This is a genomic window from Sphingomonas turrisvirgatae, assembly GCF_001721295.1.
Classification (GTDB): domain Bacteria; phylum Pseudomonadota; class Alphaproteobacteria; order Sphingomonadales; family Sphingomonadaceae; genus Sphingomonas; species Sphingomonas turrisvirgatae.
In genome coordinates this window covers 1-45,153 of record NZ_MDDS01000027.1, presented here as the reverse complement: position 1 = coordinate 45,153, position 45,153 = coordinate 1, and the positions used below count along the sequence as shown (strand labels likewise).

Here is a 45,153-nt window from a genome sequence, read left to right as displayed (position 1 = left end):
ACCCGCCTCAGCCTCCTTCAGGATGCCAATAATCTGCTCTTCCGAAAACTGCTTCCGCTTCATCTGTCCGTCCCTTGTAGGGGCCGGTCTCTAGTTCCAACTGGATGAAGAAACGGGGGTCACGTCAAGCGTCATGGCGTTCGTCGTCATTGCGCTCTGAGCACTCACAGGATGTTGGAAGCTGGCGCGCGGAACTGCCGGTTAACCCAATCGAGCGGCATGACCCCGCCCGATTCCCGATCATCGTACGCACTGGCTTGCCGCCAATCACACCCGTCGGGCCCAGCGCCCGCAGCAACCGGGCGACGGTGCAGCGGGCCATGACAAACCCCTCGCGGCGCAGTTGCCAGACCTTGCGCACACAGTAGACGCAAAAGTTGGCATCGAACACGCGGCGCACCCCGATCCTGAGCGCGGCATCGCCGCGCCCGCGCCGACAGGCGCAATGGATCATGCCGCTTCGCGACATGTGCATGGTAGGTCGAAGGGGCGCTCGGAAGCACCTTGCAGATCCGCTCAACCCGATGGATGGCACGCTGGTCGGTGCATGCGATCGTCGCTTGAACTGGCGGAGCCTGCCAAGGCTTCTAGCTCCGCCTGAGCCAAATACGCAGAGGTCTTGCGCAGGATCTCGTTCGCCTGCCGCTGCTGCGTCTGCGGAACGCAGCCAATCTTCTCCGCGGTCGACACCACCTCCGCGCGGGGCGACGGATGGTCGCTCCTGATCCAACGCCATACGTACGCGCGCTCGCGGGCTTACGGCGCATACTTGTTGGTCGTCTTGCTCATACAGGCTCCACCTTCTTTGCAGTTGGAGCCTCAAACCCGGCGCGGTTCAGGGTGCGGTTGCGCGAATGCCGACTAGAGATGCGCTCGCTGTAAGGAGCCAAAGGCATTGCAATGAAGGTAGGCGCCTTCCTGCGCAGTCGACACGTTTTGAAGCAAGGCATGCGTCGATGCAGTCCCGGTTGGTCGCCGGGATTTGCCTTTTCATGTGAAGACTATGGAGTCTATTGCTTCACAAGGGGGCGTATCGGGGGAATGATGATGTGTCTGATATTTCATTTGGCTTCAACGCCAAAGATTTAAACGCCTGATCCGAGTCCTGTAAGCTGCCGGCCCCGTCTCGGCCCAGAAGCGAGCGTCGCACCGCATGGCAATTCAGCGGAAGAGGGCGAGCAAGGAGGGGCCGAATGAGAACATGCCCCGCTATCGCCATCAATGCAGGGGGAAAGCGCGAAGCGTCAACTCTCTCAGGCCGTAGAGCAGTTAGCGCAAACTTATGGACTAGTTGTAGTGTCATCGCTTGAGCCTGCGACGAATCTTCCCCATGCTGCGAGGAGATTACGGCGCATAGCGAGAAAGGTGGTCCGCTTATACGCCCTCACTACTTTGTCAGAGACTGCGTGCGCCAGCGCGGCCTCTGCTACCGGATCGGGAATGTGAGGCATCGTCTCAGCCGCCCAATCGCGAAAGCTGCTCCGGAACCCGTGCGCATCGAATGGAAGGCCGGCGTCGCGAAGGAGCTTAGTCAGAGCCATATCGGACAGCGGCTTGCCGCCGCGGCTAAAGATAAGGTCGTCCGGCACGCAAACGCTATCGCGTTTAATCGTCTCGAGCAGCTCAACCGCTTGCTTATTTAACGTCACCACATGTGGCTCTCGCTGTTTCATAAGCTCTGCCGGTCGGCGCCATTCCGCAGAAGCAAATTCGATGTCGCGCCATCTAGCAGCGCGCACCTCGCCCGGACGAGCCGCCGTCAGAATTTGGAAAAGCATCGCTCGACGACCGGCGGTAGGCGACTTGCTGGAGAATTCTCGAACGATAGCTGGGACGTCGGCGTAGGGCATCGACTTGAAGTTCCCGCCCTTCGGTTGTTTTGGGAGGCCGAGCGATACCGTCCTGCTTGGTGCTTCTGTAGGGCGCCAGCCTTTCGAGTGACTGAAGTTCAGCACTTGCCCGACGCGTATTCGAACCTTGCTGGCCAGCCCCGGCTTGCTCGTCCATATGGGCGTCAGCACGGCCAACACGTGCGCCGCCTCGACCTCATCGACCCTCATGTGCCCCAGCGTCGGATACGCGTACGTCGCGAGGGAAGTTAGAAAAGCGTCAGCGTTCTTCTCAGACCATCCGGCTTTGAGCGCCGCATGAGTCGAGACAGCAGCGGATTTGAAGTTCGGGATAGATACACGTTCACGATCGCGCTCAACAATCGGGTCCTTTCCGGCCCTCGAGAATTGGCGCAGCTCGCGAGCTTTAGCCCTCGCTTCCGCTAAGGTCAGGCTGCGCTTCAGCAAAAGGGGTATGTCAGCAGAGGGCCTTGCCGACACTGCGGCGGTACCATCAAGTTCGACGGCACCTAATCCGATGTCTCTACGCTTGCCCTCCTGCTGCACACGGAGAACCCATGACCGCGCGCCGCTTGGCTTGACCAGCAGATACAGACCGTCGCCATCGCCGTGGCGGCCAGGCGCTGCAATGCGGACTTTCAAGGCGGTCAGTCTTGCCACTCTGGTTCCCTCATCTGTTCCCACACTATGTCGCGATACAAGGCGGATTGCAACGGATCACGGCGGACATAAGGTCACCCGAAAATGGCGGAAATGCTGGGAAAAGCGGCCGCAAGCGGGCCTCAGCGAACAGAGCGTTAGATTTCTGCCGGGCGCGCCAATGAATTTGCTGGGTATTTTGTGGCCTATTGCGCCGCCGGTCTATGATGTGAAGACGCAGGCTGACAATCGCGCGGCAAGCACGGGAACCAGACTGATCGCGATTGACGGATTCGTCATACAACTATAAGCGTCCCATCAGCTGATGCCGTGCTCCCAGATGATGGGAGTTGGGAGGACCGATGCTGCCCAAGATCAAATATGTGCGTGCCTATACGGCGAAGGGTGGTGGCGCGGATTATCATGATCAGGGCGCGGGGCACTGGATCGACGATCACATTGCGACGCCGATGTCGCGTTATCCCGAATATCGTCAGAGCCGGCAGAGCTTTGGCATCAACGTGCTCGGCACGCTGGTGGTGGAGCTTGAGGCCGAGGACGGCACGATCGGCTTTGCGGTGACGACGGGCGGCGAGCCGGCCTGCTATATCGTCGAGAAGCATCTCTCGCGCTTCCTCATCGGCCGCAGCCCTGCGGAATATGAGAAGATCTGGGACCAGATGTACTTCTCGTCGCAATATTATGGCCGCAAGGGTCTGGTGGTGAACGCCATCTCGGGCGTCGACCTTGCCATCTGGGACCTGCTCGGCAAGCTGCGTGGCGAGCCGGTCTATCACATGCTGGGCGGCGCGGTGCGCGACGAGCTGCAATTCTACGCCACTGGCGCTCGGCCCGACGTGGCGAAGGAGCTGGGTTTCATCGGCGGCAAGCTGCCGCTGCACCATGGTCCGGCCGAGGGGCTGGAGGGCTTGCAGAAGAATATCGAGCAGCTCGCCGACATGCGCGCGAAATGCGGCGACGATTTCTGGCTGATGCTCGATTGCTGGATGAGCCTCGACCTCGATTACGCGACGCGGCTGGCGCACCGAGCCTGGAACGAATGTGGCCTCAAATGGATCGAGGAAGCGCTGAGCCCCGATGACTATTGGGGCTATGCCGCGCTGAAGCAGAATGCGCCCAGGGGGCTGCTCGTCACCACCGGCGAGCATGAGGCGACGCGCTGGGGCTTTCGCATGCTGATGGACATGGACTGCTGCGACATCATCCAGCCCGATGTCGGCTGGTGCGGCGGCGTCACCGAACTTATCAAGATCGCCAATTATGCCGACAGCCGCGGCGTGATGATGGTGCCGCATGGCAGCAGCGTCTACAGCTATCACTTCGTCATCACTCGCCACAACTCGCCCTTCGCCGAGTTCCTGATGATGCATCCCGGGCCGACCGAGGTGGTGCCGATGTTCGCGCCGCAGCTTCTGGGCGAACCGGTGCCGGTAAACGGCCGCATCCGCGCGTCCGAGCTCGACAAGCCGGGCTTTGGCGTCGAGCTCAACCGCGACATTCCGCTCCATCGCCCCTATCCGAACGAAGGACACTGACATGAAGCTCTGCCGCTATGGCGCCCCCGGGGCTGAAAAGCCCGGCCTGATCGATGCCGACGGGAACATCCGCGACCTGTCCAACTATGTTGCCGACATCGACGCGCAGACGCTGTCGCCCGAAACGCTGGCGAACCTGGCCGGTGTCGATCCGACGACGTTGACGCTGGTCGGGGGCGAGGTGCGCTATGGCCCTTGCGTCGCCGGCACGCGGCAGTTCGTGGCGATCGGGCTCAACTATGTCGATCACGCGCATGAATCGAACCTGCCGATCCCGGAAGAGCCGGTGGTGTTCAACAAATGGGTGAGCTGCATCCAGGGGCCGAACGATCCGGTCACGATTCCCAAGGACAGCAAGAAGACCGACTGGGAAGTCGAACTCGGCATCGTCATCGGTAGCCAGGCGCACAACATCAGCGAGGATCAGGCGCTCGACCATGTCGCGGGCTATTGCGTCGTGAACGACGTGTCGGAACGCCACTGGCAGGCCGAGCGTGGCATGACCTGGGACAAGGGCAAGGGCTTTCCGACCTTCGGCCCGATCGGCCCGTGGCTGGTGACCAAGGACGAAGTCGGCGACGTCCAGAACCTCGCCATGTGGCTGTCGGTCAACGGCAAGCGCGTGCAGGACGGCAACACCAGGACGATGATCTTCGATGTGAAGCAGATCGTCGCTTACCTGTCGCAGATCATGACGCTGCTGCCGGGCGACGTCATCACCACCGGTACCCCGCCGGGCGTCGGCCTAGGGCAGAAGCCGGAGCCTTGGTATCTGAAGGCCGGCGACGTGGTCGAACTGGGCATCGAGAAGCTGGGCGAGCAGCGCCAGGACTTCGTCGCGTGGGACGCGGCGCAATGACCTACGCAGGCCGGTTCGCTGGACGCACCGCGATCGTCACCGGCGGCGCATCGGGGCTGGGCAAGGCAGTCGCCACGCGCATCATCGCCGAAGGTGGTAAGGTCGCGCTGTGGGACCTCAACGCCGAGGCGCTCGAAGTGGCAAAGGCCGAGGTCGGCGCAAGCGAGGTTCAGGCGCTCGACGTATCGGATCAGGCGGCGGTCGAGGCCGCCGCTGCCGCCAGCGTACAGGCGCTGGGCAAGGTCGATATCCTCGTCTGCTCGGCCGGAATCACTGGCGCGACCGTGCCGGTGCATGAGTTCCCGGTCGACAGCTGGCTGCGCGTGTTCGACATCAATGTGAACGGTCTGTTCTATTGCAACCGCGCGATCGTGCCGCTGATGCTGGAAGCTGGCTATGGCCGCATCGTCAACGTGGCTTCCGTTGCTGGCAAAGAAGGCAACCCCAACGCCTCGGCTTATTCGGCATCGAAGGCGGCGGTGATCGGCTTCACCAAGTCGCTGGGCAAGGAACTGGCGGGCAAGGGCGTCATCGCCAACAGCATTACGCCGGCAACCTTCGTCAGCCCGATCCTGGCGCAGATGCCCCAGAGCCAGGTCGATTACATGCGCTCGAAGATCCCGATGGGCCGGCTAGGCGAAGTGCACGAAAGCGCCGCCATGGTCTGCTTCATGGCATCCGAAGAATGCTCCTTCACCACCGCATCCACCTTCGATACCTCTGGCGGGCGGACGACGTTCTGATGCGCCCGTGACGATCGGGGGCTTCCTCGCTAAAAACGCACACGGTCCGGCGTGAAGATTACCAAGGAGCCAGCGATGTTCGAGCGCACTTATTACGCTACTCATCCTGACATGATGGCCTGCGCCTCGAACGACGAGTTGCGCGACCGTTACCTGATCCAGGGCCTGTTTCGCGAGGGTGAGGTGGTGCTGAATTACACGCACGCCGATCGCTTTGTGATTGGCGGCGTGGCGATCGCGGCTGCGCCGGTCAAGCTACTCGTCCAGGCCGAACCGGCGTCGGCAAAGGGACATCCATTTCTGGAGCGCCGCGAGATGGCCGTCGTCAATGTCGGCGGGTGCGAAGGCACGGTCACCGTCGATGGCGAGCCGTTCACGCTCGGCAACAAGGATTCCCTCTACATCACGATGGGCGCGCGCGAGGTCGAGTTCGCGGGCGCGGGAGCGCGCTTCTATCTCGCGTCCTGCCCAGCGCATCAGCGGTTCACGACCCGCAAGCTCGGCATCGCCGACGCCAATGCACTGGAGCGCGGCAGCCTGGCCGAATCGAACGAACGGACGATCTATCAGCTGGTCATCCCCGGCGTTTGCGACAGCGCGCAGTTGGTGATGGGGCTGACCGTGCTGAAGCCCGGCAGCGTCTGGAACACCATGCCGCCGCATATCCATGAGCGGCGGAGCGAGATCTATTTCTATTTCGAACTCGACAATCTCGATACCGATCGCGTGATGCACTTCATGGGTGAGGGCGAGGCGACCCGCCACATCGTCATGGCGAACGAGGAAGCAGTGATCAGCCCGCCCTGGTCGATCCATATGGGCGCGGGGACCAAGGCCTATGCGTTCATCTGGGCGATGGCTGGCGAGAACCAGGACTATACCGACATGAACGTGCTGGACATTTGCCAGCTGGCTTGATGTCGCTGGCCGGCCTGCGTTCCAACGCCTGAAGGATGGCGTTTTCGGTTCGTCGATCACCGAACGAGCTCCAACGGACGTGACTGCAGGGCGCACATGCGGCGCTGCACGCTGCACGCTACCCGGCTCTAAGCAGGGTCCGCGCTGCGACCTGATGCGCCGCGAAGCTGGGCCGGTCGAGCCGCCCGACCGGTCAAGTAAGCCGTTGAGATCTTCAACGATCTATTTCGCCAAGTAAATGTTACATAGCATAACAATATTGACGTCATGATCGGATACTGTATGTCTGACTTACATTAGCCGCGCCCATGCAGGTGCGGTACGAACAGGGAGGAAGCCATGGCGTTCGATCATCTGCGGACCGTGTCGTTGGCGAGTGCGCTGGCACTTGCGACCAGTCTGGTTGCCACGCCCGCTCTCGGCCAGGAGGCCACACCACGCGCGGCCGAAGCAGACACCGGCGAGATCCTGGTGACAGCGCGCCGCCGCGAGGAAAGCCTGCAGGACACGCCGGTCGCGATTTCGGCCTTCAGCGCCGAAATGCTGGAGGAGCGACAGATCCAGGCGACGGCAGACCTGGAACGCATCACGCCGAGCCTTCAGTTCAAGCCGGCCGGGCAGCTGTCGGGCAACAGTGCCTCGGCGGTGGTGTTCATCCGTGGCGTGGGCCAGGTCGATCCGACTGCAGCAGTCGATCCGGGCGTCGGCGTCTATCTCGACGAGGTCTATCTGGGCCGCGCTGTTGGTGGCGCGATCGATTTTGGCGACATCGCCGGCGTGGAAGTGCTGCGCGGACCGCAGGGCACGCTGTTCGGCCGCAACACGATCGGCGGCGCCATCCTGGTGCGCACCAAGCAGCCCGTGCTGGGTGAGTTCAGCGGCCGGGTTCGCGCTCGCGCTGGACAGGACAATTGGTACGAAGGCTTTGCCGCGCTGAACGTGCCGCTGGGAGAGACGGTCGCGGCGCGCGTGTCAGGCGGCTTCCGCAAGCGCGACGGCTATGTCATCCGCGCCTTTGACGGCCTTGATCTCGGCAACGAAAACCGCTGGTCGCTCGCGGGTTCGGTCAAATGGGAGCCGTCGAGCGACTTCGACCTGTTCATCCGCGCCGATTACAGCAAGCAGGATGAGAACGGCGCGCCGTTCACCTTTGCCGGCATCAACGAACAGGCCCCGGTCGCCGCGATCGCCAGCGTGGCGGCGGGCTGCCCCGGCGCAACCATTCCCTTCGCGCCGCTGACGCCCGGCGACCCGCGTTTCGGTGCACCGAACGTGCCGCAGATCAACGATGTCCGATGCGCCAACGACTTCCAGGATCGCGGGCCGTTCGTGAATGGCGGCAATGCGCCGGTGCAGAGCAATTCGGAGGTGTGGGGCGTCGGCGCCACCGCCAATATCCGGCTGAACGATCAACTGGCGGTAAAGCTGATCACTTCGTATCGCGAAACGCAATCGCGCGGCGTGCGCGATGGTGACAACACGCCGCTGTTGCTGATCACCACCGACGTCGCCGCCGAATCGCAGCAGTTCAGCCAGGAAGTTCAGCTTCAGCTCGATTTCGGGTCGGTGAGCGCGATTGTCGGCGGTTATTATTTCGATGAAACGACGAACGAGCGCGCCACGGTGCCGCTTGCCTTCCCGCCATCGCCGCCGGTCATCGGGTCGTTGCTCGCTGGTGGGCCAGGGTCGCGCGACTTGCAGGTCTCGCGGCTCAAGACCGACTCGGTGGCGGGCTTCGGCCAGCTGACCTGGAAGCCGACCGACCGGCTCGAGTTGAGCGGCGGTCTGCGCTATACCAGCGACCGCAAATATTATCAGGGAACGGTGCTCAACCTGTTCCCGTCGACCCAGCCCGATCCCAACCCGCTGCCCACGCTTGCCACCGGCCAGGGCGGCTCGCTGTTCATCTTCCCACGACCGTTCCAGCGCGATTTCGCGGCACTGACCGGATCGGCCAGTGTCCAGTATCGCTGGAGCCCGGCAATCAGCACCTATGCCTCCTATGCCAAGAGCTTCAAGTCAGGCGGATTCAACACGCGTTACAACGCCGCGCCCGCCGGGAACCTGCCGGTGCCGTTCGCCGATGAAAGCGTCACCAGCTACGAAGTGGGCGCAAAGACGAATATCGGTCGCCTGCGCCTGAACCTTGCCGCGTTCCAGGCCGAGTATCAGGACATTCAGCTGATCTTCCGCCAGGGTGTCGTTCCGCTGCTGTTCAACGCCGGGGAGGCGCGGATCCGCGGGCTCGAGCTCGAAGCGAGCTACCGCTCGACCTTCGGCCTGGTGTTCGACGGGGGCATCAGCATGCTGGATGACAAGATCAAGAGCGTGACGCCGATCCCCGGCGCGACCGCCACGGTGACCCCCGCCGACGACCTGCCGTTCACGCCGGAATTGCAGGCCAATTTCGGTATCAGCTATGCAATCCCGCTTGGCGGCAATGCGACGCTGACGCCCCGTGTCGATGGCAGCTATCAGTCGAAGATCACCTTCATCACCGGCAGCATCCCGTCGATCGAGGAAAATGGCTATTTCGTCGGCAATGCCTCGCTCACGCTGAAGCTCGACAACGGCATCGAGATCGGCGGCGGCGTCAACAACCTGTTCGACGAGCGTTACCTGATCCAGGGTAACGCCAGTCTCGCCACCTTGGGCTATGCCGAGCGCATCTACGCGCGGCCACGCAGCTGGTATGTCCAGGTGTCCGCGGCGTTCTGAGGCGGATTCAGATCATCTCCGTCACCAGCAAGTTCCAGTCCATGAACCCCTTATGGCTCAGCGGCTTGCCGGTGTCGGGATGATAATATTCGTTGAGGCTGCCGTCGCTTCGCAGCGAGGCGGCGAGCAGGGCGATGGTCTTGCTCGCCATCTCGTCCGCCAGCGCGCGATAGCCATAATTGGCCAGTGCCTGCCACACGAAATAGTTGCAGATGATCCACACGGGCCCCAGCCAGTTGCTGGGGTTGCTGGAAAAGGCGAGCGTGTACATTGCCTCGTGCCTGGACAGCGTGCGCACGCCATGCGCCGCGCGCAGGCGATCGTCGCTCAGCCAATTACGCTGCACCAGCGCCGCCGCCTGCTCCTTGGTGGCGATGCCGCACCATAGTGGCAGGAAGCCGGTAAAGGTCTGGATCCGCAACGGCAGCGTCTGCCACGACGTGTCCATGCCGCGCGGGACATTGGGGATCAGCTCGGCGCGGCGGTCAGTTACCTGCACATCGGCGGTGTAGAAGAAGGCATCTCGCGGGTCCCAGCATTCGCGACGGATTGCGCGGGCAAGCTTGTCGCTGCGCGCAACCAGCCGGTCACGTTCGGCACGCGGGCGGCCCAGTCGCCTGGCAAGTTCGGCAGCGGCCTGCAGATCCTGATAGAACAGGCAGTTGAGCAGCAGGTTCGCTGAGGAGAAGGGCGGACGACCGAAGGTGGTCGGATCGTTATCGTTGCCGATCGCGACGTCGCTGCTCCACACGATCAGGCCGCTCTTGCTCTCGTTATGCAGCAGCCAGCTTTCGTGGAAGCGGACCAGCTTGTCGAACAGCGGCGCGAACCAGCGGGCGTCGCCGACCTGATCGGCGATCAACAGGGCAAGCTGGCCCATCACCGGCTTGGCCTGGTTGCGATCGCGCGCATCGAAGGGAAACCGGTTCGCGTCCTTGTCGGTCGAGGCCATGATGATCGGCAACCGGCCGCTGGCGGCCTGATTGTCGAAGAAGATGAACAGGCTGCCCCTGGCATGCTCGGCAACAGCGGCGCGAAACCGCGCATCGTTGGTCGCCTGCGCCAATCCGAACAGGCCGCGTACCGTCCACAGCGTGTCCCAATCCCACAGCGAGGTCGAATATTCGGTGCCGGGCAGGGTGGGGGCGATCGAAGGATGTTTGAACAACGCTTGCGGCTTGCTCAGCAGCTTGGGTCCGTTCGCCCGGAAGTAGCCGAGCAGCGCCTGCTTGTCGGCAGCGCGATCGCGCCCGTTGACCGGCTGTGCCTGTGCCGTTGCCGCGACTGAGGCACCCAATGCCGCCGTCATGGCACCGCGCCGTGAAAACTGCGTCATCCTCATCCCTCTGCGCTGCTCGCGTCGTTCCAGTATTGGAGCAGACGCGGCGCGCGTTTGGAAGCAGGAATGTGAGCGCTACCAAGCCTGGCAGGTCGGCCGCGCCGTGTTAGAACGCAGCGATGTTGCACCGTCTACATCCCCATCCCGCCACGCCGCCCCGCGCCGTATCGTGCGTCGAGGTAGGGCTGCACTTCACGACGGATGGGCACCTGACCGTCAACTATCGAGTGAGTCCACGCACCGAACTATGCTTGCCGCCGCCACGCACGCCAGCGCGCACCGACGGTTTGTGGCAGACAACGTGCTTCGAGCTGTTTTTCCGGCCCGCAGCGGGCCCGGCATATCGGGAGTATAATTTCGCGCCGTCCGGCCAATGGGCGGCTTATGCGTTTTCAGGCTATCGCGCGGACATGCGCGATCTTGCTGCGCGGGATCCGGGCATTGCGCTGGAAGGGGCCGAGAATGCGCTCGTCGCTTCGGCTGTTCTGACGGGCGTGCAGGGACCCGGCGCGATTGCGCTCTGCGCCGTGATCGAGGAAATCGACGGCACCAAATCTTATTGGGCACTGCGCCATCCGTCCGAACGGCCCGACTTCCACCATCCCGACGGATTCGCGCTTCAACTGTCCTGACGGGCTGTCGCGGCGGCAATGGCGGTCGGCAGCACGATGGCATCCTCGATCAGCCCGGTTATTTCCTGGCTGTGCGTTTCCATCGCCTTCATTCGCGCATGCCAGGTCAGATACGACGCGACGACCGCGACCGCGCCGGTGAGCACGGCGGCTTTCCAGCGATCCTCGCGCGGCGCGACCACCGCGCCGGCAAAGGCGGCATTGAGGCTACGGATCACGACGGCTGGCGGGATGATGCGATCGGGCGCGCTGTGCTGCTTGTCGCCGGCGAGTTCGTAAGCGGCAAGCGCCGTCGTCGCCGCGGAAGCGAGCGGATGCGCCAGCCAGTCCGGCGCATTGTTGTCTCGCGGCAGCTTGCCGGTGCGCGCGGCATTCGCGACCGCGGCCAGCGGGGTCATCGATCGCGCGCCGGCGACGATACCGAGAAGCAGGGAAGGGAGCATCCGGTTTTCCTTGGCGGTTCACCCCGTTCAACCGGCGAGCGCGGCTTTCGGTCCGGGTCGACGTGCAAGTCGATTGCTTTGCGACGTAAGTCGCGGCAGCAGGGCGCATGGACTTCGGTATCGACCGGCTGCTCGCCGACCCTACGCTTCTCGACGCACTCAAGGACAAGCGCGTGGCGCTGCTCGCGCACCCGGCGTCGGTCACGGCGGACCTGACGCACAGCCTGGATGCACTGATCGCCGCCGGCGTGAACGTGTCGGCGGTATTCGGCCCCCAGCATGGCGTGCGTGGCGACCTGCAGGACAATATGATGGAATCGCCGGACTATACCGATCCCATCTACGGGATGCCGGTGTTCAGCCTGTATGGCGAAGTGCGGCGGCCGACCGGCCAGTCGATGCAGACGTTCGACGTGATCCTGATCGACCTGCAGGACCTTGGCTGCCGCATCTACACCTATGTCACGACGCTGCTCTACATGCTGGAAGCGGCGGCGGCGCATGGCAAGACGGTATGGGTGCTCGATCGACCCAATCCGGCGGGCCGCCCGGTCGAGGGGCTGACGCTGCTGCCCAGCTGGGAAAGCTTTGTCGGCGCCGCGCCGATGCCGATGCGCCACGGCCTGACGCTGGGCGAAATGGGCGCGTGGTTCATCGACCATTTCAAGCTGGACGTCGACTATCGCGTGATCGAGATGCGCGGCTGGGTGCCCGGCGCGGCGCCGGGCGTCGGGTGGCCGGACAGCCGGGTGTGGATCAATCCCAGCCCCAACGCCGCGAACGTCAACATGGCGCGCGCCTATGCCGGTACGGTGATGCTTGAAGGGACGACCCTGTCCGAAGGTCGCGGCACGACGCGCGCGCTCGAACTGTTCGGCGCGCCGGATATCGATGCGCGGGCGGTGATCGCGCAAATGCGCCGCATCGCGCCCGACTGGATCGTCGGCTGCACCCTGCGCGATTTCTGGTTCCAGCCGACCTTCCACAAACATGTCGCGCAATTGTGCAGCGGCGTGTTCATCCATGCCGAGGGCCCAGGCTACGACCATGCTACATTCCGCCCTTGGCGCTTGCAGGCGCTGGGGTTCAAGGCGATCCGCACGCTTTATCCCGACTATGACCTGTGGCGCGACTTCCCCTACGAATATGAGTTCGACAAGCTTGCGATCGACGTGATCAACGGCGGGCCGGGCCTGCGCCTCTGGGTGGACGACGCCGGGACATGTCCTGGCGATCTCGACGCGGCGGCCGGTGCCGACGAGGCGGCGTGGATCGCGGCAACGCGCCCCTTCCTTCGCTACTGACTTTAGCCTAACCGCTGAAGATCATGCTGGCGGGGCTCATTTTTGCGACGGAGGATGCGGGCGACCGGCCGGGCACGCTGGCCGCGACGCTGCCGTTCGGGGGCATGACGCTGCTGGAATATCAGGCGCGGCTGCTTGTCGGAGCTGGGGTGGCGCAGATCCTGGTGGCGGTGACGCGCATGACGCCCGCGCTGCTCGGCGCGGTCAGCCGCGCGGCCAAGCGTGGCGTGCCGATCGATGTCGTGCGCTCGGCGCAGGAGGCGGCGGCCAAGGCGCATCCGCTGGCCAGTATCGTGGTTATCGCCGACGGCCTGGTTACGACCGACGACGTCGTCGAGCGTATCGCGGGCGAGGGCAAGGACGCCGTAGTGGTGACACAGGACGCGTCGGTCTCGCTCGAACGGCTCGATGCGCGCCATTGCTGGGCGGGCATCGCGCGCACGCCGGCCCAGCGTCTGTCCGATATCGCCGCGTTTCCCGCCGATTATGATTTCCAGTCGACGCTGCTTCGCGCGATCGTTCAGGCAGGGGCCGAGCAGATTGCGCTGCCCGCCAGCGCGATCCGTGCCGGCCATGGCGTCGAGCGAGACGGCGCGGCGCTGGCCAGTCGCAGCAATGCCGTGCTCGCCGCGCTGACCGAACGGCGGACGAGCTGGGCCGACCGGCATGTCTTTACCCGGACCGCGCGGCTGCTGCTGCCAAAGGTCGTCGAACGAGCGCTGCCTGGCTGGCTGTTGACCGCCAGCGGGGTGGCGCTGGCCGGCATGGCGGCAGTACTGATCCTTGCCGGCTGGCCGTGGGGTGCGCTGATCGCGCTGCCCGGCGTCGCCGCGTTCGCGACTGGAGCGGCGCTGTCGGCGCTGCGTGGTGAAGAGCGGCGCGCGCAGGTGCAGGAGCGGCTGATCGCCGTCAGCGCGGCACTGGTGATCCTCACGCTCGGCGCGGGCGAATCGCTGCTTGAGCTCAGCTGGGATGGACTGATCCTGGCGCTGGTCACGGTTGCCGCCACTGCCATCGGCGAACGCACCCAGGCGCGTGTACGGCGCTGGTGGGGCAGCCCGGCCGGCTATCTGTTGCTCGTCACGCCCTTTGCCGTGACAGGGCGCGTCAGCTGGGGGCTGGCGGCGGTTGCGATCTATGCCTTCGTCACGCTGGCGGCGGCGGTCGAGAGCCAGCGGGAAAAGCCTTAATCACACCGTAACCTGCTTTGCGCTACCGCATGCGCATGTCCGACCTGACTGGCGACATGGATGACGGTGCCCTCGAAGGTGCCCCCACGCTGATCGCGCATGCTGCGGCGGTGGATCATGCTGCACGCCACAGCCTCGACGTCTCGATCGACGATTTCTTTGTGCCTGACGAAGGCCGTCTGGGTGAGCGGACCCGGCTGGCGCTGGGACGGCTGTTGCAGGCGCTGATCGATACCGTCGGCGGTGAAGTGGTTGGCCATGCCGTGCGGCTGCTTCGCGCTCAGGGTGAGGAAGCCAAGGCTAACGCGCTCGGCCGCGTCGACCTGCTCGATCGGCTGCGCGGACCGGGCGTATTGTGCGACCGCGCGCTGATGGCCGAACTGATCGGACGAGTGCGGCAGGAACTGATGGCCGGCTTCATGCCCGCGCAGGCGCCGGAGGAACCCGACCGGCCGAGCCTAATCAACCGTATGGTCCAGCATCCGGACCGCGTGCTGGCGCAAGCGGCGCTGGCCGTTCTGACGGCGGAGAGCCGCCGCCGCGCAGTGCGTGAGGCAGGGCCGCTCAGCCGATCCGATCTGCCGGCCGAACTGCATCATCGGCTGGTGTGGCTGATCGCGGCCGCGCTGCGTGAAGAATGCCTGGAGGTGGCAGGATCACAAGCCGCGCTCGACCGCGCGCTTGCCGAATCCGCGCAGCGCAGCCTGGCTGCGCATGACGAAGGCGATCGGCTGGAAGCGGCGGTGATGCGGCTGGCTGCCGCGGTCGATGCGCGGGCCGACGAACTGGTCGACCTCATGACCGAATCACTGGGGGGCCGGCGGGTTACGTTGTTCGCCGGGCTGCTCGCTCATGCGCTCGGCATCGAATATCCGCTCGCGCGCGACATCGTGCTGGACGCCGATGGCAGCCGGCTGTGGATCGCGCTGCGTGCGCTGGCGTTTGGCCGCGAGGCGATCGCCCGGATCGGCGTCGCGCTGATCGAGGCGGATCCGCGCCGCGATGTCGAACGCTTTGCCGATCTGCTCGACACGATTATGGCGGTCGACACGGATGCGGCGCGCGAGTCGCTGTCGCTGCTGCGGCTGCCGGTGGATTTCCGCGCGGCGATCATGGATGTGGAAAGACGGGCGCGATGAACGCGATCGACCTTCGCCGTCATCTCGCGATGGGTCGCCTCGGGCGGGACGGGCGGCTGCTCGACGCCGAGTCGCGCCTGGCCGACCTGAACGCGCGTGCTGGTGGCAAGGTTGGCGAGCCGCTGGCAGTGCCGCAGATCGCCGCAATTGCTCGGCTTGCGCTGCGGCTTGGCATCGCCGTGTCGCGCAATGTCGTTGCAGCCGATGGCGAGGACGATCTTGACCTCTGGGTTCGGGCAGAGCCCGATGCGGACGGCGTATTGCTCGAAGTCAGCGGCTGGCGTCCGCGCACCCCCTGGTATGCGCCGATCGAGGATCCCGTTCGGGAAAGCGACTTCCTGCGCGCCGAGGCCGATTGGGTCTGGGAATCCGACGCCGCCATGCGGATCACGCATCTATCGCTCGATGCTGCTGCGCGGCATGGCTTCGACGCCGGCGCGTTGCTGGGGCGCCCGATTACCTTGCTGTTCGCGCTCGAAGCAGATGAGCAGGGCGGATTCCCCATCTTGAGCGCGGCGGCGACGCAGACGGCGTTCGAAGGACAGGTCGCTGAGTTGCGCGGTACCAGCAAGCGGGTTCGGCTGTCCGCCGCTCCGCGGATCGATGCGCAGGGTCGCTTTGCGGGCTTTACCGGCGCGGCATCGATGATCGATCCGGCCGAGACGATCGGACCGGCACCGCCTGCCGATATCGACAGCATCCTGGGGGAGCGGGTCGATCGCGCATTGCGTACGCCACTCAGCCGCATCATCGCCAATGCCGACAGCATCAGCGCGCAACTCGACGGGCCGCTGCGCGAAAACTATGCCGAATATGCCAGCGACATTGCCAGCGCGGGGCGGCACCTGCTCTCGCTGGTCGATGATCTGGCGGACCTGAGCGCGGTCGAGCGCGAGGATTTTCACGTCGACAGCGAGCCACTCGATCTGGCCGATCTCGCCCGCCGCGCCGCCGGATTGCTGGCGGTGCGTGCGTCCGCCGCGGAAGTGGAGATCGATCGGCCGCAGTTCGACGAGACGTTGCCGGCCACCGGCGAGTTCCGCCGCGTGCTGCAAATCCTGGTCAATCTGATCGCCAATGCGGTGCGCTATTCGCCGCCGGGCGGCAAGGTCTGGATCCGGCTTGAGCGCGAGGAAGGCATGGGCTGCGTGATCGTTGCGGATCAGGGCAAGGGCATCGCCGTCGAGGACCATGCCCGCATCTTCGAGAAGTTCGGCCGGGTCGATCCCAGCGAGCCGGGCGGGAGCGGCCTCGGCCTCTATATCGCGCGGCGTTTGGCGGGCGCGATGGGCGGGGACATCATGGTCGATAGTGCGCCCGGCCAGGGTGCGCGCTTCATCCTGACATTGCCGGCGCGCGATTAAAGTCGTCCAGGTCGGGTAGGCGCGGTCGCGTCGCGCCAGCCAGCGCGACAGCGGCGAGCAATGCCGCCAGCGCAACGGCAATGCGGTCTGCCGGCTCGGGCGAAAGCCAGCCGAGCGGATCGGCATCCGGCCTTTCGCTTGCGGTCGCTAAAGACGGGCGGAGCGGGCCGGCGACGGCGCGCTCGACGTCCAATGCCTCACGGGCCGCGGCAAGGTGGATGCGCGAGCGATGCAGCGGATCGGCGGTTGGCTGGGCCTCCGGGACCGGCTTGGCGGGTTCCATCGCCGTTGGTGCGGCCACCGCAACGCGGGTCGCCTTCCTGGTAGCGACATGTGCAGCAATGCGTGGGGGCGGCGGCAGCGGCGACGGCGCTTCGGTGGCGGCAAGTTGCGGCTCCGATGGGATCGTCGCGACGGCAAGCGTCTCCATGCGCGCTGCCGCCTTGTCGCGCGCGGCCTGCGCCTTGGCAAGACGGCGTTCCAGATCGCTCAGCATGGTTTCGCTGCCCGCATCGGCTTCGACCAGTTCGATACGCTGCCGGATCAACTGGATCCGCTCGTCATGGGCCGCGACGACCGCTGCGTCGAACGCCTGGTCCACTGGTGCCAGGGCCGCAGTCTCGTGATCCGCAGCGCCCACTTCCTCGGCGCCCTCGGTTGGCGGCAAGGGCGCGGCACCGCGGTTGAACGCCGGAATATCGACGATGACATAGCCTCCGGCGGACGGCGCGAGTTCCGGTGCGGGCTCAGGCTCGGCGGCAGGGGCGGCCGTCGCCAGCGCCGGAACTTCCGGGCTCTGGCCCGCCGCCGCCGACGACAGGGCCACCGCGATGGTACCGGAGAGAAGAACGGGCATGGCCGACTCGTCTCAAAACGGTGCATCTGGGTCAAGTCGCTGCGGCTGCGAAACGAGCTTCGCATCAACAAAAAGCCCGCCGGAATTCACCAGCGGGCTCATGAACAGGGTTGGATCCCGCTTAGCGCCTGTCGACCGGCACGTAGTCGCGCTGCGTCGGACCCGTGTAGAGCTGGCGCGGACGGCCGATCTTCTGGTCCGGATCGCTGATCATCTCATTCCACTGCGCGACCCAGCCAACCGTGCGGGCAAGCGCAAACAGCACGGTGAACATCGTGGTCGGGAAGCCGATCGCCGAGAGGATGACGCCGGAATAGAAATCGACGTTGGGATACAGCTTCTTGTCGATGAAATACTGATCCTTGAGCGCGATCTGCTCAAGCTCGCGCGCGGTATCCAGCACCGGATCGCTGATGCCCAGGCTGTCGAGCACTTCGGCTGCGGCCTTGCTCAGCACCTTCGCGCGCGGGTCGAAATTCTTGTACACGCGGTGGCCAAAGCCCATCAGGCGGAACGGATCGTCCTTGTTCTTGGCGCGGGCGATATATTCCGGAATGCGGTCGGGCGTACCGATCTCGCGCAGCATGTTGAGCGCGGCTTCGTTCGCGCCGCCATGCGCGGGACCCCACAGGCAGGCAATGCCGGCCGCGATGCATGCGAAGGGATTGGCGCCCGACGAGCCGGCGAGGCGCACGGTCGAGGTCGAAGCGTTCTGCTCGTGGTCCGCGTGAAGGATGAAGATCTTGTCCATCGCCGATTCGATGATCGGATCGACTTCAAATTCCTCGGCCGGCACGCCGAACGTCATGCGCAGGAAGTTGCCGGTGTAGGACAGCTTGTTGTCCGGATAGAGGAACGGCTGACCCACGCTGTACTTGTACGCCATGGCCGCGATCGTCGGCATCTTGGCGATCAGGCGATGGCTCGCGATCTTGCGCTGCTCGGGGTCCGAGATGTCGGTCGAGTCGTGATAGAAGGCCGACAGCGCGCCGACCACGCCGCACATGATCGCCATCGGATGCGCGTCGCGACGAAACCCGCGGTAGAACGTCGCCAGCTGCTCGTGCACCATCGTATGGCGCGTGATGGTGTTGGTGAAGGTGTCGAGCTCGCTCTGGCTGGGCAGTTCGCCGTTCAGCAGCAGGTACGAGACTTCCATGAAGCTCGACTTTTCGGCGAGCTGGTCGATCGGGTAGCCGCGATGAAGCAGCACGCCCTGATCGCCATCGATATAGGTAAGGCCGCTCTCGCACGATGCAGTCGAGGTGAAGCCGGGGTCATAGGTGAACTGGCCGGTCTGGGCATAGAATTTGCGGATATCGACGACTTCGGGACCGACGCTGCCCGCTCGAACCGGGTAATCTTTGCCGGCGATGTTGAGGGTCGAGTCGGTCATATCTTCGTCCTTTCGTTCGGTCCGTCCGTTCAGTTGCCTGGGGAGGCCGTGATTTGATCGGCGATGCGACCCAGGCTTTCCTCGCGCCCCAGAAGGACGAGGACGTCGAAGATCCCCGGGGACGTGCGGCGCCCGGTCAGCGCTGCGCGGAGCGGCTGAGCGGCCGCGCCGAGTTTGACCCCCGCGGTCTCCGCCACCTGGCGAACCGCCGTTTCGAGCGCTTCCGTATTCCACTCATCGACCGCGTCAAGCGCGGCGTGCAGCGAATGCAGTCTCGCCTTGGCGTCGCCCTCTAGCAGAGCTTGTGCATCTGCGTCCATTTCCAGCGGGCGCGTGCGAAACAGGAAGGCCGCACCATCGGCAATCTCCCGCAGATTCGCCGCGCGCAGCTTCAGCGCGGGCATGCTGCGTTGCAGAAGATCCAGCTGCTGCGGCGTCGCTTCGAACGGCAGGAACTTCGCCGCAAGCTGCGCGAGTCGTTCGTCGTCCGCGGCGCGGATGTAATGGCCGTTCAGGCTGTCGAGCTTCTTGAGGTCGAAGCGCGAGGGTGACTTGCCGACCCCTTCCAGCGTGAACCATTCGACTGCCTGCGCACGATCGATGATCTCGGCATCGCCATGGCCCCAGCCAAGGCGCAACAGATGGTTGAACAGCGCCTCTGGCAGCACGCCGAGCTCGTCGCGATAGGCATCGACGCCCAGCGCGCCATGACGCTTGGACAGCTTCGCGCCGTCCGCGCCATGGATCAGCGGGATGTGCGCATAGGTCGGCTCCGGCCAGTCCATGGCGCGAATGATGGTCAGCTGGCGGAAAGCGTTATTGAGATGGTCGTCGCCGCGGATCACATGCGTCACGCCCATGTCGTGATCGTCCACCACCACCGCGAGCATATAGGTCGGCGTGCCGTCGGAGCGGAGCAGGACCATGTCGTCGAGCTCGGCATTCTGAACGGTCACCTCGCCCTGGACCAGGTCGCGGATTGTCGTCGAGCCCTCGCGCTCGGCGCGGATGCGGACCACGTGCGGCTGGTCGAGCGGGCCGTCCGTGCGGTCTCGCCAGGGGCTTCGGATGCGATAGGGCTGCTTGGCGGCTTGTGCCGCCTCGCGCTGTGCCGCGATCTCGTCCTGGGTCATCCAGCAGCGATAGGCGCGCCCGCTTTTGAGCATGGCATGGGCGACCGCAGCATGCCGCTCGGCCCGCGCGAATTGATAGACTTCCTCGCCGTCCCAATCCAGGCCCAGCCAGCGCATGCCGTCGAGGATCGCAGCGATCGCCGGCTCGGTCGAGCGGGCGCGGTCGGTATCCTCGATCCGCAACAGGAACTTGCCGCCGGACGCGCGCGCGAACAGCCAGTTGAACAGCGCGGTTCGCGCGCCGCCGATGTGCAGGAACCCCGTGGGCGACGGGGCGAAGCGCGTGACGATGTTCGACCCGGTGGCCGGTTCAGATGACGCGCTCAAAGCCGCGCTACTCCCATGGATTGCCTATGAGGCCGGATGGCCGCGAGCGCCCCTAGCACGCGTCGGAAATAGCTTCAAATCGCGCCGAGCGGGGGGGGCTGCCAAAGGCGGCGGGTGGTGCCCGCCGCCCTGGCCCCGATCAGAGGAGCACGCGCTCGGGCGCGCCAAGGTCGTCCAGCACGGTGCCGCTATTCACTTCCAACAGCGGTTTGATGAGGCCGTCGCGCATGTCGTACACCCAGCCGTGCAGATAGAGTTCCTGCCGCTCGGCAAATGCCGTGCGAACGATTTCGGTTCGCGCCAGCCGTACCAGCTGATCGCGGACGTTGACCTCCACCAGGCGATTGGCGCGCGCGTCCTCGTCGCCCTGTGCATCCACCTCGTGCTGGTGGTCGCGATAGACGGTGCGGGCGTTTTCCAGCCAGTCATGGACCGGCCCGTCGCTGGTGGCGCTGGTCAGTGCCGCCCGTACGCCGCCGCAGCCATAATGGCCGCAGATGATCAGATGCTTCACCTTCAGCACCGTCACTGCATATTGCAGCACCGCCATCAGGTTCGCGTCCTCCTCGTTCACCAGATTGGCGACGTTGCGGTGGATGAACATGCCGCCCGGGGGCGACATGGTCATCTGTTCGGGCGAAACCCGGCTGTCGGAACAGCCGATCCACAAAAAGCTCGGCTTTTGACCCTGGATCTGCCGCGCGAAAAAATCGGCGCGGCCTTCCTTATGCTCTTCGGCCCAGGCGCGGTTGGCGAGCAGGAGCTGACGATAATCCTTCATGCGTAAACCACCTCCTGGCGCGGTGCCTTGATCTTGGGCGCCGTCCGGTCTGCAAGGTCGCCGCGCAGCACGACACGGATGTCGCGGAATTCGGCACCTTTGATGAAATCATTGATGATCTCGATGTTGTCGAGATCGACATATTCGGTCGCCGAAAGGTCGATCAGCACGTCGGCACCGTCCGGCACCCGGTCGAGCGCGCTTTGCAATTCCACCTTGTGGATGAAGTACAGGTTGCGCCGCGCGCGGACCAGGCAGTCGGTGCCTTCGCATACGAAGCTGATCGCGGGACGGAAGTTGCGGGCGATGACGAACACGAAGCCCACGGCCAGGCCGATCACGATGCCGGTCAGCAGGTCGGTGAACAGGATTGCGCCGACGGTAACGACGAACGGCACGAACTGCGTATGCCCCTGCTTCAGTTTCTGCATGAAAAGCGCCGGCTTCGTCAGCTTGTACCCGGTCTGGATCAGCACCGCGGCGAGCGCCGAAAGCGGGATCAGGTTGAGCAGGCTGGGGATCAGCAGGACGCTGAGCAGCAGCCAGCCGCCATGCATGATTGCCGACATCTTGCTCGCCGCACCCGCATCGACATTGGCCGAGCTGCGCACGATCACCGACGTGACCGGCAGACCGCCCAGCATCCCGGACACAAGGTTGCCGCCGCCCTGCGCCAGCAGCTCGCGGTTCTTGTCTGTCGTGCGGCGCTGTGGATCCAGTTCGTCGACGGCCTTTACGCTCAGCAGCGATTCAAGGCTGGCAACCAGCGCGAGCGTGATGGCGACCGTCCACACCGTTGGGTTCGAGATCGCACTGAAATCCGGCATCGACAGCAGCGAGGCGATGTTGCCGCCCTCGGCCATCGGGACCTGAACGAGATGGCTGGCACCGATCGCAAAGTCGGGCGCGATGCTGGCGAAGGTCATGTTGGCGAGGACCGAGAACAGCACGACCACCAGCGGACCGGGCAGAAAACGCAGCGCGCCCTCCTTCGGTCGCGCCTTGTCCCACCAGAACAGGAAGGCGAGCGAGACGGCGGCGATCAATGCCGCACCCCACACGAACTGCTCGGTGAGCGCCAGCCAGATAGCGGAGAAGCTGTTGTTGCCGTCAGGCTGCAGGAAGCTGAAGCTACCCTCCGGATCGCCGTCATAGCCGAGCGCGTGCGGCACCTGCTTCAGGATGAGGATCAGGCCGATCGCCGCGAGCATGCCGGTGATCACCGAGCTTGGCACGAACTCGCTGAGCACGCCCGATCGGCTGAAGGCGAAGATGATCTGCATGGCGCCGGCCAGCACCACCGCAAGCAGGAACGCTTCAAAGCTCGGCAGCGATTCGATGGCGCTGAACACGATGACTGTGAGGCCGGCGGCCGGCCCGCTCACCGATAGCGGGGATTTCGACAGCACACCGACGACGATACCCCCGGCGATGCCGGCGATGAGACCCGAGATCAGCGGCGCGCCGGAAGCCAGCGCGACGCCAAGGCAGAGCGGCAGCGCGACCAGCGCCACCACGATCGAGGCAGGAACATCCTGCCGCAAGTTGACAAGAGACAGGGTGGAACGTGGCACACGATACTCCCGATTGTGTGTCATCGCCCCTGATCGGGGCGGTATGTTATCGTGTTACATACGTTGCGCTGCACAAAAATGCGCCATCGGCGAGGCGAGCCATTTCGGTGACGAACCGTTACGCAGCGATCGACGGAGTGGGGACCGTTCCGGCTTGTGCATGCCATCCGTTGCGCCATGCTAGGGCATGGCCACTGTTGCCGATCATCCGATTTTGCGTCCGCATGACCCGCTGCGGACCACATGGACGTGGCGCCTGGAGCGCTGGTTCGAGGAGGAACGTGGCCAGCTCGTGCTATGGATCCCAGTCATGCTGGGCGCCGGGATCGCGTGCTGGTTCGTGCTGCCCGACGTGCCGCGCTGGAGCGCGCTCATCCTGTCCGCTCTTGCCGTGGCGGCGACCGGCATGGCGCTGGATCAGGGCGGACGCGTCGCGCGCGCTGTTTCCGTGGCTGCGCTGCTCGTGGCATTTGGCTGTGCGTTGAGCTGGTGGCGGGCAGAGCGCGTCGCGGCGCCCGTGCTGAAGCGGCCGGCGGTCGTGTCATTTCAGGCGGTCGTCGAGCGCGTCGAGCCGCAACCCGCTCGCCAGATGGTGCGACTGCGCCTGCGGCCCGACGCGGCCGCTGGCTTGCCTCCTGTTGTGCGAGTGAATTTCGCGAGTGCGGTGGTGCCGTCCGGCTTGACCCCGGGCGCCATTATTCGGTTGCGCGCCCGGTTGATGCCGCCGGCATCCCCGGCCGTCCCCGGCGCTTACGATTTCGAGCGCGTTGCCTGGTTCGACGGGTTGGGCGCGAGCGGGCGGGGGTTTGCGCCGATCGAACTGGTCGCGCCCGGTCCGCCGAGTGGTGGCGTACGGAACCGTCTGACGGCGCACATCCAGTCCAGCCTTGCCGGCAGCGCGGGGGGTGTCGCCGCGGCGCTTGTCACGGGCGACCGTGGCGCCATCAGTGAAGCCGACGCGGAGGCGCTGCGCCGCTCGGGGCTGGCGCATCTCCTGTCGGTCAGCGGTCTGCATGTGACGGCGGTGGTCGGCGCGACGATGTTGATCGTGCTGCGCTTGCTGGCGCTCAGCCCCACCTTGGCGCTGCGCTGGCCATTGCCTGTCATCGCCGCCGGAGCGGCCGGGGTGACGGCAGTCGGCTATACCTTGCTGACTGGCGCGGAGGTTCCCACGGTGCGGTCGTGCATCGCGGCGCTAATGGTGCTGGCCGCAATGATGCTGGGGCGGCAGGCCATCACGCTGCGACTGGTGGCGTTCGGGGCGATGGTGGTCCTGCTGCTCTGGCCCGAGGCGCTCGCCGGGCCAAGCTTTCAGATGAGCTTTGCCGCCGTCACCGCGATCGTGGCGCTCCACGAGAGCGACAGGGTCCGCGGCTGGTTCGAACGGCGAGAGGAAGGCTGGGGCTTGCGACTGCTGCGCGGCGTCGCCTCACTGCTTCTCACGGGCCTTGTCGTCGAGTTGGCGCTGAGCCCGATCGCGCTGTTCCACTTCCATAAATCGGGCATCTACGGGGCGCTCGCGAACATCGTGGCGATCCCGCTCACCACCTTCGTCATCATGCCGCTGGAGGCCGCGGCGCTGCTGTTCGATACGACGGGGCTCGGTGCGCCGTTCTGGTGGATGGCGGGGCAGGCGCTCGGCTTGCTGCTGGCGATCGCTCATGCGGCCGCCGATGCGCCGGGCGCGCTGGCCATGCTGCCGGCCATGCCCGGCGGCGCGTTCGCGCTGATGGTGGGCGGCGGACTGTGGCTGGCGCTTTGGCGGACCAGGGTGCGGCTAGCCGGACTGGTTCCGGCGGCGATCGGCACGGCGTGGGCAGTGGCGACGCCGGCGCCCGACCTGCTGGTGACGGGCGACGGGCGGCACCTTGCGCTGCGGATGGCGGACGGTCGCCTGGCGCTGCTGCGCGACCGCGCGGGCGATTATGTGCGCGACATGCTCGCCGAAAGCGGTGGGGTGGACGCCGAGCTGCCGGCGCTGGCCGAACAGGATGCCGCGCGATGTTCGGCGGACATGTGCGTGGCCGAGATCGATAGGGGCGGTCGGCGCTGGCGCATCGCGGCGACGCGCAGCGGCTATATGCTGCCGTGGACGGAGGTGATCGCGCTGTGCCGTTCAGTCGACATCATCGTGGCCGACCGCCGCCTTCCGCCGGGCTGCGCGCCGCGCTGGCTGAAGCTGGACCGCCCCACGCTGGCGCGGACCGGCGGGGTGGCGATCGCGCTGGGTGGTGCAATCCGAACGGTGCGACGGCCGGGGGCGCAGCACCCCTGGCTTGCCCCGACGCAAGTCATGCCGCCGCGACCTCAGGGTCCTGGAAAGCGGTCGAACACCGGCAGTTGATGCGCCTCACGCATCCAGTCGACCCGCTCGGCGACCTGGATGTGCGCGACCGCGGGGATCGCCATCGGATCATCGAGCGTCGCAGCCTGGATGTCGACCAGTCCGGGCAGGTTCTGCTGGTTGCGATAGAACAGTCCGCTGCCGCAGGTCGGGCAGAACCAGCGGCGGCCATGGTCGGACGAGGCATATTCGCGCGCCTGCCCCTGCAGGACGGTCAGCGCATCTTCCGGAAACATCGCCCAGCCGACCAGCGGCGCACCCGCCGCGCGGCGGCAATCCGAGCAATGGCAGAGCGCCTGCCCGCCATGCAGCGGTTCGCCCTGCAATTCGTAGCGGATCTCGCCGCAATGACAGCCGCCGGTCAGGCTCATGCTTCTTCCCCCAACATGACAAAGGTCGCTCACAGCGGCCCCGCTGCCGGCCGCCGGCCGCAGGCGATCAGTAGCGGCGCAGCAGGCCGGCAAGCTTGCCCTGGACGCGGACCTGATCCGGGCGATAGCGCTGCGGATCATAGGCGCGATTGGCCGGATCGAGCCGGACCATCGACCCTTCGTTCCGGAAATATTTGAGCGTCGCCTCCGCATCCTCGATCAGCGCGACGACGATCTCGCCATCGCGAGCCGTTTCCTGGCGGCGGATCAGCGCATAGTCGCCGTCGAAAATGCCGGCCTCGACCATGGAATCGCCTGCAACTTCAAGGGCATAGTGCTCACCCGAGCCGAGCAGCGCGGCGGGGACCGGCAGCATCGTCGATCCTTCCAGCGCCTCGATCGGCACACCGGCGGCGATCCGGCCGTGGAGCGGGATTTCGATCACGTCGTTCGCCGGCTGCGGCGCCGCAGTCGCTGGCGCGCGCTTCAACTCGACGACATTGCCCTTGGCAGCGGAGGCTGGCTTCTTCGTCTCGCCACGCTCGGGCATCCTGATGACTTCGAGCGCCCGCGCGCGGTTGGCGAGGCGGCGGAGGAAGCCGCGCTCCTCGAGCGCCGAGATCAGCCGGTGAACGCCCGACTTGGACTTGAGGTCGAGCGCCTCCTTCATCTCCTCGAACGAGGGCGATACGCCGGTATCGTTCAAGCGATCGGCGATGAAGCAGATCAGCTCATGCTGCTTCTTCGTAAGCATCGGACGTCCTCCATCCAGAACAGACGCGGAACGTTTACGGCTTGTTCTCTCATGCTGTCAAGCGATCTGTAGGATTTCCACCGAGTCGCCGCGCGCAGCGTGCGGCGCGTGCGGCGGTCGCACGATCAGGCAGTCGGCGCGTGCGAGCGTGCGCAGCATCGAGCTGTCCTGGATCGCCGCCGCAGCCACGCCGTCGCCGCGCCGCGCCGCCCGGACATAATCGGCCCGCGCGCCGTTGGCCGGCAGCGGTTCGGCTAACACGGCAAGATCGGTGCGCGGGAAGGGATCGGATGCGCCCGAGCGATGCGCGATCAGCGGCTTCACGAACAACAGGGCGGTGACGAACGCTGAGACCGGATTGCCGGGGAGGCCGACGACGACCGTGTCGCGCATCCGGCCTGCCATCATCGGCTTGCCCGGGCGAAGTGCGATCCGCCAGAAGTCGATGGTGGCGCCCGCCGCCTCGAGCGCGGGCCGGACGAGGTCGTGGTCGCCGACCGAGGCGCCGCCGGTGGTGACGAGAATGTCGGCATCGATGGCGGCAAAGGCGTCGGTAAGCACGTCCAGCCGATCGGGCAGGATGCCGAGATCGACAAGCTCGACCGGCAGATCGGCGAGCAGCGCGGCAAGCATCGCGCCATTGCTTTCGGGTAGTTCGCCCGGAGCCGGCGGGTCGCCGGCAGCGCGCAGTTCGTCCCCTGTCGCGACGATGGCGATGCGCACGCGGCGGCGCACCGGCAGCGTGGCATGGCCCGCGATTGCGGCGAGCGCCAGCCGCGCGGGCGTGATGCGCTCACCCGCTTCGATCAGCGTGTCGCCGGCGTAGAAGTCGAGGCCTGCCGCACGGACATTGCCGCCGATCCCGGCCGGACCATCGCCCGCCAAGGCCAGCGTTGCGCCGTCGCGCGCTGTTTCCTCCTGCACCAGCACGCAATCCGCGCCGGGGGGCAGCGCGGCGCCCGTGAAGATCCGCGCCGCCTGCCCCGCGCCGATCGTGCCGGCGAAGGGGCGCCCCGCCGCGCTTTCGCCGATAACCGTCCAGGGGCCGGGCAAGTCGGCAAGGCGGATCGCATAGCCATCCATCGCCGAGAGCGGCAGTTCGGGCTGGGTGCGCAGTGCGGTCACCGATGCGGCGGCCCAGCGGCCGGCGGCGTCGCGCAGCGCAACGTCCTCGACCGGCAGCGGCGGGGCGAGCGCCAGAAGGCGGGATTGCGCATCGGCAACGGGGAGGAGGGCTGGCATGTGGCAGCCTTAGCGCGGCACGGCGGCACGGGCGAGGCGCGATCCGCGCCGCCCCAACTGGCTTCTTCAGCCGGGCGCTGCGCCGGAATGGTGAAGCTGCGTCACGCGTCGGTAATGCGCCTGCCGGGCCGCCATGGACGACGCCTGTCGCGCGAGCGCGCGCATCTCCATCTCGCGCTTGCGCTCAAGTTCGTTCATCGTTGGTCCCGCTCATGCCGGCAAGAACTCGGTGCCCGGTCCATGGGTCCCGACGCGGCGCGAATTTGGCACGGGAACATGGGGGTAAGTGGCCGAAGGCGAAGCGCGGCCGTCGCGCAGGACAGCCGGGCGCGCGAGGTGCCGTTCCCGCGATGCGGTGCCGCAGCCGGTAATCTCAAGGTCCGATAGGTCGGAAGAGATTGAAGTAGCTCGTCGTCGCAAAGAGTATCGCCAGCGCGAGCGCCTGATACCACACCGCCCGGATCCGCATCGCACAGGCGGCCAGGACGACGCAGAGAAAGACCAACCCGATCGCGCCGAGCGCGTCGGCACGCGTCAGCGCGCCCACGCCGCCCGCCAGCGCCGCCAGGGTGCCGCCAGCCCAGTTATAGGCCAGGCCGATCGTCAGCAGCCCCCATCGGTGCCGCAGCGACGACATGTAATAGTCCCTGAGGTCGAGACCTTCAGCCGGAACGTCATCCGGAAGCGCCGATGCGACCATCAGGAAGGACAGCGCCAGAAACAGGAAATTGCCGAGAAACTGGGCAATGGTCAGGCTGGTGCCCGGGGGCGGAAATTCGAACTGCCACCACCAGAATACGATCAGCGAGAACAGCATGTAGGCGGCATAGAGCAGCGTGAGCCAGTCCCACTTCACCCGTCGGCCCGCTCTCAACAGCTTGTGGAAGCTGGTCAGCAGATCCGCCACGCCCAGGCCGATCAGCACGCCGACAAAGCCAAGCACGAATTCGTTCAGCGACATGCCCATTCCCCCCGGATCGCAATCGAGGGAAATCGTCGCATTTGCAAGCGCATGGGCGATGGAATCAGGGCGGCCCCGTGCCCGGAATCCTGACCCTAGCGCCCGCGCACCGCTTCGCTCAGCCGGCCCATTTCGTGCGGCCGTAGCGGCACGCGGAATTCGGCGACGTGGCGCGCGCCGTGCGACTCGATCACGCGGATCGGCCAGCCGCCGATTTCGGGCAGCGAAAGCCAGAGCGAGGAACGCGGCGCGAATTCCATCGCGCTTTCGAACTCGACCAGCGCGTTGCTGAGTCCCGACAGCTTCGCGTTCCACCAGCTGACACCCGAACGAACATGCGTCGGCAGGTCGAGGCGCAGCGCGTCCTTGACCGCACTCAGCGCGGAGGGTGGCGCGTCGAAGCCGGTCTGGGGCGCGCTGGCGGCCGGCACATTGGTTGCGTGGCGGCGCAGCCAGGGCATCAGCGTCTGCCAGCCCAGCGCCTCGGCAAAGGCGATGCCGACCTGGCCGCGCTCGGTCCAGCGCACTTCGCCCGCCATCGGGCGCAGACCGTCCAGCGTCAGTTCGACCACCTCGCCGACCTGAAGCGGCGCGCGCATCTCAAGGCCCACGCCAGCCGGCGAAAGGTTGCGGGTCCAGGCAAAATCGGTGCCGCCCGCGCGACGCACGCACACGCGCTGGCGCAGCTCGATTCGCGGCATCTGCCGCCGCTCGGCCGGAAGCGCGGCAAGGCAGCGGGCGAGTGCGCCCACGACGTCGAGCGGCTGGTCGAAACGAAAGGCGAGCGCGGCCGGATCTTCGCCGTCGATCCAGCCTTCCGCGACGAGACCGAAGGGCAATTCGATCTTGCCGCGTTCGCCATGGGTGGTCGGGCCGGTCACGGTAAGGCTGAGGCCGCCCGCAGTGATGCGATGCACGAAACAGTCACGGGGTCCGTCGACACCCATCAGGGTGGCACGCGCGGAATCGTCGGTCCTGGCTGGGGCGGTGGCGTCGAGTTCAGAGTGCAGCGAAAAGATCGCCGAACGCGCATAATCAGTCATGTGGACCCCGAGATGGAGCGGCGATAATCGCGGTCCACGCGTCAACAATCGTTGATCTTCTATGGCTTAGCAGATGTTAACCGTCAGGTGCGGCCCGCATCCGGCAACGGTACGGCACCGTGACGATCGTGCGCCGTCAACCGGCCGCGGTCCAGTCGCCCGATTTGCCGCCGGTCTTGGCGAGCAGGCGGATACCGCCGATGGTCATCGCCTTGTCCAGCGCCTTGGCCATGTCATAGACCGTGAGCAGCGCGGCCGAGACGGCGGTCAGCGCCTCCATCTCGACTCCGGTGCGGCCGTTCAGCGCGACCGTGGCGGTGGCGGTGACCCCGGTCGCGTCGGGGACAAGGTCGACGCTCACCTTGCTGATCGCCAGCGGGTGACACAGCGGGATGAGGTCGCTGGTCCGCTTTGCCGCCATGATGCCGGCGATGCGCGCAGTGGCGAGCACGTCGCCCTTCTTGACCATGCCCTGCGCAATCGAGGTCGCGGCCTCGCGGCTCATGTCGATGCGGCCCGTGGCAGTCGCCTCGCGCCGAGTCTCCACCTTGCCGCCGACATCGACCATGCGCGCCGCGCCGGTTTCGTCGAGATGGGTGAGACCGGTCATCCGATCATCGCCCGCGTTGCGGCCTCGACATCGGGCTGGCGCATCAGGCTCTCGCCGATCAGGAAGCAGCGCACGCCATGGTCGGCCATCGCGTCGAGGTCGGCGCGGGTGGAGAGGCCCGATTCGGCGACGAAGGTGCAGCCTTCGGGGGCGCGGCCGACCAGTTCGTAGGTGCGGTCGAACGAGACCGTAAAGTCCTTGAGATTACGGTTGTTGACGCCGATCAGTCGAGACTTGAGCGTCAGTGCGCGGTCGAGCTCGGCCTCGTCATGCACTTCGACCAGCACATCCATGCCCAGCGTCAGCGCGGCGTCCTCAATCTCGGCCATCTGCCCGTCCTCAAGCGCGGCGACGATGATGAGGATCGCGTCGGCGCCGATGCTGCGCGCCTCGATCGCCTGCCACGGGTCGATCATAAAATCCTTGCGGATCACGGGCAGCTTGCACGCGGCGCGAGCGGCGACGAGATAATCCTCATGCCCCTGAAAATAGGGCGCATCGGTCAGCACCGAGAGGCAGGCCGCGCCGCCGGCCTGATAGGCGCGGGCATGGGCTGGGGGATCGAAGTCCGGGCGGATCAGCCCCTTTGACGGGGACGCCTTCTTGATCTCGGCAATGAGGCCGTAGCCGCTCGCGGCCTTGGCATCGAGGGCGGCGCGAAAGCCGCGTGGCGGCGTCTGCGCCAGCGCGCGTGCGTGCAGGTCGGACAAGGGCGTCGCGGCCTTGCGCGCGGCGACTTCCTCCGCCTTGGTGGCGAGGATCCGGTCGAGGACGTTGCTCATGCCGCGATCCAGCAGTCGAGCAGCGCGTTGGCAAGCCCCTTGTCGATCGTCTCGGCGGCTTCCTCCGCGCCCTCGCGCAGGTCGTGCGCCTCGCCCGCGACGACCAGTGCGGCGGCGGCGTTGAGCAACACGGCGTCGCGATAGGCGGAGCGCTCGCCCAACAGGAGGCGGCGGAGCGCGGCGGCATTCTCGGCCGGGCCGCCGCCACGCAGCGCGCTCAATGGGTGGCGGGGCAGGCCGGCATCCTCGGGCGTGATGCGCGCGGGCAAATGCACGTCGCCGATGCTGACCGCGATGCTGCCGCCTTCGGGCGAGAGTTCGTCCAGCCCCTCGTCCCCGGCGACCACCGCTGCGCCCGACGAGCCGAGCTGCTCAAGCGCCTGCGCATAGATGGGCGCATAATCGGGGCGGGCGATGCCGATCAGCTGGCGCGTGACGCCGGCCGGGTTGGCGAGCGGGCCCATCAGGTTGAAGACCGTGCGGCGGCCGATGCGCCGGCGCAAGGGAGCGATGCGCGCCATCGCCGGATGGTGCTTCGCCGCGAAGAGAAACGCGATGCCGATCTCGTTCAGATGGCTTTCGGCATTGAGCGCGGCACGGTCGAGGTCGAGGCCAAGCGCTTCGAGCGTGTCGGCGGCACCGGCCTTGGACGAGGCGGCGCGGTTGCCGTGCTTGGCGACCGGCACGCCCGAGGCGGCGACGACAAGGGCGACGGCGGTCGAGACGTTGAGCGTATGCTGCCCGTCCCCGCCGGTGCCGCAGACGTCGATGGCGTTCGCGGGCGCGCCGACCGGAATGACTCGCTGGCGCATCGCGCGCGCGGCTTCGGCGATCTCGATGCTGGTCTCGCCGCGTTCGGACAGCGCGATCAGGAAGCGCTCGACTTCTTCCTCGCGCGCGGTGCCGTCGAGGATGTCGTCAAAGGCCTGCGCCGCGGTCTCGCGCGCGAGCGGGGTCGACGGGTCGGGAAGCAGGGTGAAAACGCTCACGCCAGCGCCTTCGCCGGCAAACCCGAAAGCTTCAGGAAATTGGCGAGCATGTCGTGGCCGTGCTCGGTCGCGATACTCTCGGGATGGAATTGCACGCTGTGGATCGGCAGCGTGGCGTGGCGAAAGGCCATGACGCTGCCATCGTCGGACGTGGCGTTGACCACCAGCGATTCCGGAATGTCGGTCACGATCAGCGAGTGGTAGCGCGTCGCGGTGAAGGGAGAAGGCAGCCCCTCGAACAGCCCGGTGCCGTCATGGGTGACCGGACTGGTCTTGCCGTGCATCAGCCCGCCGCGAATGACCTTACCCCCGAAATGCTGGCCGATCGACTGATGGCCCAGGCAAACGCCAAGCAGCGGCTTGCCCGCATCGGCGCAGGCGGCGACCAGGTCGAGGCTGATGCCCGCTTCGTTGGGCGTGCAGGGGCCGGGCGAGAGCAGGAAGGCCTGCGCGTTGCTGGCCAGCGCCTCGGCCGCAGTCAGCGCGTCGTTGCGCACCACCTTCACCTCCGCGCCCAGTTCCATCAGATAATGGACGAGGTTCCAGGTGAAGCTGTCGTAATTGTCGATGACCAGGATCATGGCCTGCGCTTAGCGGTTGCGCAGGCGTGCGCCAAACAAGTTCGACTAATAGCCCGCGTCGAGATCGACCACATTCCGGAGCGGACGGCCGGCCACGAAGGCATTGGCATTCTCGACGAACAGGTCGGCGGCGCGTTCGAACATCCGGCGAGTCGAGCGGCCCGACAAGTGCATCGAATGGATCGTGTTGGGCGCGGTCCAGAGCGGGTGATCGCCCGGCAGCGGTTCGGGGTCGGTGACGTCGAGGAAGGCGCCGCCGATGCGTCGTGCCGCCAGCGCCGCGATCAATGCGGGTTGGTCCACCACGTCGCCGCGCGCGATGTTGATGAGCCATGCGCCAGGCTTCATCGCGGCAAGCTCGGCAGCGCCGATCATCGCGTGAGTTTCTCGCGTCGAGGGGGCGGCAAGAATCAGCCAGTCGAACTCGCCGATCCGTGTCCGCCACTGGTCCGGGGTCAACGTGCCGTCGCGGCCAGAGCGGGTGACACCCGTGACCGCGACGCCGAACGGAGCAAGCCGCTCCGCGATCATCCGCCCGATCGTGCCAAATCCGACGATCAACGCGCGGGTTTCGTGAAGCTCGCTCGTTCCCGGCGGCGCAGTTGGCCATTCGCGCGCATCGGCGGTGCGCACCACCTGATCGAAGCGTTTGGCCGCGGCGAGCATACCTAGCACTGCATATTCGGCGACGGGAATGGCGTTGATCCCGATGCCGTTGGTGAGGACGGTCCCGCGCTGCCGCAGCAAGTCGATGTCGAACGCGTCGATCCCGGCATAGACGGTGGACAGCCATTTCAGCCGCGCGCCCTCCGCCGCGATCGCACGCGTCCATTGCGGCCGGTTCATGTCGGCCCAGGCGATGTCGGCATCGGCGATCATCGCCTGAGCCGTGTCCCGGTCCGTGAACCAGTGGCAGTCGAGCGTGGCCGGCAGCCGCGCTTCGATCAACGGCCGGGCGAGCATGGGAAGAACAGCCTTCATCCCGCGACTTCTAAAGCGATTGTGACGTCGGCGTACATAGTTGAACGCACGATGGATCAATCCGCCTTTGGCTTCTTCCCCGCCATGACGACATGCCCAAGGCGGCGATGGGGCGACGCGAGCGTGGTGCGCGAACGCCTAAATCTCGACCTTCCAGTCCCACCCCAGCGGATCGCCGTCCATGACCTCGACCCCGGCGCCGAGCAGTTCGTCGCGGATCGCGTCGGAGCGGGCGAAGTCCTTGGCCGCCCGGGCTTCCTTGCGCTGGGCCAGGCGAGCTTCGATCTCGGCGTCGGTGACCTGAGCGTCGGCAGGCCGCACGCGCAAATCCGCGCGGGTGAGGGCCGCGAGATTCAGCCCGAGCACGGCGTCAAACTGTTCGAGCGTCGCCAGCCGCGCCTCGCGCGCCAGCTGCTTGTCGGCGAGTAGCTCCTCGAGCACCGGCAGCGCCCTTGGCGTATTGAGGTCCTCGCTGACCGCCGCGTCCAGCCGCTCTAGATAGCTGCTTGCATCGGTCTTTCCCTTGCCCTCGGCCGTGCGGAATTTCTCGGCCGCCAGCACCAGCCGGCGCAGGCGCACCAGCGCGGCGAGCAGATTGTCGCCGCTGAACTCAAGCTCGCTGCGATAATGCGCGGAAAGGCACATCAGGCGATAGGCGAGGGGATGGACGCCCTTCGCCACCAGCGCGTCGAGCGTGGCGATGCCGCCCTTCGACTTCGACATCTTGCCGCCGCGATCGACAAGGAAGTTGTTGTGCATCCAGATCCGCGCGCCTGAATCAGCACAATTGCAGTGCGCCTGGTTCTGCGCGATCTCGTTCACATGGTGGATTTCGCGGTGGTCGATGCCGCCGGTGTGGATGTCGAAGGGCAGGCCGAGCAGTTGCGCGCTCATCACCGAGCATTCGAGATGCCAGCCCGGCGCGCCGCGGCCCCAGGGCGAATCCCACTCCATCTGCCGCGTCTCGCCCGGCGGGGTGTTGCGCCAGATCGCAAAGTCCTGGGGATGACGCTTGCCCACGACGCTTTCGATGCGGCCTTCGCCGGCATCGTCCTGCCCGCCCGACAGCTTGCCGTAATCGGGCACGGTGGTGCTGTCGAAATAGAGGCCGCTGTCGAGCGCGTAGCAATGCTGTTCGATGCCGCGCGCGAACTCGATCATCGCCGGCACGTAATCGGTCGCCAGCGGCATGTGATCGGGCATGGCGATGTTGAGGTCGGCAAGGTTGCGGCGGAACACGTCGGCATAGTGGCGCGAAATGTCCCAGGCCGATTGGCCGCGCGCCTTTGCCGCCTTCTCCATCTTGTCCTCACCCGCATCGGCGTCGGACGTCAGGTGGCCGACATCGGTGATGTTGATGACGTGAGTGAGCGGATAGCCCTTCCAGCGCAGCGTGCGGCTCAGCGTATCGGTGAAGACATAGGCGCGCAGATTGCCGAGATGCGGGTCGCTATAGACGGTCGGGCCGCAGGAATAGACGCGCGTGCCCCTGGCCAGATCGATGGGAGCGAACGGTTCGAGCGATCGCGTGAAGCTGTTGTAGAGGGTGAGGGAGGCGCCGGTCATCGCCGCGCCATAGCGGCAGTTTGATGGCTTCGCCATTGGTTCGGCTTGGCTCAACGCCAGCCGCGTCAGCGGCTCGAGCTTACGCGGCCAGCGGCTTCGACCGCTCGCTGACGCTGAACAGGCCGGGGCCGAAGCTGCCGCCATGGTTGATCGGCAGGGCGGTGGCGCAAAAGGCGCATTCGGCGGTCATGCGCCCGATCGACCAGTGCGACTGGCCGCAGCCGGGGCAGACATTGTGTTCGCCCGGGCGGAAGGCGATGCGATAGCCGCTGTTGACGGGGTTGAAGGGCGTCGTGTCGTAGAACATCGGCTCGTCTCCAGACTCGCACTGTTCGACGCACGGAATCGAGGTTTGTTCCATGCTCCTCAGTCTGTGGGTCGAACCCGTTCGAGCACGGTATAGGCCATCACCGCGGTGGCGACCGCGGCGTTGAGGCTGTCGGCCTTGCCCAGCATCGGGATCTTCACCCGCACGTCGCACGCGGCGGCATAGGCGGGCGGTAGGCCCTGTGCCTCGTTGCCGGTGAGCAGGAATACCGGTGCGGCAAAATCGGGCGCGCGATAATCGACGGCCCCTTCCAGCGCCAGGCCGACCAGTTGACCCGGACCGGCGCGCAGCCAGCCATGGAAATCGTCCCACGCAGCGCGCGCGATGGGAATGGTGAACAGCGCGCCCATGCTGGCGCGCACCGCCTCGACGCTGAACGGATCGACGCATTCGTCGACCAGGATCAGCCCGCCCGCGCCGACCGCGTCGGCAGTGCGCAGGATCGTGCCGAGATTGCCCGGATCGCGCAGCCGTTCGGCGACCAGCCAGATCGGGGCGGCCGTGCGGTCGAGCCGGGCAAGGTCGGTCGCCAGCTCGCGATAGACGCCGACGACTGCGCCGGGATTGTCCTTGCCCGACAATTTGGAAAGGATGTCGTCGTCGGTGGCGATCACCTCGCCGCCCGCCGCTTCGGTTGCCGCGATCAGGGCCTTTGCCAGCGGATGGGTGTCGTTACCCCTGGCATAGAACAGATAGGCTGGCAGGTGCCCCGCCTCGCGCGCTTCGGTCAGGATGCGCAGCCCCTCGGCCAGGAACAGACCTTCGGCGCGGCGATGCTTCTTGTCGCGCAGCGACCGCATCCGCTTGATCAGCGGGTTGGAAAAGGCAGTGATCTCGCGGGGCATCAATCTTCCCCGAAACGGTCCTCGACCAGGTCGACCAGCTTCAGCACCGCTTCCTCCGCGCCCTCGCCGGCGGCGCTGATCGTGATCGTATCGCCCATCGCCGCGCCCAGCATCATCAGCCCCATGATCGAAGTGCCGGTGACGCAATTGCCGTCCTTCTCGACGGTCAGTTCGACCGGCTGCGAAGAGGCGAGGGTGACGAACTTGGCACTGGCGCGGGCGTGCAGGCCGCGGCGGTTGCCGATGAGGACGGTGCGGCTGACCTTGCTCAAGCGGCGGCCTCCCCCAGGACTTCGGATGCGACGGTGATGTATTTGCGGCCGGCTTCGCGCGCTGCGGCGACCGCCTCGGTCACCTTCATCGTCTTGCGCGCGCCGCCCAGGCGGATCAGCATCGGCAGGTTGATGCCCGCGATCACCTCGACCCGGCCCGCCTCCATCAGCGAGATGGCGAGGTTGGACGGGGTGCCGCCGAACAGGTCGGTCAGCACGATGACCCCGCGGCCGCCATCGACGTCCGCGATCGCCTTCGCGATGTCGGACCGGCGGCCCTCCATATCGTCGTCGGGGCCGATCGAGATGGTGGCGACTCGCTCCTGCCGTCCCACCACATGCTCCATCGCGACGACGAACTCCTCCGCGAGCCGCCCGTGCGTCACGAGTACCAGACCGATCATGCCAACGCTTGTCCCATGCGAATTCAGCTAGTGCGATGACTTGCGGCCGGCGAGCCTTCTAGCGAGTCCTGCGGCGCAGTCTGCAAGTCACGATGCGCCACCGTGGGCGAAAATCCTGCGTCGCGCAACCGCGCTGCGACCCGCTCGGCGACGTGAACCGACCGGTGTCTCCCGCCGGTACAGCCAAAGGCGATGGTGACATAAGCCTTGCCCTCCGCCCGATAGCGCGGGAGCAGCGTCAGCAGCAGATTCTCGATCTTGCCGACCGCTTCGGGATAGGCGGGGTCCGCCATCACGTAATCGGCGACCGGCTTGTCCTTGCCGGTACCCGGTCGCAGCGCGTCGACCCAGTGCGGGTTGCGCAGGAAGCGCATGTCGAACACCAGGTCGGCATCGTGCGGGATGCCGCGCGCAAAGCCGAACGACATGACCGAGAGCGTCGGTTCGCCAAGCCCGTCGAACGCGAACGTCGAACGGATCTGCTGCGCCAGCTCGTTACTGGACAGGCGCGTGGTGTCGATCAGCCGATTTGCCCAGCGGCGCAGCGGCTCGAGCAGCTCGCGCTCGCGCGCGATGCCCTGGCTGGCCGGACGGTCCTGCAACAGCGGGTGGCGGCGGCGGGTCTCGTTATAGCGCCGCTCGAGCTCCGCGCCGGAACAATCGAGATAGAGCGTGCCAAGGTCGTAGCCGCGCTCGTCGCGCAGCTTCTTGATGCGCCGCACGATGCTGTCCGCGTCGAACCCGCGCGTGCGCGTGCCGATACCGATGGCGAGCGGACGATCGTCGCCATCCTGCCCCTCGGGCGGATCGGTGTCGAGCAGGCGGTTGAGCAGGAGCAGCGGCAGATTGTCGACCACTTCCCAGCCCAGATCCTCAAGCGTGCGCAGCACGGTCGACTTGCCCGCGCCCGACATGCCGGTGACCAGCAGGATCTGCTTCGCGCGCTTGCTCATGGCGCCGGTGCCAGATGCTTGAGCGCCAGTTCGACCTTCATCGGGGCCGAGGGTTCGAGCGCGGCCAGCGCCACCTGCGGCACGTCGACGCCGGCGATGCGGCGCACGCGGGGGCCGTCGGGGAACCGCGGCGGCGCTTCGAGGATGGTGACGATCAGTGCCAGCGGCGCGCGTTCGAGATGCGGCAGTTCGATAAGGCCGATGCCGCGCACCTCGATCTTGCCCGCAATGGTCGCCGGTGCGGCGCCGTACAGCGACCCGGCAGTGCGGGTGCAGATGATATAGTCGTCGGACACCAGCACCGCGCCGCGATCGATCAGCCGCAGCGCAAGGTCGGACTTGCCCTCGCCCGATCGCCCTTCGATCAGCACGCCGCGCCCGTCGATCGCGACGCATGAGGCATGCAGCGTTTCGGATGACAATATCGCCACGTTTCCCCTCAGCGTTGAACCAGTGGCAGGCGGACCACGAAGCGCGCGCCGCGCATCCTGTCTTCCCGCGATTCGACCCCGATCGACCCCTGATGGCCTTCGACGATGGTGCGCGCGATGGCAAGCCCCAGCCCGGAATGCTGGCCGAACGCTTCCCCATCGGGCCGCACCGAATGGAAGCGGCGGAAGATCGCTTCGCGCGCGTCCTCCGGCACGCCGGGGCCTTCGTCCTCCACCCGCGCCTCGATCATCCCGTCGTCGATGCCGAGCGAGAGCGCGACCAGCCCGCCATCGGGTGAGAAGGAGATCGCGTTGTCGATCAGATTTTCGAACACCCGTTCCAGTCGCATGCCTTCGCCCATCACGTGCGGCAGAGGGCCGGGCGGCGGGTCGAAGCGCAGGCGGACGTCGCGCCCCAGCCCGCGCTGCGCCCGCTGGGCGACCAGCCCGTCGAGCATGGCGGTCAGGTCGATCGGCTCGAACTTGGCGCGCGAGAGCTGTGCCTCGACCCGCGATGCTTCGGAAATGTCGCTGATCAGCCGGTCTAGCCGGTGCACGTCCTCGCGCACCACGGCGAGCAATTGCGCCTGAAGATTGGGATCGCGCACGCTGGTCAGGCTGTCGACGGCGGAGCGCAGCGAGGCGAGCGGGTTCTTGAGCTCGTGCGCGAGGTCGGCGGCGAATGCCTCGGTCGCGTCGATGCGGGCGCGCAGCGCCTGGCTCATGTCCGACAGCGAGCGGGCGAGATGGCCGATCTCGTCGCGTCGCTCGGGCAGGCGCGGTACCACCACCTCGCGCGCGCGGCCGAGCCGGACGCGGACCGCCGCGCGCGCCAGGCGGCGCAGCGGACGAACGATGGTGCGCGCCAGGAACAGCGAGAGGAAGATCGAAAGCCCCAGCGTCACGGCCAGCACCACGCCCAGGCGGAACCGCTCGACCCGCACGAACTGGGTGATGGTGCGCGCGTTGACCGTGGTGAACACCGCGCCTTCGGGACCGAACGGCGCGGCGGCGGTGATCACCGGCGTGCGATCCGGCGCGCGCCAGACGCTGGCGACCGGCGTGCCCTTTTGGAACGCGGCCTGCAGGTCGGGCCAGTCGAGCCCCTTGTCCGGCGCGCGCTCGCGAAACTGCGGCGCACGATCGGCACCAGCGACCGTGTCGATGATCGCGTCGAGGAAGCGCGCCGCGCTCTGGTTCCAGGGGTCCTTGTCGGGATCGCGCAGCACGAAGTTGCGCAGGCCAAGCGCGCGCGTGTCGAAGGTCACGCGCCCGGCATGGTCATAGATGCGGATGCGCAGATTGGCGGCTTCCGCCATGCGCAGCATCAGCGCCGTGCGGTCCCTGGGCGGGGTCATCGCCGCCGCCTGTGCGATCAGCCCCGCCTCGCGCGCGGCCTGCATCGTGCGATTGTCGACGATGCGCGCGCGATAGCTGTCGAGATAGAAGAAGCCGCCCGCCAGCATGGCGAGCGCGAAGATGTTCACGGCCAGGATACGCGGCGTGAGGCTGACCCGTCCCGACCAGCGCAGCGACAGGTCGCGGTCCTCGGGCGGCATCGCCCGGTCGGGCTCGTCCGCGCCCTCGTTATTCTTCGGAGAAGCGATAGCCGGCGCCATAGAGCGTTTCGATGGCGTCGAACTGTGGGTCGACCTGCCGGAACTTGCGGCGCACGCGCTTGATGTGGCTGTCGATGGTGCGATCGTCGACATAGATGTCGTCCTGATACGCCGCATCCATCAGCTGGTTGCGCGTCTTGACGATGCCGGGGCGCTGCGCGAGCGTTTCCAGGATCAGGAATTCGGTGACGGTGAGCGTCACATTGTCGCCCTTCCACGTCACCTTGTGCCGCGCCGGGTCCATGCTCAGCTGCCCGCGCTCCAGCACCGGCTGCGGCGCCTCGGCCTCATCGCTTGCGGCATCGGGCGATGCGGCGACGGCTTCGGTCCGGCGCAGGATGGCGCGGATCCGCGCGATCAGCAGGCGCTGGCTGAAGGGTTTGGAGATGTAGTCGTCCGCCCCCATGGCAAGGCCCAGCGCCTCGTCCAGCTCGTCGTCCTTGCTGGTCAGGAAGATCACCGGGGTGGCCACCTTCTCGCGCAGGCGGCGCAGCAGCTCAAGCCCGTCCATGCGCGGCATCTTGATGTCCAGCACGGCAAGGTCGGGCGGGTTCTCGGTCAGTGCCTTCAACGCCGCCTCGCCGTCCGAATAGACGCGTGTCACGAACCCTTCGGTCTGCAAGGCGATCGAGACCGAAGTCAGGATGTTGCGGTCGTCATCGACCAGCGCAATCGTAGCGGCCATCGGCTGGGCCTAGCGCAAGCGACTCTGCGGCTCAACCCGCCATGGTTTATGTCCCGGGAACAGACAGCTCGCCTGAGTGCATGCCATGCCAGCGTTGGCAAGACGAGGATAAGACAAAGCATGTTGGTGACACCGGTTACCGGCATTGACGGTGTCGGCCTGCCCCGTAATCGCAGTTTCATTGATGAAAACATGCGAACTGCTGTCTTGCGCAGCAGCGACAAGGAGACGGGTTTTGACCGAGCGTACGCCGAAGATCGGCCTCGATACATTGGGCGTCGGCCCGGGCGCCACGGTTCACTGGAATCTGCAGACCGCGCAACTGGTCGAACATGCGCTGGCGCGTGGCGAGGGCAAGCTGGCCAAGGATGGACCGTTGGTCGTTCAGACCGGCAAGCACACCGGCCGCAGCGCCAAGGACAAGTTCATCGTCCGCGATGCCGAGACCGAGAACAGCGTCTGGTGGGGCAGCACGAACGTCGGCATGACGCCCGAGCATTTCGCCGCGCTGAAGGCCGATTTCCTCGCGCATCTCGACACCAAGGACACGCTATTCGTGCAGGATCTGTACGGCGGTTCGCAGCCCGAGCATCGCGTCAACGTGCGCGTGGTCAACGAATTCGCCTGGCACAGCCAGTTCATCCGCACGCTGCTGGTCCGCCCGGAAGCGGCTGAGCTTCAGGACTTCGCGCCGGAATATACGATTATCGACCTGCCGAGCTTCCGCGCCGATCCGGCCAGGCACGGCACGCGGTCCGAGACCGTGATCGCGGTCAATCTCGCCGAAAAGCTGATCCTGATCGGCGGCACCGCCTATGCCGGCGAGATGAAGAAGAGCGTGTTCGGCCTGCTCAACTATCTGCTGCCGGTAAAGGGCATCATGCCGATGCACTGTTCGGCCAATATTGGCCCGAACGGCGACACGGCCGTGTTCTTTGGCCTGTCCGGCACCGGCAAGACCACGCTGTCGGCCGATGCTTCGCGCACGCTGATCGGCGACGACGAGCACGGCTGGTCGGACACGGCAGTCTTCAACTTCGAAGGCGGCTGCTATGCCAAGATGATCAACCTCTCGGCCGAGGCTGAGCCGGAGATCTTCGCCACCACCAAGCGTTTCGGCACCGTGCTCGAAAACGTGGTGATGGACCCCGAAACGCGCGAGCTGGATTTCAACGACAGCTCGCTCGCCGAGAACAGCCGTGGTTCCTACCCGCTCGAGTTCATCCCGAACACTTCGAAGGATAATCTCGGCCCGGTTCCGCAGAACATCATCTTCCTGACCGCTGACGCCTATGGCGTGCTGCCTCCGATCGCAAAGCTGACGCCGGAACAGGCGATGTATCATTTCCTGTCGGGCTATACCGCGCGCGTCGCAGGGACCGAGATCGGCGTGACCGAGCCGTCGGCGACCTTCTCGACCTGTTTCGGCGCGCCGTTCATGCCGCGCCACCCGTCGGTCTATGGCAATCTGCTCAAGGAGCGGATTGCGAAGGGCGGGGTGGATTGCTGGCTGGTCAACACCGGCTGGAGCGGCGGCAAGGCGACCATGCCGGGGATCAAGCGCATGCCGATCAAGGTCACGCGCGCGCTGCTCAACGCCGCGCTCGACGGCAGCCTCAAGGATGCGCAGTTCCGCAAGGATCCCAACTTCGGCTTCATGGTGCCGGTGGCGGTTGGCGATATCGATCCCAACATGCTCGATCCGCGCGCGGCGTGGAGCAACAAGGCGGACTATGACGCGACGGCGGCAAAGCTGGTCGACGAGTTCGTCGCCAACTTCGCGCAGTTCGAAACCCATGTCGACGAAGGTGTGCGTCAGGCTGCGCCGCGCCCCGCGGTGGCGGCCGCCTGAGCGCGCGAGGGTCCGGCGTCACGCGCCGGACCCGTCCGCCACAACGCCGATCAGCCGAAGGCGCTGTCCTGCTGTGTCCGCACGGCCGGTTGCCAGTGCGGCGCCGGCTGCTTGAGCGTGCGATAATATTCACGTCCGCGCGGCGTGAGCGCGCATTCGATCGCGGTCGCGCGCTGCGGCGTGACGCTCAGCGCATCGCAGGCGATCAGACCCAGATCGCGCAACGTGTAGACAGCGAAGACGAAGCGTTCGATGGCTGTCGCATCGTGCTCGTGCTCGTCCTCGTCCGAGCAAGTCAACGTCCTGACGATCGGCCAGCCCGGACCAAGCATGCGAATGATCTCGACAGCCTTGTCCGTCAGAATGACAGGTAATTGTTCTGCCATCGCCCACTCCACTCAATACCGCGATTGATTCGCCTGGCGCTGCAAGCAAATGTCATCGACGCCGAAGTCGCCTTCGGCCTATTTGTTTACGAACCAAGATTGGCTATCCCCGCGGGGGTGCGCCGGAACTACATCGTCAACAAAATAAACTCACACGCAGACACGCGCCATATTCATGGTGCGCTGCATGATCTGGTCGCTCGGCCAGCCAGTCTCAAGTGAGACCTTGTGACCGAGATGCCATCCTGAACCGCCTTAGTTGAACGCTGCATGAAGCAGCGTCGCTATTGTGGCAGGTCCTGAAATCGAAACGACCGATTGTGCATCGCACCACTGTTTGGCGCGCTGCATCACAATCGTGACGGCCGCTCAACGTCAATGGTCTGAATCGGCCGGTATGATGAAGCGTTGCTGGCGTCAGACGCGACGATCGGCGATGTGGCGCTCGATGACATCGTCCAGCACCGTCAGCGGCACGTTGCCGCCCAGCACGACGGCATCGTTGAACGCGCGAAAGTCGTAGCGCGGGCCCAGCGCCGCCTGCGTCTTGCGGCGCAGCTGGTTGATGTGCGTGTGCCCCAGCTTGTAGCCGCACGCCTGACCCGGCCATGAGCAATAGCGGTCGACCTCGCCACTGACTTCCTCGACCGACGAACCGTTGGTTGTCGCGAACCATTCGACCGCCTGTTGCCGTGTCCAGCGCTTGGCATGCAGCCCGGTATCGACCACCAGGCGGCAGGCGCGGAAGGCAAGGCTCTGCAGGTAGCCCAGCCGCCCGATCGGATCGCTGTCATATGCGCCCAGCTCCGCGCCCAGCTGTTCGGCATAGAGCGCCCAGCCCTCGCTATAGGCGTTGAAGCCGAGCAGCGAGCGGATCAGCGGCAGCTTGAAGGTATATTCGCCCTGCCACGCGTGGCCGGGAATACCCTCGTGATAGGCCAGCGTCGCCAGGCTGTAGCGGGTGTGGAGGTGCGTGGTGCGCAGGTTCAGCCATACGCGTCCCGGCACGGTGCCGTCGATCGACCCCGCCCCGCCATAGGCACCGGGTGCGCCCGGCTCCTCGGCCAGCGGGAGCCGCTTCACCTCGACATTGCCCTTGACCAGCGTGTGGAAAGCGCGCGGCATCTTGGCGCGCATGTCTTGGATGGTCCGGGTCATATAGGCCAGGATCTCGCGGCGGCCGGCATCGTCGTCGGGATAGAGGAAGCGCGGATCCTTGCCGAGCGCGGTCATCCGCGCGCCGACGGTCCCCTTGGTGAACCCCTGTTTCCGCAGGATCGCGTTCATCTCGGCTTGCAGTTGCTTCAATTCTTCGCGGCCGGTGCGATGCACCTCGTCCGGCGTCATCGTGGTGGTGGTCGCGGCGCGAAGGGCCCAGGCGTAATAGGCGTCGCCATCGGGGAACTTCCACACCCCGGCATCGGGCGTCGCCGCGGCGCGATGGCGCTTCAGTTCGGCGATCTGGCGGTCGAGTGCCGGTGCGATCCGGCCCGCGGCGATCTTCGCGGCCGCGGCTGCCTGATCGCCCGTGACATTCGGCTTGCGTGAGAAATCCGTGAGCAGGTCCCATTTGCCGACGTCGCCGCCGCGCGTCAGCGCGATCTGCCCGAGCGTCTTGTCGAGCAGGAAGTCCGGCGCGACGACCTTTCGGTCATAAGCGATTTTGAGCCGTTCGGTCTCGCCGTCCAGCTGGTCGGCATAAGCCTCGAACCGCGCCAGCCAGCTCGTGGCGTCCGCCGCCGTCTCAATCTTGTGATCGCTGTCGAGGAAGCGCGGCGTGTCGAGATAGGCGCCGACATTCTGCACCACGGCATAGGGCGTGTTGCGCCAGCCGCCGACGGCAACGTCGCCATAGGGAAATGCAAAGCCATCCAGCGCGGTCTGGATCGCGGTGCGCACCGTCTGGACATTGGTGCGCATCACCGGGCTCAGTGTTTCGAGATCGATTGCGCCAAGTTCGGCCTGTCGCTTGCGCAGCCCCTCTGCCACGCGGGCAAGGCCGGCCGGGCTGCGATCCTGAAGCATCGAGCGCAGATGCGCGCGCTCGCCCTTGTCGATGCCAAGCGAGGTCGCCTGGTTGGGATCGTCGGTCAAAAGCTGTTCCGCCGTCGCCGCGAGCAACCGGTCGGCCGCGATATCGCCGGCGGCCGCCGCCTGACCGCGCGCGCAGGCGGGCAGGGCAGGCAGCGCCGTGATCGCGGCGGTCGAGGCAAGGAATTGGCGGCGGGTTGTGCGCATCCCTTTACACAACTGGCGGGGGCGGGGGAAAAGGGGGGGGGGGGTGGGGGGACCGGGGTGCGGCTGACGCCCAGCGGGTCCTACGCCACCGCCCGCCGCTTCGTCACCTTCGCCCGCCACTGACGCGCACGCCACCACATGATGATCCCGGTCAT

Annotated in this window: 43 protein-coding genes, 1 pseudogene and 1 other annotated feature; of the genes and pseudogenes, 13 read left to right on the top strand and 31 right to left on the bottom strand. The window is 66.1% G+C overall.

From position 1 onward, the window contains the following. Window positions 1–167: 167 nt before the first annotated feature. Window positions 168–789, bottom strand: a pseudogene (locus BFL28_RS21860) (IS3 family transposase); the annotation flags it as partial. Beyond that, window positions 486–613, bottom strand: a sequence feature (AL1L pseudoknot). (Overlaps the previous pseudogene by 128 nt.) A 491-nt stretch (window positions 790–1,280) precedes the next feature. Continuing rightward, window positions 1,281–2,510, bottom strand: a complete 1,230-nt coding sequence (locus BFL28_RS11600; RefSeq protein WP_069320735.1) for a tyrosine-type recombinase/integrase — start codon at window positions 2,508–2,510, stop codon at window positions 1,281–1,283. A 341-nt stretch (window positions 2,511–2,851) separates the two neighbouring features. Between BFL28_RS11600 and rhmD the strand changes: the two genes are divergently transcribed. From rhmD to BFL28_RS11575, 5 genes are all read left to right on the top strand, one after another. Beyond that, window positions 2,852–4,045: an L-rhamnonate dehydratase gene (gene rhmD, locus BFL28_RS11595; protein ID WP_069320734.1), complete on the top strand. Its 1,194-nt coding sequence runs from the start codon at window positions 2,852–2,854 to the stop codon at window positions 4,043–4,045. 1 nt (window position 4,046) lies between these two features. Further along, window positions 4,047–4,904 (top strand): fumarylacetoacetate hydrolase family protein, encoded by an 858-nt coding sequence (locus BFL28_RS11590; RefSeq protein WP_069320733.1) that lies wholly within the window; start codon window positions 4,047–4,049, stop codon window positions 4,902–4,904. After that, window positions 4,901–5,647 (top strand): SDR family NAD(P)-dependent oxidoreductase, encoded by a 747-nt coding sequence (locus BFL28_RS11585; RefSeq protein WP_069320739.1) that lies wholly within the window; start codon window positions 4,901–4,903, stop codon window positions 5,645–5,647. The genes BFL28_RS11590 and BFL28_RS11585 overlap by 4 nt, the downstream gene beginning before the upstream one ends. Before the next feature lie 75 nt (window positions 5,648–5,722). Then, a complete protein-coding gene (gene kduI, locus BFL28_RS11580; protein WP_069320732.1) occupies window positions 5,723–6,565 on the top strand; it encodes a 5-dehydro-4-deoxy-D-glucuronate isomerase in 843 nt (280 codons plus the stop codon). 339 nt (window positions 6,566–6,904) lie between these two features. Then, window positions 6,905–9,283, top strand: a complete 2,379-nt coding sequence (locus BFL28_RS11575) for a TonB-dependent receptor (RefSeq protein WP_069320731.1) — start codon at window positions 6,905–6,907, stop codon at window positions 9,281–9,283. A 7-nt stretch (window positions 9,284–9,290) separates the two neighbouring features. On the opposite strand, the gene BFL28_RS11570 is transcribed toward BFL28_RS11575, so the two are convergent. After that, window positions 9,291–10,619: an MGH1-like glycoside hydrolase domain-containing protein gene (locus tag BFL28_RS11570; RefSeq protein WP_158011648.1), complete on the bottom strand. Its 1,329-nt coding sequence runs from the start codon at window positions 10,617–10,619 to the stop codon at window positions 9,291–9,293. A 122-nt stretch (window positions 10,620–10,741) separates the two neighbouring features. Here BFL28_RS11570 and BFL28_RS11565 point away from each other — a divergent pair, with 122 nt between their 5' ends. Then, window positions 10,742–11,254 (top strand): DOMON-like domain-containing protein, encoded by a 513-nt coding sequence (locus BFL28_RS11565; RefSeq protein ID WP_069320729.1) that lies wholly within the window; start codon window positions 10,742–10,744, stop codon window positions 11,252–11,254. Here BFL28_RS11565 and BFL28_RS11560 read toward each other — a convergent pair. After that, on the bottom strand, window positions 11,242–11,697 hold the full coding sequence (locus BFL28_RS11560) for a DUF4126 family protein (protein ID WP_069320728.1): 456 nt from the start codon (window positions 11,695–11,697) through the stop codon (window positions 11,242–11,244). The genes BFL28_RS11565 and BFL28_RS11560 overlap by 13 nt on opposite strands. Window positions 11,698–11,804: 107 nt before the next feature. On the opposite strand from BFL28_RS11560, the gene BFL28_RS11555 reads away from it, so the two are divergent. From BFL28_RS11555 to BFL28_RS11540, 4 genes are read left to right on the top strand one after another with little or no spacing between them, the layout of a single operon-like run. After that, entirely contained in the window at window positions 11,805–13,001 is a 1,197-nt protein-coding gene (locus BFL28_RS11555) for an exo-beta-N-acetylmuramidase NamZ family protein (RefSeq protein WP_069320727.1), read from the top strand. Window positions 13,002–13,024: 23 nt separating this feature from the next. Next, window positions 13,025–14,191 carry a hypothetical protein gene (locus tag BFL28_RS11550; protein WP_069320726.1) on the top strand — a complete coding sequence of 389 codons (1,167 nt, stop codon included), beginning with the start codon at window positions 13,025–13,027 and terminating at the stop codon, window positions 14,189–14,191. Between the two features lie 35 nt (window positions 14,192–14,226). After that, complete coding sequence (locus tag BFL28_RS11545; protein ID WP_079247093.1) at window positions 14,227–15,330, top strand: DUF2336 domain-containing protein; 1,104 nt, start codon at window positions 14,227–14,229, stop codon at window positions 15,328–15,330. Next, a complete protein-coding gene (locus BFL28_RS11540) occupies window positions 15,327–16,694 on the top strand; it encodes a PAS domain-containing sensor histidine kinase (RefSeq protein WP_069320724.1) in 1,368 nt (455 codons plus the stop codon). The genes BFL28_RS11545 and BFL28_RS11540 overlap by 4 nt, the downstream gene beginning before the upstream one ends. On the opposite strand, the gene BFL28_RS11535 is transcribed toward BFL28_RS11540, so the two are convergent. From BFL28_RS11535 to BFL28_RS11515, 5 genes are all read right to left on the bottom strand, one after another. Beyond that, a complete protein-coding gene (locus BFL28_RS11535; protein ID WP_069320723.1) occupies window positions 16,666–17,550 on the bottom strand; it encodes a hypothetical protein in 885 nt (294 codons plus the stop codon). The genes BFL28_RS11540 and BFL28_RS11535 overlap by 29 nt on opposite strands. Window positions 17,551–17,671: 121 nt before the next feature. Next, window positions 17,672–18,946 carry a citrate synthase gene (gene gltA, locus BFL28_RS11530; RefSeq protein ID WP_069320722.1) on the bottom strand — a complete coding sequence of 425 codons (1,275 nt, stop codon included), beginning with the start codon at window positions 18,944–18,946 and terminating at the stop codon, window positions 17,672–17,674. Window positions 18,947–18,975: 29 nt separating this feature from the next. Further along, the gene (gene gltX / locus BFL28_RS11525) at window positions 18,976–20,406 is read right to left on the bottom strand and encodes a glutamate--tRNA ligase (RefSeq protein WP_069320721.1); all 1,431 of its coding nucleotides are present in this window, start codon (window positions 20,404–20,406) and stop codon (window positions 18,976–18,978) included. A gap of 139 nt (window positions 20,407–20,545) precedes the next feature. Further along, window positions 20,546–21,187 (bottom strand): carbonic anhydrase, encoded by a 642-nt coding sequence (locus BFL28_RS11520; RefSeq protein WP_069320720.1) that lies wholly within the window; start codon window positions 21,185–21,187, stop codon window positions 20,546–20,548. Further along, window positions 21,184–22,761, bottom strand: a complete 1,578-nt coding sequence (locus tag BFL28_RS11515; protein ID WP_241527299.1) for a SulP family inorganic anion transporter — start codon at window positions 22,759–22,761, stop codon at window positions 21,184–21,186. Before BFL28_RS11515 ends, BFL28_RS11520 begins: the two co-directional genes overlap by 4 nt. Window positions 22,762–23,071: 310 nt before the next feature. Here BFL28_RS11515 and BFL28_RS11510 point away from each other — a divergent pair, with 310 nt between their 5' ends. After that, on the top strand, window positions 23,072–25,105 hold the full coding sequence (locus tag BFL28_RS11510) for a ComEC/Rec2 family competence protein (RefSeq protein WP_241527301.1): 2,034 nt from the start codon (window positions 23,072–23,074) through the stop codon (window positions 25,103–25,105). On the opposite strand, the gene BFL28_RS11505 is transcribed toward BFL28_RS11510, so the two are convergent. The 20 genes from BFL28_RS11505 to BFL28_RS11415 all read right to left on the bottom strand — a co-directional run bounded on the left by BFL28_RS11505 (window position 25,069) and on the right by BFL28_RS11415 (window position 40,522). Continuing rightward, window positions 25,069–25,476, bottom strand: a complete 408-nt coding sequence (locus BFL28_RS11505; RefSeq protein ID WP_069320718.1) for a GFA family protein — start codon at window positions 25,474–25,476, stop codon at window positions 25,069–25,071. The genes BFL28_RS11510 and BFL28_RS11505 overlap by 37 nt on opposite strands. A 67-nt stretch (window positions 25,477–25,543) precedes the next feature. Further along, window positions 25,544–26,230, bottom strand: coding sequence for a transcriptional repressor LexA (gene lexA / locus BFL28_RS11500; RefSeq protein ID WP_069320717.1), 687 nt, complete (start codon window positions 26,228–26,230; stop codon window positions 25,544–25,546). A gap of 57 nt (window positions 26,231–26,287) precedes the next feature. Next, on the bottom strand, window positions 26,288–27,472 hold the full coding sequence (locus tag BFL28_RS11495; RefSeq protein WP_069320716.1) for a molybdopterin molybdotransferase MoeA: 1,185 nt from the start codon (window positions 27,470–27,472) through the stop codon (window positions 26,288–26,290). Between the two features lie 66 nt (window positions 27,473–27,538). Next, complete coding sequence (locus BFL28_RS21705) at window positions 27,539–27,670, bottom strand: hypothetical protein (RefSeq protein WP_277621004.1); 132 nt, start codon at window positions 27,668–27,670, stop codon at window positions 27,539–27,541. 175 nt (window positions 27,671–27,845) lie between these two features. Further along, entirely contained in the window at window positions 27,846–28,439 is a 594-nt protein-coding gene (locus tag BFL28_RS11490) for a hypothetical protein (RefSeq protein WP_069320715.1), read from the bottom strand. A gap of 89 nt (window positions 28,440–28,528) precedes the next feature. After that, a complete protein-coding gene (locus BFL28_RS11485; RefSeq protein ID WP_069320714.1) occupies window positions 28,529–29,476 on the bottom strand; it encodes a PilZ domain-containing protein in 948 nt (315 codons plus the stop codon). Window positions 29,477–29,612: 136 nt separating this feature from the next. Continuing rightward, complete coding sequence (gene moaC, locus BFL28_RS11480) at window positions 29,613–30,086, bottom strand: cyclic pyranopterin monophosphate synthase MoaC (RefSeq protein WP_069320713.1); 474 nt, start codon at window positions 30,084–30,086, stop codon at window positions 29,613–29,615. Then, window positions 30,083–30,868 carry an indole-3-glycerol phosphate synthase TrpC gene (trpC, locus tag BFL28_RS11475; RefSeq protein ID WP_069320712.1) on the bottom strand — a complete coding sequence of 262 codons (786 nt, stop codon included), beginning with the start codon at window positions 30,866–30,868 and terminating at the stop codon, window positions 30,083–30,085. Before trpC ends, moaC begins: the two co-directional genes overlap by 4 nt. Then, window positions 30,865–31,857: an anthranilate phosphoribosyltransferase gene (gene trpD, locus BFL28_RS11470; RefSeq protein ID WP_069320711.1), complete on the bottom strand. Its 993-nt coding sequence runs from the start codon at window positions 31,855–31,857 to the stop codon at window positions 30,865–30,867. Before trpD ends, trpC begins: the two co-directional genes overlap by 4 nt. Further along, the gene (locus BFL28_RS11465; protein WP_069320710.1) at window positions 31,854–32,438 is read right to left on the bottom strand and encodes an anthranilate synthase component II; all 585 of its coding nucleotides are present in this window, start codon (window positions 32,436–32,438) and stop codon (window positions 31,854–31,856) included. The genes trpD and BFL28_RS11465 overlap by 4 nt, the downstream gene beginning before the upstream one ends. 45 nt (window positions 32,439–32,483) lie before the next feature. Beyond that, on the bottom strand, window positions 32,484–33,419 hold the full coding sequence (locus tag BFL28_RS11460; RefSeq protein ID WP_069320709.1) for a D-2-hydroxyacid dehydrogenase: 936 nt from the start codon (window positions 33,417–33,419) through the stop codon (window positions 32,484–32,486). 138 nt (window positions 33,420–33,557) lie between these two features. After that, the gene (gene cysS / locus BFL28_RS11455; RefSeq protein WP_079247092.1) at window positions 33,558–34,985 is read right to left on the bottom strand and encodes a cysteine--tRNA ligase; all 1,428 of its coding nucleotides are present in this window, start codon (window positions 34,983–34,985) and stop codon (window positions 33,558–33,560) included. Between the two features lie 79 nt (window positions 34,986–35,064). Further along, the gene (locus BFL28_RS11450) at window positions 35,065–35,292 is read right to left on the bottom strand and encodes a hypothetical protein (RefSeq protein WP_069320707.1); all 228 of its coding nucleotides are present in this window, start codon (window positions 35,290–35,292) and stop codon (window positions 35,065–35,067) included. A 59-nt stretch (window positions 35,293–35,351) separates the two neighbouring features. After that, on the bottom strand, window positions 35,352–36,158 hold the full coding sequence (locus BFL28_RS11445; protein ID WP_069320706.1) for a TrmH family RNA methyltransferase: 807 nt from the start codon (window positions 36,156–36,158) through the stop codon (window positions 35,352–35,354). Beyond that, the gene (locus BFL28_RS11440; protein WP_069320705.1) at window positions 36,158–36,430 is read right to left on the bottom strand and encodes an HPr family phosphocarrier protein; all 273 of its coding nucleotides are present in this window, start codon (window positions 36,428–36,430) and stop codon (window positions 36,158–36,160) included. The genes BFL28_RS11445 and BFL28_RS11440 overlap by 1 nt, the downstream gene beginning before the upstream one ends. Continuing rightward, window positions 36,427–36,834: a PTS sugar transporter subunit IIA gene (locus tag BFL28_RS11435; RefSeq protein WP_069320704.1), complete on the bottom strand. Its 408-nt coding sequence runs from the start codon at window positions 36,832–36,834 to the stop codon at window positions 36,427–36,429. The genes BFL28_RS11440 and BFL28_RS11435 overlap by 4 nt, the downstream gene beginning before the upstream one ends. 23 nt (window positions 36,835–36,857) lie before the next feature. Next, the gene (rapZ, locus tag BFL28_RS11430; protein ID WP_069320703.1) at window positions 36,858–37,787 is read right to left on the bottom strand and encodes an RNase adapter RapZ; all 930 of its coding nucleotides are present in this window, start codon (window positions 37,785–37,787) and stop codon (window positions 36,858–36,860) included. Next, window positions 37,784–38,218, bottom strand: a complete 435-nt coding sequence (locus BFL28_RS11425; RefSeq protein WP_069320702.1) for an HPr kinase/phosphorylase — start codon at window positions 38,216–38,218, stop codon at window positions 37,784–37,786. The genes rapZ and BFL28_RS11425 overlap by 4 nt, the downstream gene beginning before the upstream one ends. Window positions 38,219–38,226: 8 nt before the next feature. After that, window positions 38,227–39,837 carry a sensor histidine kinase gene (locus tag BFL28_RS11420; protein ID WP_079247088.1) on the bottom strand — a complete coding sequence of 537 codons (1,611 nt, stop codon included), beginning with the start codon at window positions 39,835–39,837 and terminating at the stop codon, window positions 38,227–38,229. Beyond that, window positions 39,806–40,522, bottom strand: coding sequence for a response regulator transcription factor (locus BFL28_RS11415; protein WP_069320701.1), 717 nt, complete (start codon window positions 40,520–40,522; stop codon window positions 39,806–39,808). Before BFL28_RS11415 ends, BFL28_RS11420 begins: the two co-directional genes overlap by 32 nt. 235 nt (window positions 40,523–40,757) lie before the next feature. Between BFL28_RS11415 and BFL28_RS11410 the strand changes: the two genes are divergently transcribed. Then, the gene (locus tag BFL28_RS11410; RefSeq protein ID WP_069320700.1) at window positions 40,758–42,374 is read left to right on the top strand and encodes a phosphoenolpyruvate carboxykinase; all 1,617 of its coding nucleotides are present in this window, start codon (window positions 40,758–40,760) and stop codon (window positions 42,372–42,374) included. A 50-nt stretch (window positions 42,375–42,424) separates the two neighbouring features. Here the strand turns inward: BFL28_RS11410 and BFL28_RS11405 are convergent, their stop codons facing one another. Beyond that, the gene (locus BFL28_RS11405) at window positions 42,425–42,772 is read right to left on the bottom strand and encodes a hypothetical protein (RefSeq protein ID WP_131818634.1); all 348 of its coding nucleotides are present in this window, start codon (window positions 42,770–42,772) and stop codon (window positions 42,425–42,427) included. A gap of 12 nt (window positions 42,773–42,784) precedes the next feature. Here BFL28_RS11405 and BFL28_RS21130 point away from each other — a divergent pair, with 12 nt between their 5' ends. Further along, complete coding sequence (locus tag BFL28_RS21130) at window positions 42,785–42,982, top strand: hypothetical protein (RefSeq protein ID WP_173655731.1); 198 nt, start codon at window positions 42,785–42,787, stop codon at window positions 42,980–42,982. Window positions 42,983–43,177: 195 nt separating this feature from the next. Here BFL28_RS21130 and BFL28_RS11400 read toward each other — a convergent pair whose 3' ends face one another. Continuing rightward, on the bottom strand, window positions 43,178–44,998 hold the full coding sequence (locus BFL28_RS11400) for a DUF885 domain-containing protein (RefSeq protein WP_069320698.1): 1,821 nt from the start codon (window positions 44,996–44,998) through the stop codon (window positions 43,178–43,180). Window positions 44,999–45,153: the final 155 nt, after the last annotated feature.

Coding starts and splice junctions, on each gene's coding strand:
- rhmD (WP_069320734.1), top strand. CDS start 2,852: ATGCTGCCCAAGATCAAATATGTGCGTGCCTATACGGCGAAGGGTGGT.
- BFL28_RS11590 (WP_069320733.1), top strand. CDS start 4,047: ATGAAGCTCTGCCGCTATGGCGCCCCCGGGGCTGAAAAGCCCGGCCTG.
- BFL28_RS11585 (WP_069320739.1), top strand. CDS start 4,901: ATGACCTACGCAGGCCGGTTCGCTGGACGCACCGCGATCGTCACCGGC.
- kduI (WP_069320732.1), top strand. CDS start 5,723: ATGTTCGAGCGCACTTATTACGCTACTCATCCTGACATGATGGCCTGC.
- BFL28_RS11575 (WP_069320731.1), top strand. CDS start 6,905: ATGGCGTTCGATCATCTGCGGACCGTGTCGTTGGCGAGTGCGCTGGCA.
- BFL28_RS11570 (WP_158011648.1), bottom strand. CDS start 10,619: ATGACGCAGTTTTCACGGCGCGGTGCCATGACGGCGGCATTGGGTGCC.
- BFL28_RS11565 (WP_069320729.1), top strand. CDS start 10,742: ATGTTGCACCGTCTACATCCCCATCCCGCCACGCCGCCCCGCGCCGTA.
- BFL28_RS11560 (WP_069320728.1), bottom strand. CDS start 11,697: ATGCTCCCTTCCCTGCTTCTCGGTATCGTCGCCGGCGCGCGATCGATG.
- BFL28_RS11555 (WP_069320727.1), top strand. CDS start 11,805: ATGGACTTCGGTATCGACCGGCTGCTCGCCGACCCTACGCTTCTCGAC.
- BFL28_RS11550 (WP_069320726.1), top strand. CDS start 13,025: ATGCTGGCGGGGCTCATTTTTGCGACGGAGGATGCGGGCGACCGGCCG.
- BFL28_RS11545 (WP_079247093.1), top strand. CDS start 14,227: ATGTCCGACCTGACTGGCGACATGGATGACGGTGCCCTCGAAGGTGCC.
- BFL28_RS11540 (WP_069320724.1), top strand. CDS start 15,327: ATGAACGCGATCGACCTTCGCCGTCATCTCGCGATGGGTCGCCTCGGG.
- BFL28_RS11535 (WP_069320723.1), bottom strand. CDS start 17,550: ATGCCCGTTCTTCTCTCCGGTACCATCGCGGTGGCCCTGTCGTCGGCG.
- gltA (WP_069320722.1), bottom strand. CDS start 18,946: ATGACCGACTCGACCCTCAACATCGCCGGCAAAGATTACCCGGTTCGA.
- BFL28_RS11520 (WP_069320720.1), bottom strand. CDS start 21,187: ATGAAGGATTATCGTCAGCTCCTGCTCGCCAACCGCGCCTGGGCCGAA.
- BFL28_RS11510 (WP_241527301.1), top strand. CDS start 23,072: ATGCTGGGCGCCGGGATCGCGTGCTGGTTCGTGCTGCCCGACGTGCCG.
- BFL28_RS11505 (WP_069320718.1), bottom strand. CDS start 25,476: ATGAGCCTGACCGGCGGCTGTCATTGCGGCGAGATCCGCTACGAATTG.
- lexA (WP_069320717.1), bottom strand. CDS start 26,230: ATGCTTACGAAGAAGCAGCATGAGCTGATCTGCTTCATCGCCGATCGC.
- BFL28_RS11495 (WP_069320716.1), bottom strand. CDS start 27,472: ATGCCAGCCCTCCTCCCCGTTGCCGATGCGCAATCCCGCCTTCTGGCG.
- BFL28_RS21705 (WP_277621004.1), bottom strand. CDS start 27,670: ATGAACGAACTTGAGCGCAAGCGCGAGATGGAGATGCGCGCGCTCGCG.
- BFL28_RS11490 (WP_069320715.1), bottom strand. CDS start 28,439: ATGGGCATGTCGCTGAACGAATTCGTGCTTGGCTTTGTCGGCGTGCTG.
- BFL28_RS11485 (WP_069320714.1), bottom strand. CDS start 29,476: ATGACTGATTATGCGCGTTCGGCGATCTTTTCGCTGCACTCTGAACTC.
- moaC (WP_069320713.1), bottom strand. CDS start 30,086: ATGACCGGTCTCACCCATCTCGACGAAACCGGCGCGGCGCGCATGGTC.
- trpC (WP_069320712.1), bottom strand. CDS start 30,868: ATGAGCAACGTCCTCGACCGGATCCTCGCCACCAAGGCGGAGGAAGTC.
- BFL28_RS11465 (WP_069320710.1), bottom strand. CDS start 32,438: ATGATCCTGGTCATCGACAATTACGACAGCTTCACCTGGAACCTCGTC.
- BFL28_RS11460 (WP_069320709.1), bottom strand. CDS start 33,419: ATGAAGGCTGTTCTTCCCATGCTCGCCCGGCCGTTGATCGAAGCGCGG.
- cysS (WP_079247092.1), bottom strand. CDS start 34,985: ATGACCGGCGCCTCCCTCACCCTCTACAACAGCTTCACGCGATCGCTC.
- BFL28_RS11450 (WP_069320707.1), bottom strand. CDS start 35,292: ATGTTCTACGACACGACGCCCTTCAACCCCGTCAACAGCGGCTATCGC.
- BFL28_RS11445 (WP_069320706.1), bottom strand. CDS start 36,158: ATGCCCCGCGAGATCACTGCCTTTTCCAACCCGCTGATCAAGCGGATG.
- BFL28_RS11435 (WP_069320704.1), bottom strand. CDS start 36,834: ATGATCGGTCTGGTACTCGTGACGCACGGGCGGCTCGCGGAGGAGTTC.
- rapZ (WP_069320703.1), bottom strand. CDS start 37,787: ATGAGCAAGCGCGCGAAGCAGATCCTGCTGGTCACCGGCATGTCGGGC.
- BFL28_RS11420 (WP_079247088.1), bottom strand. CDS start 39,837: ATGGCGCCGGCTATCGCTTCTCCGAAGAATAACGAGGGCGCGGACGAG.
- BFL28_RS11415 (WP_069320701.1), bottom strand. CDS start 40,522: ATGGCCGCTACGATTGCGCTGGTCGATGACGACCGCAACATCCTGACT.
- BFL28_RS11400 (WP_069320698.1), bottom strand. CDS start 44,998: ATGCGCACAACCCGCCGCCAATTCCTTGCCTCGACCGCCGCGATCACG.